Source organism: Clostridium sp. (genome assembly GCF_016650035.1).
GTDB lineage: Bacteria > Bacillota > Clostridia > Clostridiales > Clostridiaceae > Clostridium_AD.
Window position 1 is genome coordinate 1 of the sequence record NZ_JAENWM010000007.1, and the last position, 57,671, is coordinate 57,671.

The window sequence follows — 57,671 nt, forward strand, 5'->3', positions numbered from 1 at the left end:
GCTTTTTTAAAATAATGTGTAAAAAAGTCTTTTTGTTATGCCTATAATTAATTTGAGTATAATTCGTTATCCAGATACATATTATTATTTCCTAAATGTGGATATTGTTAATTATTGTTTTCCGACTATACTCTATTATATCTATTTACATTTTACCTCTTTTTGCTTAAACCAACAAGTATGCTAACTATTAAAGTTACCACTACTATTAATAAATAGCAACTAAACCTTTTTGTTCCACTTTCTACAATATCAATTTTAATTTTTTCTATTCTAATTAAATATCCATTTTTAGAATCTAATGCTGTTAAACCATCAAAGAACTTAATACTAGATAAATAAGTACCTTGTTCAAAATTTATTTTTTCTTTAAGTGCACCCAAACTATTCAAACTATATATACTATTATCGTTCTTTTCATAGAAATATATACAATCTAAGTCTCCTAATATTCCTTTTGTATCAACTGCTAAACTCACTAAACTATCTACTGCTGTATGTTGATAAATCGGTGCTGGTGGATTTGTTGTAGGGTGTTTATCTAAAATAAACGATATGGAACTGTTATTTAATCCTTTAAACTTAGGGGAACTAACTTCATCCCCACCCGTGTAATCTGGAAAACCATACCATGCATTTTTTTTAATCTGGTATATATAATCACTATCCCCTTTTACAGGCCTTAACCCTCTATCCTCAATACCTCCCACAGTAACCACTACTTTGCCCTCACTGTTAAAATCTATACCCTTCATATTCCTTATACCCCAAGCAAAATTTGCCTTTGCTCCGGTTTTTAAATTATAGATTATTATTGACGAATTCCCAGGCACATGTTCCGTAATAATTTGTCCTTTTGTATTCATAGTTTTATATGGAACAAATGCTCCAGTTTTTTCTTTAGTAAAATTAATTCCTTTAACTGTTATTCCCTTTGGCGAAATATCATGATTTATAGGATAATCATCTAGCCACTGGTTATCAGGGCCTACTACCCCAGAATTTGTTGCCGCACCTATAGTAACAAATATATATTCCCCATAAATCTTAATCAAACTCTTATTATAATCTCCATAATTAGGTATGTCCTTAATTAGTTGTTTATCTTCTTTAGATATTAAATTATAAGAGTAGACTCCCGTCCCTGATGCATAATATAATATTTTATTGTTATAGTCTAAACTATTTATACTCAGTTTCTTATCTTCAAATATAGAATATGATTTACCTGCACTATCAATGCACTGTATACTGTCTTTGAAAGCTATATAGTAGTTTCCCTCTTTGTCCACAGTAAAATCTACTGCTTCATTTAATCCCTTAAAAAGTATTTGTGACTTTATGCCTCCATCTTTTACTGTAATTTTATGTTCTGTAAAGTTTCCTTTCATTGAAAATAGTGCAAAAGCCATTGCGGCTAAAATAACTATAAATCCAATGGTCTTTTTCATACTTCCCCCCTAAATTATAAATACTCTAATCTATGTATATTTACATAGATTAGAGTATATGTATTAATAAAAGTGGTTAATTGCTTTTAGCAATTTTTATATGGTCCCTTTCAACTTCTGATAGTGCAGTAAATACTTTTTCAACATTAAGATTAACTATTTTCTTTAAGTTTTTTTCATAAAACTGCGAAGCATGAATTTCTCTATCTTCTGCCAGTTTCATCAAGCTTTTGTCAGTCTTATGTTTACTGTAATCTATATCGATAAGTTTAGGCAATTCTTTGAATCCACCTAGTTTCATGTGCACTATAGCATGCATCCGCTCAATCTTTGAAAGTGCTTCAAAAGTTTCTTTAACCTCTATACTACGTGCAAGCACAGCTGCTGATTTATAAAAATCCGAATTAAATATTTCAAGTTTCATAGCATGATCAATTATCAATAAAGTACTAGGATCTAAACACCCAACAGGACCCTCAAATATTTCTTTGCTTTCGACTTTTATATACTTAGTATTTACACCACAAAATGGACAATATTTAATACATTCACTTTCGTTATCTTCAAGTAAGCCTTTACTATTTATATTGAAATTATTTATATTTATATCCATCCCACAAATCAAACATTTCATATTTCTATTATACCCCCAGGTTTATTAGGTTAGGACAATCATTAATAAGAACATTTTAACACAAAAACTACCCCTAAGGAGAATTTTTTTATATAATTTATTTATTTTGAAAAAATACAAGTTTTATCCGCCTTGTAGAATATAATCCAATCACTTCACATACAAATAATTAATAACTGCTATAGGTCAGTGTCAAGAACAAGGAGGATCCATCCATGATAAAAGATAATTTCTATAGAGATTCAATAATACTCACAGTTTCAAATTTAGTTGGAGGTATACTTAGATTTATGTTTGCGATTCTACTTTCGAAAAAACTTGGAGCACAAGGTATGGGGCTTTATAGCCTTGTAATGCCTATCTATGATTTATTCATTTGTCTTATCTGTGGTGGAATGGTAACAGCTATTTCAAAAGAAGCCTCATCTTACTTTGGAATAAACGATTATGGCAATTTAAACAAAACCATACATACTGCCATTGTTTTTGATTTTATTTGGGCTATATTAATAGCTATTTCAGTATTCATTTTATCACCTTTTATCAGTACATACATAATAAAAGACCAAAGGACATTATATTCTCTTTTAGTTATTTGCCCTGCTTTAATCTTTGTTGCACTTTCTTCTATATACAAAGGCTATTTCTATGGTATTTCAAATGTTAAAGTACCTGCAATAATAGATATAGTTGAAAAAACTGTAAGAATGATTATATTAGTTGGAATAATAAATTTCTTTACACTCAGAAATGTGACTTCTACTGTACCCGCTACTTACATCGCCTTATCCATTGGGGAATTTATAAGCTTTATTCTGTTATATGCCTTCTATAAAAAAAGTAAAAATAAATTCAAGGAGTACACTAAAAGGGCTGAAGGAAGAGCTCAACTCCTATTTAATGTTCTTGTCGTTTCTCTGCCACTATCCCTTAATGGTTTTTTAACTACCGCAATTTCTGCACTATCCACCTTAATTGTCCCTAGGCGACTAGTTTATGCAGGTCTTGAATATACGGAAGTTCTAGCCTTAATCGGTAAATTCTCAGGCATGGCTATGAGCATCGTGTTTTTTCCATTTATTATTGTAATGTCTATGGCAACCATATTAACTCCCGACATTTCTAAAAGTATTAGTAAAAATGATTATCATGCACTAGAGGAAAGAGTTGCCGAAGTTATAAAAATTTCATTTTTGCTCGGCGCATCCACTCTAATAATATGTTTATCTACTGGAGATTCCCTTGGAAAACTATTTTTCGACAGATATGACTTAGGCATCTACATACGTCTTGCTGCATTAAGCGCTCCATTCATGTACATGGCTGGTTCAACTTTTGGAATACTAAATGGACTTGGTAAACAAAAAATAATTTTAATAAATTCTCTAATAACTTCTATTTTACAACTTGTGCTTCTATATATACTCTTAGGCATTTCGGGTATGAGTATTTTAGGATATGGAATAGCTCTCCTTGTAACCTCTATATTAAGCTTTATATTAAATATCATAGCAATCAAAAAAAGTTGCTATCTACAGTTTTCAATGACAGAAATTATAATCAATGTTTGTCTTAGTATATTCATATACTTCATACTTAAAATTTTAGATAATACTATACCTAATTCTATGTTTATCACTAAAAATATAGTAATCATTGTTACTGGGTTCTCCCTAATATTATTTTCTTTTATTCTTTCAAAAAATAGTAAACAAGTCTAATGCTCCCAAAAGCCTTGGACTTGTTTCTTTTACTAATCACATTTAATTTTTCATCTAATTCTTTTTAAAATAGATACAGGTATGAGTTTCGTAATCTTACGTGGTAAACCTTCCAAATCTTCTTTAGTTATTCCACCTATAAGCACTAATACGAAGAAATAAGTTAATATAGCTAAAATCATAGAACTTGCTATTGCCATAGCATTAGCAAAAAAACCTTCCTTTATAAAACTAAATACAAAATTAAAGTTAATATATATGAGTTTTACAACTATTGCCATAATACCTGATGCTATTATGGGTTTAATGGCATGATTAGGCAGATTAATTTTAACCCTTAGTGTTTTGTTCATAGCACTATTGTTAAATATCAAAAGTATCGCAAAACTTACACCACTAGCCATAACAGCTCCTAATACGTTAAATCTTGGAATGGCTACAAAAATATAATTAACAATTATTTTTCCCATTAACCCAAACACTGCATAAACGGTAACTAAATAAAGTTTCCCAAGACCTTGAAGAATTGAAGTTTGAATACTAACCACAGCCATAAGTATTATTACTCCTGACCCATATATAAGTAATCTTGTTACATCAGAATCAAAGTGTAGTAGTTCTACTATAGGTTTAGCTAAAACTGCTAGTCCAACTGAGGATGGTACTGCCACTAAAAAACATAGCCTAAAAGCATAATTAACCTTTCCCTTTACAGCTTTTTTATCCTTTAATGCCATTAAACTAGAAATAGAAGGCAAAATAGTTATTGCGAGTGCTGTAATAATGGCTATAGGTACATTTATTAATGTGGTATATTTAGTTAATACACCCCATAAAATTGTAACTTGACTTTTAGACATTCCAGAATCTATCATTCTAGATTTAACTAACCATAAATCAATAAATAACCCCGCTTGCTGTATTCCTAAACATATTGTCATTGGAACGGCATAACTTAAAAGCCTTTTTATTATTTTTTTAGTGGTGAGTCTTTTTATATTTAATTTGTTATATCCTTTAGGAACTCTAAAAACTTTATTCTTTTTATAGGAATTAATCATATATATTACGGCAACTAACGCTCCAATAGTTGTACCAATGGTTCCGCCTGCTGCACCTTGTGCCATTCCATATTTTATAAAATACGCTGCAAAAGCTAAGCTAAATATGGTATTTGCAATTTGTTCCAATACCTGCGATACAGCAGTAGGAGTCATATTTCCTCTTCCTTGGAAATACCCTCTATAAGCTGATAATATAGATGATATTAAAATAGTTGGAGCTAAGGCCATTATTGCTAGCTTTGCATTGGCACTTTTAGTTATTATTGATAGGGGTCCTGCAAAAAGAAGCAATAACAAGGACATAACCAGTCCCAATATAAAAAGTAAAAATCTAGCTATTTTAAACGTTCTTACTGCATCTTTGTAATTTTCTACAGCTATAAGTTCTGATATCATTTTAGAAATAGCAACTGGAATACCCGCATTTGTTAAAATATATACATACACAAATATAGGGTATGCAGATGCATATATACCATAGCCATCAGTTCCTAATATGTTATTTAAAAAAGGTACATAGAGTAAAGATAAAAGCTTAACCATAAAACTTGCTACAGATAATATGGCAAAGCCTTTTGAGGTAGACTGTTTATTTAAATTCACTTTTTCGCTCATTAAATCATCACCTTCGGTGCTTTAAAACCACCCTCTAAAATTTAAATACATCCTTTTTAATCTTTTTAAGTACTGGAGGTAAACTTTCCGCAATGGTTTTGTTTTCCATATAAGCTAGTTCCTCTGGGCAATTCTTAAATATTGTCTTATATGCATATAAAAATTGATAATCTAAACCATATTTGTTTTGGAAGAAACTATTCATCTTTTTCTCACCATATTTTGGATCACCAACAATAGGGTTTCCTAAATGGCTTAAATGAGCACGTAGCTGATGGCTTCTACCTGTTATAAGATTAATATCTACTAGTGAGAATGTACCACAACTTTCTATATTTTTAACTTCCATGGCTATTCTTTTTGTATTAGGCATCTTTGTGTCGAATACCTCTGAGATGTTTGCATCCTCGTCTTTGCGTATATACCCTTCATAAACACCGTCTTTTATTCTGTTTCTTACTAGTGCCATGTAATATTTCTCAACACTTCTTTCTCTTACCATTTCATTTAAAAGTTTAAGAGAGTTAAAGTTTTTACCAAACATAACTATACCTGAAGTATTTCTGTCTAGCCTATTACAAGGTGCTGGTGTAAAGGTTATTTCATTTTCAGGCCTATAGTCTCCCTTGTCAAACAAATAAGAAAGAACATAATCCACTAAAGTAGCTTCTCCACCCTTTTTGTCAGAATGAACTAAAACTCCCGGCCATTTTTCCACCATTAATATATTAGCATCCTCAAATGTTATTTTTAGATTATTATCAATTCTAATAAACTCTTCTTTTTTAAACTCACTGGTAATATATTTTGTTTCAACTATATCACCTTGTACTAAAGAATGTTTTTCCTTGATTTTATTACCATTAACCCTAATATCACCTTTTCTAAAAGCCTTATATATTTTACTTAGTGGTACATCACCTAGTACTTTTCTCATGAATTTATCTGTTCTTTGTCCTGCTTCATTTGCTCCGATCTCTATCCTCATATGTTTCCTCCTATGTTTCTATATATAATGACGTATTCCGCTTATAATCCAATCTATTTTATAATAAATTACCTTACACTTTTCAAAAAATCACATCAAGCTTCAATTATATACTAATTTCGTTACAAATCCAATAGGAATTCATAAGCTAACTTGCATTGCATAGCTACTCCTATGGATAAACAGCTCTCATCTATATCAAATAAAGTTCCATGAGCAGGATGAACTATACCTTTTTCTACATTTCCACTTCCTAAAAAATAAAATAACGACGGCCTTTCCAAAGAAAAATAAGAAAAACTTTCTCCTCCCATAGTAGGATGATCTAATTTATAAACATTATCCGCTCCTATGACTTCACTTGCCAAAGTTTCAAACATTCCTGCCAGCTTATCATTATTATAAAGACAAGGATAGCTTTCCACAATATTAATTTCACATTTTCCTCTCATAGATGTAACTATGCCTTCTACTACCTGAATTAATCTAGTCTTTATATACTCCCTATTCTCACTGCTGGTAGTTCTGATAATTCCAGATATTATAACTTCTTCCGGTATAATATTTTCAGCTGTGCCTCCATGAATGGATCCTATAGTCAGTACTGCAGGATCTGTAGGCGAAATTTCCCTGCTTATAATATTTTGAAGGGAAGTAATAACACTACTAGCAATTACAATAGGATCAATAGTCATATGTGGACTTGCACCATGTCCTCCCTTACCTATTATTTTTATTGTAAATGGATTCGATGCTGCATAGGCTACCCCTCTTTTTAAACCAACTGTTCCTGCTTCTAACCACTCTTCTACATGGAGCCCAAAAACAGCATCCACCTTAGGCTCTTCAAGCACTCCCTCTTTAATCATAACCCTTGAGCCACCAGTAGTTTCTTCAGCTGGTTCAAAAAAAAGTTTAATATTACCTGGGATTTTCTCTTTCATACTATTTAATATTTTGGCCGCACCTAGAAGTATAGTTGTATGAGCGTCATGTCCACAAGCATGCATTTTACCTTTAACTGTAGAGGAATAATCGCATATCTTCTTATCGTCTAATGGAAGTGCATCCATATCTGCTCTTAAAGCAACAGTCTTTTCGCCCTTACCACGAATAATAGCACAAATTCCCGTTCCTGCTACCTCATAATATTCAATGCCTTCCGCTGCTAAAAAGTCTTTTACCTTTTGGGAAGTTCTAAATAAATCAAAGCCTAGTTCTGGATTCTTATGAAGGTCCCGTCTTATATCTACTAATTGACTATGAATATTTTCTGCCATCTCTAAAAAATTCACGTTTACACACCTCTCCACTTATTAATATCCTAAAAAACTATTACTAGTTATCCCAATATATTCGGATTATATCTCCACTATTTAGTGGCTGATAATAACTAGCTTTACTATCATTTAGCGTCAGTATTAGATTTCCATTTGATTTAGACAAATCAAAGTCTACATAATCAAATATGTCCACAAAAATATATTTTTCCTTATTTTTAAGAGTTATGATTTTTTTATTAACCTCCACTACAAGCTCTTTTAATCCTACATCTGATTTATTATGTGCATCTTTAACCTGAACATATTCATTAGTATTTTCCTTTTTTAAAGTTACACTATATATTCTATCTCCTTCTTTAATAACGTAATCCTTCTGCAGTTCTTTATTATTCATCATAAAAGTTAGAGTACTTTCTTTATTTCCATAATATTTTATATATTCCTGAATTGTAACTGGGAATTCTATATTTATATCATCATTTTCTTTAATTAGTGAATTTATAAGAGCTCTTTTTCCATTTATGAATGTTACAGGCTCCATATTTCTTATTTTATCATCAAAATAAAAACTCACAGCTTGAATGTTCTTTACAAAATCAGTAATCTTAGGTTCAGCTTTTTTTCCATCGATGCTGAAAGAAACATCGATAATGTCCCCCTCTACAACTTCGGAATCAATATTTGCGATGGAGCTATTTATCTTTATTTCCGCCCCTTTAGCTAAGCTACCAAAGGACACTCGTTTTATACCATCAACTGTAAATCTAATATTCTTACCGTTCTTACCAATTAATATCTTAGGATTTATACCTTCTTGCACCATTACGTCCATAACAGTATGTTTATGTGCATTAAATAGGCTTATAATTTTATCATTTATTGTGACATCAACAAAATCATTTCCTAATCTCTTTACTGATATAAGTGCTATACCTAAAACTGTAACCCCAATGCTTCCAAGACTAGCATCACATATACATTCAACTACTGCGTCTCGTCCCTTAATAGCAACCCTTTGTAGTGGCAGATTTAATATTTTAGCAATGTTCTCTCTAATAAAAGGAGTATGTGCTCCCCCTCCTACTAGAAATACAGCATTAGGAGATTTCCCTCCATTTAATTCAATTATCTTATTCCCAACTTGTTCTGCAATCTTCATAACTATAGGGTTAATTATTTTCAATACTTCCTCAGGCTCTATTTCATTTTCAAGACCTAACACATCTATAAATACAATTTTTTCTTTTCCACTGCACTGCTTTTTAATACTCTCCGCGGCATTAAAATCAACTAAATATGATTGTGCTACTACTTCAGTTACTTCGTCCCCAGCCATTGGTACCATACCATATGCACTTATACTGTCTTTACTACTAATAGCAATATCCGCAGTGCCTGCACCAATATCAACTAATGCTAAATTTAGAAGTCGTAAATTCTGTGGTACTGCAGCTTCCATAGCTGCTATTGGTTCTAAAGTTAAGCTTACAACGGAAAGCTCCGCCTTACTCATAACAGCATAAAGGCTATCAACAACTGAGCGTGGAAGGAATGTAGCAATTATATCAACCGCAATATTTTCTCCTTTGTGAGCATTCAGATTTGAAATTACATAACCATTTAAATAGTAATTTTTAACACTGTAGCCTACACAATAAAGCTTACCTTGTGTAGATTTAACAACTTCATCCTCTGCCATTTTAACCGCGGTAATCTCCAAACTTCTAATAGCTTCTCTATTAATTTCCTTATCTCCATCTATTTCTATTTCAGCCTTTGTTGTAGTTGTTCTTAAAAACCTTCCCGCAGCAGCAATAGCTACTTTAGTTAAGGAAATATTTAAGTTACTCTCCAATTCATTTTTTACCTTTTTCACTCCACTAGCTACGGAGTCAATATCATGAATTTGACCATCAATCATAGCCCTATCCTCATGTTCTATATAACTTTCGGAAAGAACCTTAAATTTCTTCTCTGATATTACTCCAACTGTCCCTATAATGGACCTTGTTCCTATATCTAAAGCAAATATTAGTCCCTCTTTATTAACATTTGTGATATCCATTTTTATACCTCTTCCTCACAAAATACTAAGCTCATATTAATAAAATATGAGCTTAGTAAAATTATATAACATTATATTGCAATATTCAACAAAACTACTGCATTAACTTAATTACTCCAGAATTTTCTGATATATAAGGCAATTGTTTTACAATAGTGTAAATGTATTTTGGTTTTGATTTCTCATCTTTTAAAACCTGTTCTAAGGATAATTCATTATAATACAGTAACTTACACCAAAAATCCACAAAATCATCTCTTGTAATAAAAATTACATCATCTCGCTCTTTAACTGTAAATCCACAATTGAACTTTTCTAAAATTTTTATATCTGAGTAATCCTCCCTGGATAAAATCGATCGCACATCTTCCCACATTTTCTTAAAGGCAACCATTGAAACTCCTCCTTAACTAACAATTTCCTCTATAGTATATCTGATTTTCACCCATTGTCAAATATTGCTGTCTATTACATTATATGTTTCTTTTTTTACTTTATAACCTGAATTACTAAATAAAAAAAATTTATTTAAACTCTTGATATTATTTATGTTTTCCTTTTTTCTTCTTTTTAAGATTTCCTTTTCTACCAATAGATTCAGTAGGCTTATCCTTTGATGTTGCTTTGATACCTTTAGCCTTTTCTATAGCAATATTAATAGAGTTTTTCCCTTTTGGAAGTGCCACAATAAATCCCTCCTTATATTAGAAACTCTTATATTCTTAAATTTCTAGTCCACTTTTGATATTAGAGAATTATTATATAGTACCTTAGCATCAAATTTTCTTATAATTCCCCCATCAAACTGCAAGACTAAATCATTATTTGTAATAGAAATTACTTTTCCCTTGCCAAAACTTTTATGCAGCACCGTATCTCCTTCTTTAAAAGGAAAATTCGTACCATCTTCTCCTATAATATTGCACTCCACAATAAATCGTGAGGTTTCTTTTACTTTTCCTTTTATATTTTTAGAAATGCAAAGCCAAACATTGTCTATAGCTCTTGTAATCCCTACATAAAACAGCCTTCTTTCTTCCTCTATGTTTTTATCCATGCTATTTACATGTGGGATATTTTCCTCATTACAATTTATAAGGAATACGTTTTTAAACTCCATACCCTTTACCCCGTGGATCGTACTAAGTATCACCGCATCGTCCTCTGTGCTTTTCTTATGCTTTTTAATCTCCTCTTTAACCTGCTCTACATGGGCTAGAAAAGCTATTATAGAGTTATATCCTTCTATTGATTGTCTAAACTCGTCTATAACGTCCTCCATCTCACTTAAATCAATCTTAAATTTTGTGCAATATTCTTTAATATTATCATGATAACCTATACTTAAAACTATATTATCTACAGCACTTTTTAATGAGATTTTATTTAGACTATGAATATCTTTTTTTAATTTATCTAACATCTTCATTTGAAACACTGGTGTACCGTCGATATCCTTTACCATTTCAAAACAGTCATCCTTTACAGAATTTCTTCTTAATTTATCTAAATTTAATTTACTTATATATCTAAAGGGCTTATTAATTATTCGAAGAAAACTATCTCTATCAGTTTTATCAATGCTCAGTTTTAAATATGCTATTATATCTTTGCAAATGAAATGCTCAAAAAAATCATACTCCTTATCTAAAAGCAGAAAAGGGATTCTTTTTTTAATGAAAACATCTATTAGACTTCTACACTCTACATTTGTTCTGTATAATATGGCATTATCTCTATAATTTTTATCCTGTACACCATTTCGTTCTTCAATGATACAACTGATTTCCTCTGCCTGATAACTTTCATTTACATTGTTAAGTACCGTAATACCACCATCTTGCTGTTTAAAAGCACTTATGTATTTTTCATTCCTCATGCTATTATTCTTTATAATACTCATGGATATTTCCACTATATTTTTTGGACATCTGTAGTTAGTGGATAAGGGTAATTTCCCTCCACCGTCAAAACGTTCAGAAAACTTAACCATACATTCAGGATTAGAGCCTCTAAAGCCATAAATACATTGGTCTTCGTCACCTACTGCAAAAATTGAATTACCCTCGTTTATAAGTTTTAATATTTCCACTTGCATGGAATCACAGTCTTGAAATTCATCAACTAAAACATGTTTAAATAAGTTTTTATAACCTTTAAGCAGTGTATAATCTTTTATAAACAAGTCTCTACAACCTATTTGAAGATCATCAAAATCATATAAGTTTCTTTCTTTCCTATACTGTTCATAAATATTATAGGCTGCTGTAAAGATTCCTTTATCAATACTTGAAGAGAAGCTTTCCAGATCATCGCCACTAGTCTTAAACACGGAAATATTATTTATTACTTCCTTTACTTTTTCATCACTTACTTCATCTAAATAAGACATTAATACATTTTTTATTAGTTTATATACTTCTAGTGTATTAATTATAGTTATATCCCCATAATAATTTTTAAGAATTTTATAAAATAGGCCATGAAACGTTCCAAAAAACGGAACTCTTTCATTTCCATTAATAGCAACATATCTCTTTTTCATATTAATTGCCGCAGCTCTTGTAAACGTAATTACGATAATATTTTTAGGGTTTATTTTTTTATGATTTATTAAATAAACAATTCTATTAACGATAACTACTGTCTTACCTGATCCCGGACCTGCTGTAACTAATAAATTTCTGCTATCAGAAAAAACTGCTGCTTTTTGTTCCTCACTTAAATTTGTATTCATTTTATTTTTTACTACTTTATTATTTATAATTTGTTTTGTCTCCACTTTCTTTCACCTACTATAATTATGTCATATATTATGTTTATACCCAAAATGCTCTTGTATTAATCATTACCTTATAAATTGGAATTATGTTATAATTCCATTATATACTTTTATTAAATTTCAAAGGGGAAAAATTATGAAAAACTCAAAAGATTTTAATGTGAGAAATGAACGAAATCTAACAATGCTAGTAGATTTTTATGAATTAACTATGGCTAATGCTTATCTTGATAATAATGTTGGAGATAAAATTGCATACTTTGATATGTTTTTTAGACGAATACCTGACGGTGGTGGATATTGCATCATGGCCGGCGTACAACAGTTAATTGAATACCTTTCAGATTTAAGTTTTTCTGATGATGATCTATCCTACTTAAGGGGGAAAAATGTTTTTTCAGAAGACTTTATAGATTACCTAAAGAATTTTAAATTTTGTTGCGATGTATGGGCAATACCAGAAGGTTATCCTGTTTTTCCTGGTGAACCCCTAGTTATAGTTAAAGGACCTGTTATGCAAGCTCAATTTGTTGAGACAATGGTGCTACTCACAATAAATCATCAAACCTTAATAGCCACTAAAGCAAGTAGAATATGTAGAGCTGCCTTAGGTAGACCTGTTATGGAATTCGGTTCTAGACGTGCTCAAGGCTATGATGGCGCCATATACGGTGCTCGTGCTGCTGTCATTGGTGGTTGTTCTGGTACTGCATGCACCATAGCTGAAGAAATGTTTGACATTCCAGCTCTTGGTACTATGGCTCACAGCTGGGTACAACTTTTTGATACTGAATACGAAGCCTTTGAATCTTGGGCTAAAACTTACCCTGATAACTGCATGCTTCTTATAGATACTTATAACGTACTACGCTCTGGTGTGATAAATGCCATAAAAGTATTTGATGAGGTACTTAAACCAATGGGCAAAAGACCTAAAGGAATCCGAATAGATAGTGGCGATATTACTTACTTAACTAAAAAAGTAAGAATGATTCTAGATGAAGCTGGATACGAAGATGTAAAAATAACTATTTCTAACTCACTTGATGAACACATAATAAAGGGTGTTTTAGAAAACGGGGCACAAATCGATAACTTCGGTGTAGGCGAGAGACTTATTACTGCAAGATCAGAGCCTGTGTTTGGCGGGGTCTATAAGTTAGTTGCTGTTGAAAACGATTCAGTTATAATACCAAAAATAAAAATCAGTGAAAATGCAGAAAAAATAACTAACCCTGCGTTTAAAAAAATATATAGGATTTTTGATAAAAAAACACATAAAGCCGTTGCAGATTTAATTACATTACATGACGAGGTAATTGATGAAAGTAGACCCCTTGAAATATTTAATCAAATCTTTACCTGGAAAAAGACACGACTAAGAAATTACTATGTAAAAGATCTTATGGTTAAAATATTTGAAAATGGAAAACCTATTTATAACTCTCCTTCTGTCATGGAAATAAAAGCATTGTCCGCTAGGGAAGTTTCCAATTTGTGGCCAGAAGTTTTAAGATTACAAAACCCTCATCCATATTATGTAGATCTTTCTTGGAATTTATGGAATCTAAAGCAGAGTTTATTAAACCATTATTCAGAAGCCTTGGAAGAGTAGTGCCACCCACGTGGCAAGTGGCAAAAGTGACAAGCTCTAGCGTATAAATGTTATCCACAGCCACTTCCACAAGCTGTTTCCTATATAATAAAAACAATAAATAATAATAATAATAATAATAATAATAATAGGAGGAAAAATGGAGCAAACTTTAAAAATCAAACTCTCTAAGGATGCTCATCAAGAGCTTATGGAAATGATTAGTCGGAGCGAAGATTATGACAGCATTAGATTTGTGTATGCCAGTGGCTGTTGCAAAACAGCAAAAGTAGACATAATCTTAGATAATTATAAAACAGGAGACATTAAAAATACCATTGGTGATTTGCAAATACTATATGATGAAACTCTTGTGGATAATATTGTAGAACTCACAATAGCCTACAAGGATTCTGGATTTTGGATTAAAACAAAATTGCCGGAAAACAGCAAATCAAATTGCTCTAAAAGCGATGAAAAATCTTGTAGTGGTTGCTCTGGAAATTGTAGTTCTCACTAATCAAAAAAACTAACCAAAATATTTTTGGTTAGTTTTTTTATGCACCTTTAAATAAATTATACGTTTACTAATGGCCCAGGATTTTTTGCAAATAAATCCACAGTTTTCTCGTACGTGCCTTCAGTAAGTTCTGGAAACCAAATTGTAATTTCATGTTCTGCACTTTCAGGGCTATCAGATGCATGAACTAAATTCTGAGTTTTATCTAAAGCAAATTTTCCTCTTACACTTCCAATTTCTGCTTTTGTAGGATCTTTATCTCCATTTATTTTTCTCACTACATCCACAGCTTTTTCACCCATTAATATAATTGCACAAATCTTACCTTCGGTAATATAATTTATTAACTCTTCAAAAAAATTCTTTCCAGCATGTTCACTGTAATGTTTTTTAGCACTTTCTTTTGTAGCAGTCATCATTTTCAGAGCTACAATTTCAAGCGATTTCTCCTCATATTGATTAATAATTTCCCCAATAAGGCCACGGTTAACTCCATCAGGTTTAATTAAAACCAAGGTTCTTTCCATTTAATTCACTCCCTCTTTAAATTAATTATAATTTAAATTATATCCAATTATTGCATAATATACACCAGCGCTTATAAACCTATGCATAAGTTTGTTTATACAATAGCCTTAAAGGAGATTCTTTATCCTCACTAAATAAATCATAATCTGAATGGTTTTTAATAATTAGTGGCTTAAAGACTTTAAGTTCAAGAAATGGACAATTCCCCCCGTTATCTGCCCATCTGTATAGTGCACACTCCTTAAAACAATTAATTTCTTCTTCTGCTGTTGTTAAAAAAGGACACTGTAACATTTCATCACCTCATTCCCATAATTTACTACTCTTAATAGCATTATAAGATATTTTAGTGATAAGTTACAGTGTTTTTTGAAAATTCTAAATATTATTTTATAAGCACATGAAAATATGTCTAATTATTCACGCCATCCTCTAAATACTTCCACTCTACAATGTCACCAAACTTTAGTGTATAAGCTCCGCAGCTTACACCGGGCTTAACTCCATTTACGTAATAACACCAACCACTTAGTGGCCCAGAACCTCTTACCTTAAGGTCATACATCCTTGTAACATAAGTTGATTCCCCTCTTCCGGACGCTGCATAGTTATTGCCTAATTCATTACGTGTAATATCAGCTACTGTTTTATTCTCAATATTTACATATACAGATAAAATAATTTTACCAGAGATATCATCTTTAATTATTAAATTAGGTTTTTTTACAGGTTCTTTTTTAGGTTCAGGAGCTTTGGGAGGTATATCTTTTTTTACAACTACTACTTCTTTCTTTTCAACTACTACATTTTCAGTGCTAGTAGTCTTTGTATCTGTTGTTTTATTTTCCACTATCGCTTTTGTTTCCTGCTCCTTAACTTCTGGTTTAGCATCATCTTTCAGTGTTTCCACTTTAACCGTTTGTTCTTGTATATCTTTCTCTTTTACAACTACTTCTGCTGATTTTGAGTCTTTTTCTTCCTGCTGCAGCGCAGCGGTATTTTTATTTAGGTATTTGTCTTGTACAATTTTTGTAATACTTAAAAGCCCTACGCTTATTAATATAACTGTAGCTACAAGTAATATTTTCTTTTTCAACTAAATCACTCTCTTCTATTCTGACATTATAGACCATTTGTATTATATACTATTTTTCACTACTAATCTTTCTTGTGTACAACACTCCTATAACCATAAAGAGCATCCCTAAAACTATAAGAACATTAGTATCAATAGTGGACCCCGTTTGAGGTAATGTATTAGCCTCTGCTTCATTTGTAGTTTCAATTTTATCAGTTGTTGTACTATCCCCTAAAACAAAAACTGGCAGCTCTTTTGCATTAATATCGCTAGAGTAAAAATCATATTTCCCAGAAGTTTTATATTCTTTAATTGCTATTAGCGCTCTAAGTACCTGCTCTGTAGATGTATAGTTTGACTTAGTGTCTTCTACTAAATGCTTAAACCCTCCATCTTCAGCTTTAAAGGATAACAGTGCTGAAACTAAATCACCTTTGGCTTTAATAAATGTTTCTCCCTCTGGATCTATTCCTACAGACGTAAGTCCTAATATAACAAAAGCTGTGGTTTCACTAGCTAAACCATATTGACTAATGCTGTATCCACTTTCATTTTGTAATATAGACAGAGAATTAACAGCTGCATCAATAGCTGCTTTAACATCTGGTTTTGTACTAGAAAATTCTGATAGAGCATTTATAGCCGCTCCTGTCATGTCTGGATCTATTTTGTCTCCATAATAAGTCCATCCTACCATTTTATCTGCATCATAACTTAACTTTGATTTCATTATAATATCAGCTAATTTTTCTTTAGAAACTTTGTAATCTTCCTCTATGTTGGCATAGTTATAAGCAAAGATTCCAAACACCGCATCATTAATTAAAAATGTATTTATATCTCTATTAAACAGCTCTGAAACTAAATCGTAACCCTCCACATTATAAGGCGTATATCCGGCGGCCGTTAAGCCTATAATTAGTTTTTCAATGTCTGTATTGATTAAATCTTTTACACCATTTACCTTAATATCTTCAATACTCTCTTTTAAGAAGGTAGTGTCTACTTTTTCACCTAACGTATTTAAACTAACAGCAGACCAAGTATCAATTCCCTTAGCATTTACAGCTGCAACCGAACTATTTATTGCCTGAGAAATTTCTTTTGTAATTGTAGTATTGTCTACAACTTCAGCTGTAATATTTTCACTTTCCTCCACCACGGGTGCTACTTCTTTTCCTATAGTAAATTCTATTTTATCATAAACTACTTTTGGAGATGCCTCAGTCCTAAAATCGCTTAACTCAAGAGTATGAGTTCCTACTTCTAGTCCTGCTGCAAGTGTAATTTTATTATCCACAACTACTACATCCTTGTCATCAATTTTAGCCATTATTCCAGTAATAGGTTGAATTACTTCCTTTTTCGTTGTGTAATCTTCATAAGTGTTATTTAAACTAATAGTTAATTCAACATTTGCATCCTTAGTTGAATAATCTATTTTATTTGCCGTCATAGTTCCCATATCTCCATAATATAAAATAAGCTTATCCCCGTTTTCTAATGTTGCACCATCAATAGCTGAAGCAATATCTTCATAACTGTTATTTCTTCTTATTGCATAAAGCCACCCATCATATCCACCAAATTTTGCGCTATTTATTCCACCAATTTCCGAAATAAATTTTCCCCAGTCTTCATCATTAGAAGTCATAGATATATTATTTTTATCTAATACCTCTTTTAAAGCCTCAAACCCATTTGATTTACTAGATGTTCCTGTTGTAATTATTTTTTCAAACCCTTCTACCTGCACTGAAACCTCAAAATCATTTTCTACTGCTTTAACCATTGTACTAGCTCCTGTAAGAATTTGACCCATTACGAATATTAATACCAAAGCCATAGTGTAAATCTTCATTTTCATTGTTTTTCTCATTATTATTTCCCCCTAGAATTTTTCAATATTTTTAATGTAAGTTATTTCTAATTTGCTTTTAAATCTAGTTAAAACTTTGTAGAAACTTTCGTAAAAAATCAAAGCAAAAATAAAATTTCCCACCGCATGCATTATATCTGCACTAACACTTGTAAGATAAATTGTTAGAATACCCTTAATACTAATTGGGTCTAATATTATAAGCACCGACCATAAATTCATTATCCAATCAAACAAAAATCCGTATAAGAAACATATAATTGCAAATTTTTCTACGGAAAGTTTTTTACCTCTTTTACCTATTAAGCCTGAAAGTGCTCCAACTATACCCCAGGCAAGCATCTGCCAAGGGGTATAAGGGCCTTGACCAAGAAAAATATTTGAAATAAATGCTGCTGTGCTTCCAACCAAAAACCCTTCATACGGTCCAAATACTAGTCCAGATAAGGCTACTAAGAAAGTTGTTGGCTGAACATTTAGTATGGCCACAAAAGGTATTCTGCTAATTGCTGCAAATACGCTTAAGGTAGCTATAACGGCTATTTCTTTAGTACCCATAGAACTTTTTTCGAAATAAAAATAACTTAAAAATATTATTAAAAACACAGCTATAGTTACACTTAATGACATATTAATATAACTCTTATATTTTATACCCAGCACTATTAGAAGTATTGGAATTAAAAATGTAAAATACATTGTAATTTTTTTCACTATTTCACCTTCAAATTAAGCTTATTTGAACTTACTTCGGTTTCTTCAAAATCTTTTAAAGTAAAAATATCGCTATTCCTATTTCTAAAAACTTTATTAATGGTGGTGGTATAATAAATCCCTGTACCAAGAATTTCTTGGCAGGTTCCATCCCCTACTATTTCACCATTAAACATTAATAAAAACCTACTACAAAATTCTGCTGCAAAATCTACGTCGTGGGTTACAAGTATTATAGAAGTCCCATTTTTATTGAGTTCTTGTAGTATCTCACCTAGCATTGTTTTCACCTTTGAATCTAGTCCCCTAGTTGGCTCATCTAACAGTAAAACTTTAGGTTTGAGAACCAAAATTGAGGCTATGGCAACTCTCTGAATCTCACCACCACTAAGGTCTCTTGGATTCTTATTCTTTAACTTGTAAATATCTAAAGCTTTTAGAGTATCTTCTATAACCTGATAGTCTTTAATATTGTAATTATCTAAAGTAAATTTTAATTCATCATAAACCGTTTCCTTTGATATATAATCATTAGGATTTTGTGAAACATATCCTATAATCCTTGCTATATCTTTGATTTTCAGCTTTTTAATTTCTTTATACTGTCCACTAAAATTCACTTTAACACTACCACTATATTTTAGAAGGCCCATAAGTGATTTTAAAAAAGTTGTTTTTCCACCGCCGTTAGCCCCCATAACACCAATGAATTCACCTTGTTTTATGCTAGTGTTTAAATCTTTAATAACTATATTTTCATCATATTTACAGTTCAAATTTTCAATTCTTATAAGTTCTTCACTGTTAGATGAATTTTCATCTAGTAGTCTCGGTTTATATTCATATGTAAATTCTTCAATAGCCCTTCTTGCGTCCCTTAAACCATAAGGCATATTTGTAATATCTAAATCTTTTGATATTTTTAAATAATTAGGTAAAAATATCTGAAGTTCTTTATTTTTCTCATTATAAAGCTCCTGTTTACTTCCTGAAAAAGCTATTTCTCCTTTAGATAATATAAGGATTTTATCAGCAATATCAAAACATTTATGGATCCTCTGTTCAATAATTATAATGGTAATTCCTAGTTCATCGTTTATTTTCTTTATAAGTCCGATAACATCTTCTGCAGAAGCTGGATCTAATTGTGACGTAGGTTCATCTAAAATAATACAATTTGGTAAATAAACTATTGCAGAGGTTATAGCAACTCTTTGTTTTTGACCACCTGATAGTGTATTAATGTCTCTATTTGCTATATCTAATATGTTAGAAAACTGCATAGCTTCAAAAATCCTTCTCTTCATTTCCGAACTTTCAACACCAACATTTTCAAGTCCAAAAGCAATCTCCCTGTGAACTTTATTCATAATCAGTTGACTTTCTGGATCTTGAAAAACCATCGTTACCTCACTTGCCCTTTTGCTATGTTCCATTTCTGTTACTTCATTACCATCTATTGTTACACTGCCTTTTATCTTACCTCCATAAAAATTTGGTACAGCTCCTGAAATACATTTAGCCAACGTTGATTTTCCTGATCCTGATTCTCCTACAACGAATAAAATTTCTCCTCTATCAACTTTTAAATTTATATTTTGAAGCACCGGTTTTGACTCTTTAGGATAGTAGTAGGTTAGTTCCTTCATCTCTATATATGACATTTTATTTGCTCCCTGTAGTAGTATTATTTATGTTTTATTTTCTTAGCTAGAATAATTTCTATTATGATTACTAATATTAGTAGGACTATAACCCAGTAATTTATAAGTTGCGATGCACTAACCTTCATATATATATCAAAATCATCCAAGCCACTTGCCTTTATTATCAAATAAAAAATCAGTGCAGCACTGCTGCCTATAATTGTTAAATAATCAGTTGTTTGGAGCCTAGGCTTATCATATACAGTTCTTTTACCACTTAAAAACCCTCTCACATAGGCAGCTTCACCTATACCAAAAGCTCCCTCTAACGAATCTTCCAGCAAAACAGATAATACCGGTATATTGCTTTTGATCTTCTCTTTTAGCTTTTTGCTCTCGAAGTCAACACCCCTTATGCTGTATATTTCCTTTAAGTTTATAATTCTATTTTTCATATTCGGAAATATTTTAAGTGAAATCATAATGGTTAATGTTGATTTTGGCAATTTAGAAGAAAAATATGATGATGCCACATCTGTATCTATAATTATTGAAACTACCATAAACAAATAAATTACCACTAAAAGTTTAAATGCTAATATAGCACCATAAAGTAAAGCTTCTAATGTGAATCTTTCCCCAAATAAATAAAATAAAGTAGTACTTCCCTGTGCCACAAAAATCATATTAACCACTATGGCTAAGATTGAAAATGGAACAAAATATTTAAAGCCATTTTTAAGTTTCTCCACATTTCCGCTATATATCATAGTAATAGCGCAGAACATAAAAATTATTGTTAGCACCATTGGATTTCTGCATAAAAAGGTTATTACAAGTAAATTTATCCCTAAAAGGGCTGCTGTCAAAACATGAATTTTGTTACTTTCACTAACCATAATTCCTCCTGTTAATATTTCCTACAAATCAAAAAAACCGAACTTAAAAGTTCGGTGAAGGTCTATATAATATAAGCCTTTACCTTCCCTCCGAAGATATTGTATTGTTTATACTTATAAAAGATATCCTGGCTTTCACTTCGTCCTAAAGGTACCCTTCCCTAACGTTTTTAAACATCGTTAAGTGGTAATATACCCGTCGTCCATGATTACAGTAGCGGGGGCTGCTGTGGCATTAAACCACATTCCCTTTTATAATTACATGTTATATTTAATTATTTCTATAATACAATTATATTGTTATTATATTTAATTGTCTACTCTTTTATAACAAATCCAATAAAATTGTTTTGTTAAAACCCAAAGTCCTCCCCAACTACAACCACAGTAATATCAGTTGTCATTGGTTTTCTCTTAATTACTGAATAAACTCTACAAATTCTAGAATCTGATTTGCAATCACTACAAACTCCAGTTTTAGTACAAGGATTAGGCGTATTTAGCCTTTTATTATTCTTTGGTGCTGCAATTTGTTCTAGTCTTTGAAATGCCGCAGCTTCATTTTTACAGATTTTATTAACTCCTACTACAATAATTACTTTTTTAGGTCCAAAACTCATTGCTGCTATTCTATTTCCTACCCCGTCAATATTAACAAGTTCTCCCTCTAAAGTTACAGCATTAGAGCTACATAGAAAAACATCGCATACAAGCTCTCCCCTCATAGTTTCCATTTTCTCATCTGGCGATAAATTCGGGTCACCATGGTCTAGTACAATACCTCCCATAGATTTCACCTTTTCTTGTATACCAAGTTTCTTTATAGTCATAGATCCTCCAAAACCTACCTTGTCCCCTTTAACTATATTATTCATTATAAATTCTGAGGTTTGTTCACCATTTTGAATATATATAGCTTTAAATCCATTTTTCAAAAGTTCCTCTACTACTCTTGAACCTCTAGTCTCATTATGCCAATCATGAATTTCCTTCATTTTTTTTCCTCCTTTTTATTTTTTTTTGCATTATATACTTATTTAAGTATAACTTAAAAAACAGATATAAACATATGTTTTAATTTTTTGGGCATATTAATCATATAAAGTGTGCTTTTATAATCAACATTATACGAGGAGTGATTTTTTTGAATATAACCAGTATGTCTTCATCCTATCTATTTTTAGGTATTTCCATAATATCATTATTATTTTTCTTATATTACAAATTCCTTGTAGTTAACACAGGAGATACAAGTAAAAGACGAGATAAAATTATTGGATCCATGAAAGACCCTGATAATTGGAGAGACAGAAATAATAAAATGTCTTATGTTTCTCTCTTTTGGGCCATTATATCAATAGCTATTTTTATCTATCTGAAATTCTTCCGTACTGCAGGGCTAATTTCAATTATATATGTCTTCATATATTCAGCTGTAATTGTATTAAGTGTTTCAGTATTCCTTAAACAAAACAAAATGGTAGCCAGTAAATAGCAAATAATTTAATTCATAAAAGGAAGCCTTCGCGTAAGCTTAGGTTTCCTTTTATTGTTTATTTATTTTTATCATGTAAAACGTCAATAAAACTTTTAATGATTTGAGCTGTGAACCCCCATATTATATATCCATTATACTCATAAAAATATTCATCTAAATACCCTTTCCTAAACTTATAATCACTACCTCCATTTATTAAATGAAAAGGAAAATCCTCTTGGTTTATAGGTCCTATCTCCATTTTATAAAGCAGTGGTTCATTATCCAAAAAGAATGTGAGTGGAACTTTAAATATGTGATCCACTTCATCCTGGCTAGGGTTTATTTCTCCATATTTTAACTTACCTACAAAGGCATACATTATATTTCCATAAGGACTTATATAATAGTCCATGTCTCCTATAACCTGAATTTGCTCTCTTTTTAAGTTTAATTCTTCCATAGTTTCTCTTATAGAAGTTTCCCTCGGATTTTCATCTCGTTCCAATTTCCCTCCTGGAAGACAAACATCACCTGGCTGACTCCTTAATTTATGAGCACGCACTTCAAATACCACTGACAACTCCTCTGAATCCTCCACAAGTAGTATCATAACTGCACTTTCCTTGAATTTACCTATTACCTTGGCCTTTCTATTAGCAAATATTTGATCTAACTTATTTATCATGTTAATCATCTCCAAATTTATAATCAAGCTTGGTTATTTTCAGAAGCTCTGTTTTTTTCTATTATAAAACCTATAGCCATAAATATTATTCCATAAAGGACTAAATAAATTAAATTCAATAAGATGTCATTAATACTTCCATTATATAATATTAACTTAGTTATAGCATTGTGTATCCAATATGTTGGCATTAAATGTGCCACTTGGATTATCTTTTGTGGCATCAGTTCCATACTCCAGAGGCAACCTGAAATCAAACCCATAAACAATATAAACACCGGCATAACGCTTTGAAACGTAATATGGCTTTTGAAAATACGAGTTAAAAGTACAAATAAATTTGACATACAAAACATATAGACTATACAAATTGTAATAACTAAACCAAAACTTTTTAAACTCTTCATATCCATTGTTTTATATAAAAAACTAAATTGCAATAAAACCACAAAACTTCCACTTAACATAATACTTATTACATCGCTTAAAAGCAAATAAGAATATGGAACTCCAGATGCCTTAATTCTTTTATAAACTCCTGAGGATCTAGTTTTCATTATTGTTGCACTTCCCGATAACAAAAACAAGGTAGAAAAAATTATAACCATTCCCAAGGAAAACTGCTTAGATACAATATCCCCTTTAATCATTGCTGTATTTTCCATTTTAGTATTTGGGGAAATAGAGTTTACTTTTAGAGGCAAGTTAAAATTAGGATCATTAATATGACTTAAATTATACATTATGATTTCATCATAAACTTTTATATCAGCATTTTTACTTATTGCCTTTTCACCTGTGCTAGCAGCCTTAACCCCGCAGACATAATACAATATCTCACCGGCAATCACATCTGTAATTCCTGGTGCAAAAACATTATGCGGCAAATAATGAACAGTTATTAAATCATCAAATCTTTGTTTTTCTATATTTTCCTCTAGTCCAGAATTTAATATGTATACTCCTTGCACAAAATTATCATTAAGGTTTTTACTGATATCTGCTTTTTTAATAATTATACATTTCAGCGAATTACTATGACTCAGTCCCTCTAATATTCTCCTAGAAGTCACAGAATTATCTTCATCAATTACAGCTATAGGCACTTTATTTAAAAAAGATGGCTTAGTAAAAATAGTTGCAACAAACATTAATAAAATTAGAGGCACAATTATGCTAAGTGTAATAAGTATTTTCTTTTTAAATAGTATTTTCATTCTTATAGCTATTAGTATTCTTATACTATCCATTGCATTTTCCTCTTACCTCTTTTAAGCATAAACATGGAAGTCATTAACATGCATAAAGTTAACAAGAGCATACCCCCTATAATATTTTTAATATCATTAAGAGAATACAAATTTAATATGTACATCTGCCCTTTTATTATCCAATAGTTAGGGGTTAATTTAGAAATATTTCTTATCTTTTCAGGCATCATTTGTAATGGTATAAAGCTTCCACCAATAATTGAAGATATAAATACATATATATTAGTCATCAAAATATAACTCTCCTCACTTCTAAAAAAAGTAGCAAGCATTATGTAAAAACTTATTATAAGTCCTACACTGATAATTATAAACACAAATAAATTTTTCATTATAGCACCTATATCTAGTTTATAAAATATAAATATAGGTGCTATAAAAATCAATAAAAGCGTAATACAATAAGTGGAATCCGCTATCCACTTACTTAAAATGATCTCAAAGGAAGTAGTTGGGGTGATAAGCAGTCGTTTAATCACCATTGAATTCCGCTCCTTAATAAGTAAGTTTCCTAAAACTATACCCATATACATTAATAAAAGTACTGCTATTGCTATAATATAATATTCTACAGATGTGGTAGATGGAATATCGTTGTGAGGCTCATAAGTAAAAAATCTAGATCTACCCAGTGCAGTAAAAATCAAATTTCTTGATAAATAATCATTTACTTTAACTTTATTTTCCACAGGCTCATCATATTTATCCATATAATATTGAACAGAACTAACTCCTATCCCTACAGCTCCAATAATTCGTGAATATCCTTCCATAACATTTTTTAATATGGAACTTTTAAGAGGTTCATCTGAATTTAAAGTTATCTCCAAAGGTAGATTTTCCATAGCAATCAAGCTTCCAGAAAAATTTTTCGGTATTTCTATTATTCCAGTTAATAAATTGTTATTAAATTTCTCATTAGCTGATGCGCTTGTACAAACTTCAACATGTATAAAATCCGAAAAGTTTTTGTTATTACTAAAATTTTCTAATAGAAGTTTACTTGCCACGCTATTATCCTTATCCACTATGGCAACCACTATTGGAGAAATATCAGATTCTTTTTTCATCATGTCTTTAAATGAAAAAGAAAGTATAAAAAACACTATAAACGGAAGACATAAAGAGGCTAGAAGCCACTCCTTATGTCCTATAATAATTTTCAAATCTTTTAATATTAAAGTTTTTAGTCTTGTAATCATAATTTTTCACCCTAATTTTTCATATAGTTAACTTTAAACCTAGTTCATAAACTAATATTCTGCATAAATTTCAACTATCCTCTTTTGTATTCATCATTTCGCTATTGTCTAAGCATTTATTGTAATCACAAGAAATTATTGACATCCTACTGTGTCTATTATATAATAACAGTAGACAAGGAGGTTGTGTGCATGAATATTCTTATATCAGCCCTTTCGCAAACACCCATATATGAGCAAATACAGAATCAGATAAAAGAAATGGTACTCAGTGGAAATCTAAAATCTAAGGAACAATTGCCCTCAATAAGACTTATGGCAAAGGATTTGAAGGTTGGCATTATAACCGTAAAACGTGCTTATGAAGAATTAGAAAAAGAGGGAATTGTCATCACTTTGCAAGGACGAGGATGCTTTGTAGCAGAGATTGATAGGTTTAAAATAAAAGCAATATACCTTGATATGCTAAGGGAACGGCTCCTTGAAATCAAAGAATTTGCAGACACTTCAGACATATCCCCTAGTGAAATGCATAAAGTTATAAATGAAATATACGGAGGTAGTGAAAATGACAAATAAGGCTTTAGAAATCAATAATTTGAATGGACGTATAGGAGATTTTTCTTTAAATAATATAAATTTTTCAATAGAAAGTGGAACTATTATGGGGTTTATAGGAAAGAACGGTTCAGGCAAAACCACCCTTATAAAAACAATACTTAATATGCTTGATAAAAAATCTGGAGAAGTGTTATTCGATGGCCTCCCTATGTATGGAAACGAAGAAATAGTTAAAGCAAAAATAGGAGTTGTATTTGATAGCCTAATTTATCCACTTAATTTAAAGCCTAGAAAGATAAAAAAAATGATATCTCCCTTTTACAAAACCTTTGACGATGAAAAATTTGATGAGCTAATGAAACGTTTTGAACTTGATCCAAGAAAAAAGCTTTCAACATATTCAAAGGGTATGCAGATGAAATTTGGAGTTGTAATGGCCTTATGTCATAATCCAGAACTTATCATACTTGACGAACCTACAGCAGGGCTTGATCCTATAGCAAGAGCTGAGGTAATGGATTTACTTTTAGAACTTATGCAAAACGAAAAAAGGTCAATACTTTTTTCAACACACATTACAAGTGACCTTGAAAAAATTGCTGATTATATAACCATGATTGATGACGGTAAAATTGTTTTTACTAAGGGAAAAGACGAAATGCTTGATACCTATCTCCTGGTACAAATTGAAAAAGAAGCTATGACAGATGCAATTAAATCTGGAATTATAGGGTTAAAAGAAACAACTTTCGGATACCAGGGATTAAGTGAAAATATAAAACTAAAAAATTTAGCTGGAGTAAAAACTGCTAGGCCAACTATTGAGGATATTATGATTTACATGGGTTCGAAGTAATGAGTAGAAACTATAATACAAAATTTCTTACAAGGAGGTACCATAATGCTAAAGAGATTTAATAAGTTTCAACAACTTTTAGCATGTTCCGCAAAATTCACTGGTGGGAATAAACGCTCAAAACCGACTTTTTTTCTTACGTTTATTTACATGTATATTCTGATTATTTTCATGATTACATTTGGAGAGGGAGGATTCGTATTCTATCCCACAGTTTCTATTTTGTTTGCAGTTTATTCCATTATAAATGCAAAAAATAAATTATTTGAAGTTATACCAGTTTCAAAATTGTATTCACTTATAAATATCTATTTATATGTTTTTATAACTATTTATGTTGCAAATACATTATTGCTCATAGCGATAATGCTTTTTTCACAATTAAATTTAACTTTGGGCATGAATTTACCAACAAATAGTTGGAAAACTATCTTAGTTATATATTGTATAACTTCTATAATAGCAAGTATCTCATTGCCCATATTTTTTATAAAGCTTAATTACCTTAGAAAACTTCTTACTATATCAGTAATTGTACTTATTCCCATAGTGCTTTTATTATTTAAAAATACTTTGTCCGTTGTAACTGAACTTGATAAAGTACATTTTTGGAAAAGCATTACACTAATGCCCCATTATAATGAATTTATATTAATATTACTTTGTGTAGTAATACTAACAATATCAATGTTAATATCATACAGACTCTATAAAGGAAAGAGGTGCACAACATGTTAAAAAAACTTATTGCTTATCAGAAACTATTGACACATTCAAATCCCCCGTTTGTTTCTAGCCCCCCGACCATATTTCTATATTGTTTTGTTATTGCTACGATGCTCCTTATGAACGTCTTTATATTTTTCGGAAATACAATGAGTTCGACTACTTTTTTACCAATTGCTGCACCTATAGTAATCGTATGGATGACAAATAGAGTACTTTACGGTAATCAGCGCCTATTTGAAACCGTTCCTGTAAGCAGAAAATATGCTGCACTAAATATATTTTTCTTCCCAATAGTAACACTATTTATAGCATATATTATGATTTTGATTTTCAGTTCTGTGGTAATGGGTATTATTATTGCCCTTGTATATCTTATATCTTCCAAGGGTTTAAGCGAAACACCTCCAGAATCTGCAGTGCATCAAATAATAGACACCTCAAAAGGGGATCTATTAATGATTTTTATATTTTTAATAATTATTTTTGCAGCCATGGCAATTACTTTTATAAAAAACAAAAAACTAAGACTCTCAAGCTTTGTGGGGTTTGCTGTTATTGGTTATGGGCTGTTATTTCTACTGAAAATCAATATGCCAATATCTCCGAGCACTGGTAAAGTAGAATTTCTTGAAAGTTTTTATATTATGCCTGAGGTAAATACAATTCTGATTTGTGTAGCTATTGCTACATTTATAATAAGCATTATATCGGTTTTACTGGGATGTAAACTTTATGTAGATAGTTAAATGTTAACTTGTTCTTAATATCTTAAAATGATATACTATCTTTGTATTTATCGGCAATAAATATAAAATTTGATTATAATGGAGAGATGAAAATTGAAAAGAAGAAGTAACATTATATTATTCACACTAGCATTCACGATAATTTTTTCTACAACTGTTTTTGCTGCTGAAAAACCGCTAAACTTAATTGGTAAAGCTGCCGTTTCAGTGGATTTAGAGACTAACGAAATTATTTATACTAAAAATATTGATAATAAAATGTACCCGGCAAGTATTACAAAACTCATTACGGCCTTATTACTTGCAGAAAATATGAAAATAACAGACAACTTAACCTATACAGCATTAGCAAAGGCTCAACCCCCTTTCACCTATAATGCTAATCTACATCCAGTAGCAGTGGGTGATACTATGTCAGCAGACAATGTAATGGATGCACTTCTTCTTTTTTCAGGAAATGATATTGCTTATATGATTTCTGATAACGTTGGCAAAACTACACCTGAGTTTATTAAAATGATGAATAAAAAAGCGGTATCGCTAGGAATGACGGGTTCTCACTTTGTCACTCCAAATGGTTTGGATGATATGACCGATGAACATTATACAACTGCATATGACATAACTCTTTTAGGAAAAGCTGCTTACAACAACGAATGGGTAAAAAAATCAATGGCTAAAAAAACTAGTACAGTAAAATTCTCTAATGGACCTGAAGCTCCTATAGAAAACAGAAATAAACTTCTTGGAATAGACGGAAACGTTGGTGGTAAGACTGGTCTTACAGACAAAGCTGGAAGATGCTTAGTTTCTATATATGAACGTGACGGTCGCAAAATTATAGGAGTTGTTATGAAATCTGAGGATGATGATAAAGATACAAAAGTCTTTGAAGATATGACAAAACTAATTGACTATAGTTATGCTGCTAAGAAAGAAGTACTTAATAAAAAAGATACTGAACTTAAAACAATTTCTGTACCTTACAAGGTTATCCCATTCATAGGACCAGAAAAAACAATAGATATTCCGCTTACTGCAAAAGAAGATTTAACTTATTATAATAATGATGTTAAACCAGAAATTGCTTTTAATGTTTCCGGAATAAATCCATGGAAACTTGATAAAGAGACTTCTGTGGGAACACTAGATTTAATACAAAGAGATTCAAAAATTAGCTTTGAATTATATCCAACAATTTCAAAATCTACTCTCATTAAAGACAACATAATTATCTATGCTGGAGCTGCTATTGTACTGATTGCACTTATAGTCTTAATTATCTTCTTAATTTCCTTTATTAAAAGGAAAAATAATCGTGGTGGTAGTAGAATTAGATTTTAATTTTAAAAATTACTATATTAGTATTTAGCTAATATAGTAATTTTTTTATTGTTTTGACCAATATCCTGCGGAAATATTGACATTTATAACGTTATATATTAATATGAAAATATATAACCTAAATTAAAAATAAAATTTATTTATATACAAAGAAATATAGTTAGGAGATTTTTTATGAATAACGATTTTCAACAATATACAGAAATTTCAGATTTACTAAAAGCTCTTGCCCACCCAGTGCGAATATGTATTATACGAGGACTTATGGGCAAAGGAAGTTGCAACGTTAGTTATATGCAAGGTTGTCTAAATCTTCCTCAATCCACTGTTTCCCAACATCTACAAAAACTAAAATCATTAGGTGTTATTAAGAGTGAAAGAAATGGATTACAAGTTAATTATACAATTGCCAATGAAACTATCGTAAATGTAATAAATGCTATTTTTCCCGATGAAAATTAAACTTACCATCAAAGCTCACTAAAGTTACTCCTATAATTATAACGACGCACCCAATTACCTGCCAAGCAGTTACTACTTCATTTAGGATCACCGACGCTGCAAATAGACTCATAATTGGTTGTAAATTTATATATGTTGTGGTAATGGTTGCTCCAAGTTCTTTTAGACAATACACATATATTATGTACCCAATGCAAGAACAGAATATGGATAAAAACACTATATTTAATATAACTTTAGTAGAAGGAACTTGTAGACTACTTAAAAACAGTGAGGGGCTTAAAAATAGTGACCCCCACATGATTTGATAAGTAGTTATAGTTATACTTTTATATTTCCCTTTAAAACTAGTACAGACCATATTATAAATTATCCAAGAAAATACTGCTCCAAGGGCCAATAAATCTCCTATACTTCCCTTTGAAAAAAAGCTTACCCTATCTTTAGATACAATTATTATAATAATTCCAACTACACTTAAGGTAGCGCCAATAATTTTTCCATAGCTCATCTTCTCTTTATAAATTATTCTTTGAGAAAACAAAGTGAAAATAGGTATGGTAGATATTAAGATTGCCACATTAGACGCCGAGGTATATGCTACAGACGAGTTTTCAAAAATAAAATATATTGTTATTCCAAAGAGCCCACCCAATGCCAATTTAAACCTGTCCTCTTTTAAAACCTTCTCCTCTGGAAACTTTACTTTCAATACTATAAATAATATTATTGCGGCTACTATAAATCTATAAAATGCTGATAAGGCAGGGCTTACCTCATCCACTATAACCTTTATGCTTAAATAAGATAAGCTCCATATCACCATTAAGATAATTGCCAATAAGTGAGGCAATTTTTTATTTTTCATTATATCTCTCCCCTTTACTACTTCTAATACAAATTAAAATAAAACATAAATATGTTAGTCTATTTCATTTCATACACATATTATAGTATATCTTAGAATATCCAATAATTACACTATAATTTTATCTCATTTTTTTATTTGTCTATTTTTTTGTATAATAGTTTATAATATGTTTTTTTGCAATTTTAATGTTGTTAACATTTCATAATTGAAGTATAATAGTATATAACGGTCATTTTCGTTGTCAATTATGACGGTATCAGCTTGTATAAATATCATTTATTAATAAGTATAAATTTACGGAGGTGCCAATTTGAAAAAAGAATTTTCTCTAAGTAACGATAAGGTCATGATAAATTTCACTGCAAAATATTGTAATAGTCCTGAGAAACTACTAGAAAGTGACGGTTTTAGAAGGGTTTTCAACGCTTATCTTAAGAAAATAAAAAAGAAAAAATCAAATAGCTATAAATATTTAATCCAAAACGCACACCTAGAAAACGAAGAATTAGATGTCTTCATTATACATTTATTTAAACTCCTAACTATATTAAATATAAATGAAATCATAAATTTAAATACTAAATATAGTGCTCTTATAAATCTAAAGGATAACCTCATCGATTTCATAGAGGATTTTTATAGTTTTTGGAGAAGGCTTGAAAGATACACTGTAATTCAAAACAATAAGATTAATGAGGGTTTAGAAAAAACAAGTTTTATTGAAGCAAACAACGATTTCTCTATGCTTATTCTTAATTTATACAGAAAAATAGAAGAGAATGTTGCTGGCCACAAACCTACTGTTTACAGGCAGCTACCTGCTGGTGGTAATGCTGGACTAATTGTTAATAATATAAATTGGCCTATGCCTTCTGGATATGAACTATTAAAGCACATTCCCTTTATTGATACAATAATGCTAGATTTACCTTATATTAGCTATCCTAAGAAGAATACTCGTGATGGTATCTTCGAAGAATGTTTTGAAAATCCCCTTAAAGACTGTTCCATAAGTGCAGATCATTGGTTTTGTTATCCAGCTAAAGTGGGTACTCTGCTTGCATTTATCTACATTCACAGAGATTTTATGGCTCATGCAATAACCCTATGTAATCTATTCGAAATGGCAAGAGAAAAAGAATATGTAGGCATTAAACCGGATATAGTTTTTGTTTTTGGTGCTAAGGATTCTTATTCTAAAATTAAAACAATATTTTATGATGATGTAGAAAATGATATTATGCTAGGTTATATAAGTCATGGCGACGAAATTGATTACTTCGGCTATGTGAAAAAAATGACTTTAACTCTGCATAACCTAATAATGATTAAACGAGGCTACTTACCAATCCACGGTGCAATGGTAAACATTGTTATGAATAATGGTAACAGTGCAAATGTAGTTATTATGGGTGATAGTGGTGCAGGTAAATCAGAGTGCTTAGAAGCTTTTAGAAGCTTAAGTGAAGATTATATAAGTGACATGACCATAGTCTTTGATGACATGGGTTTCTTAAATATGAACGGTGGTAAGAAGCCACTGGCCTATGGAACAGAAATTGGTGCTTTCGTGAGACTTGATGATTTGGACGCAGGTTATGCCTTTAAAGAAATTGATAGAAGTATATTTATGAATCCTGATAAAATTAACGCAAGACTTGTTATGCCTGTAGCAAGCTATAAAGATATTATTAAAGGATACCCTATAGACTTATTCCTTTATGCAAATAATTATGAAGAGGTAAAGGACGGAACTTCAGAAATTGATTTCTTTACAAATCCAAAAGACGCCATTAATGTATGCAAAACAGGTGCAAGGATGGCAAAAGGCACTACTACTGAACTAGGCCTTGTAACCTCCTATTTCGCAAATCCTTTTGGACCTGTTCAAAAACAGGAACTAGTAGATGTACTGATAGTTAATTATTTTGAAGAATTCTTCAAAACCGGGGTAAAAGTTGGACAAATTAGGACCTCCCTTGGTATAAAAGGGCAAGAAAAACATGGTCCTAAAAAAGCAGCTAAAAAATTATTCGAATTAATTATAAAGTAAAAAAAGAATCATATATGAGTAGAATTAATTTCTGCTCAATATATGATTCTTTTAAATTTCGAGAATTATTCCTCCACCTTTGATGGACTTTTGTAAAACGAACTTACCCTATCGAAATTATTTTTAAGTCTTGCCCCATTGTTTAGTTGAAGTACTCTATCAGTATTTTTAATTATATAATTTTCAAGCTTATCCATGTACAAATCCCCTGCTATTTCACTTTGGGTAACCATTGTTAATCCTTTTTCCCAACTAGCTGTTAACTCTGGATTTAACAGCGTAGGGATAGAGTTTTTCACCACATCATAAATAATTTCTCCAAGGAGTGTAGGCATAACCACTTGTGTTTTGTTATTAGCTTTAATGTATGTTATTTTTTCAAGTTTTGTTAAAATCCCTGAACGGGTAGCACTTGTGCCAATGCCAGAGCCTTTTATGTGCTCTCTTAGTTCTTCATCCTCAATAAGCTTACCTGCATTTTCCATGGCTATAATTATTGAACCTGTAGTAAACCTTTTAGGAGGAGAAGTCTTACCTTCTTTTACCACTAAATCTTCCAGCTTCACGGTTTGACCTTTTTTTAAGGTACTTAAAAATTTCATGTTTTTAGTTTCGTGATCATTACTATCGCTAACAGGTTTCAAAACCTCTAAATAACCTATTTCTGTGCAAACCTTATCTGAGGTAAAAAATCTTTCCTGTTCAATTTTTGTTATAACAGAAACTTTGTTATACACAGCAGGTGGATAAAATATTGCCAAAAACCTTCTAGTCACCAAATTATAGATTTTCTTTTCTAAATCTTTTAATGAAAAATAATTTTGAAGCCCTTCACCTGTTGGGATAATAGCATAATGGTCTGTAACTTTACTGTCATCAACATACTTTGTTTTAGCTATATTACTGTACCACTTTTTCTCTAGAATATTCTCAGCTATTCCCTTTATATCAGATTCCCCTTTTAAATTAATTAATTTTCTTATATTATTATCTATTTCTTTAGCCACTGATGTAGATAATACTCTAGCGTCTGTCCTAGGATATGTAAGCATTTTTTTCTCATATAATGCTTGAACGTGACTAAGAGTTTGTTCTGGGTTTATTTTATATATTTTTGAGCACTCATTTTGTATTTCTGCTAAATTAAACAGAAGTGGAGCATTTTTATTTTCTTTTTTCTTTGTAATACTTTCTACTATAGCTTTGCCATCACTACTAAAATCTCTAAGTTCCCCTATTAATTTTTCTGCGGTTTCCTCAGTCTTAAATCCACCTTCATTGTAAAGTAGTGGCGAGTCAAAATATTTAGAGCCTTCTACTGCTTTCCATTCCCCATCATAATTACAGCCTTCCTCTACGTTAAAGCTAGCAATAATCTTATAAAAAGGGGTAACAATAAATTCTCTAACTTCTCTTTCCCTTTGAACCACCATTCCAAGCACACAGGACATTACTCTACCCACTGCAATAACTATATATTTTTTACCAAGATAATTACTTACAGTTTTTCCATAGACTAAACTTAAAAGCCTAGAAAAGTTAATTCCCATTAGATAATCTTCTTTTGCTCTTAAATAAGCAGCTTCCGATAAATTATCATACTCACTTAAATCCTTTGCTTCTTTAACTCCACGAATAATCTCTGATTCTGTTTGTGAATCTATCCACACTCTTCGTTTTTGTTTTACAGGATTACCAGCCAAATCATCCACTAAACGATAGATATATTCCCCCTCGCGCCCCGAATCTGTACAAACATAAATTCTATCAATATCTTCGCGAATCAATTGATTTTTAACTATATTAAATTGTTTTTTCACGCCGTCTATAACTTCGTATTTATATATTTTAGGCAAAAATGGCAAGGTAGTTAAAGACCATTTTTTAAGTTTTACATCATATTTTTCGGGATAACTCATGGTAACAAGATGTCCCACACACCATGTAACAACTGCTTTTTCAGATTCTATAAATCCATCTGATTTTCTCCCATTTATTTTTAAGGCTTTGGCAAATTCCGCTGCAACACTTGGTTTTTCTGTAATAAATAATGCTTTACTGATAAGTACCACTTCGCTTTCCGTTTAATTACAACAATAATACTTTAAGAATTAATTATACCATTATTTATACCTGTGTGTAAGTAAATCATATTGTCTAAAGAAAAATATATATTAGGCACATTAAAACTTTTAAGCTATAATATATCTATAGTGATTTTAGGGGGGAAAACAATGGAATATATTGATTTAAGAAGTGATACAGTAACCGAACCTACCCAGAATATGAGACAAGCAATGTTTACGGCGCAGGTGGGAGATGATGTTTACGGGGATGATCCAACTGCAATAGCTCTAGAAGAATATGCGGCTAAACTCGTGGGCAAAGAAGCTGCACTATTTGTGCCAAGTGGTACTTTTGGGAATCAACTAGCACTCTTTACACATTGCACTAGAGGTAATGAAGTCATTCTTGCTGATGACTGCCACATAGTAATGCATGAGGTTGGTGCTTCATCAATAATTGCAGGGGTTCAGCTTAGAACAATAACAAGTAATAAGGGCGAACTTGACCCTGGAAAAATCGAAGCTAAAATTAGAAAAGAATATGAAGATATACATTATCCAGGTACTGGCCTTATTTGCTTAGAAAACGCTCATTCCGTTGGAAGAGTAATACCTTTAAGTACAATGGAAAAAGTTTATACCATAGCAAAAAATCATGAAGTGCCAGTTCATGTTGATGGTGCAAGGCTCTTTAACGCTGCTGCATATCTAGATGTAGATGCAAAAGAAATCACTAAATATTGTGATTCTGTTATGTTTTGTATGTCTAAAGCTCTTTGTGCACCTATAGGTTCTATGCTTTGCGGTGATAAAGACTTTATTGATAAAGCAAGAAAGAAAAGAAAGCTTTTAGGTGGTGGTTTAAGGCAATGTGGTATTTTGGCTGCAGCAGGACTTGTAGCCTTAAAGGAAATGATTCCTCAGCTTAAAATTGATCACAAAAATGCTCTACACCTTGGAAAAACGTTATCAAAAATTCCAGGCATAGTAGTAAATATGGAAGATATCCATATTAATATGGTTTTCTTTGATATGAAAGAAACTGGATTTAGCAGCGAGAAATTAGTAGAGAAACTTTATAGTAAAGGTATTAAAATCAATGGAGAAGAAGATGGGTTAATGCGTTTTGTTACTCACAATTGGGTTTCTGAAAAAGATGTTGATTTTGTAGTAGACTCTATGAAAGATATCTTTAATATAAATTAATTTTTATTTTCCAAATTTATCATGGTATATTAATTTCAAAAAAACATACAATAACTTTAATGATGATTTAAAGTGGTTGAGCCAAGAGTGCTCCGAGGCTAAAGTTTAGTGTTAGAGTATTCGGCCAAAGGTATATACGATATCCGAAAGGGTTTTTTATGTGCCGGAGGGAAGATTATTATGGGTTCTTAACAGCTGTATATGTGCCCAACTGTATATATATGGTTTTCCCGGATGTGTAATAGTCGAGCTAAGATGGTATAGGTTGCCGCAGGTTTTATTAGGCACATTAAATAAATAACAAACCAAAGATGTGAGGGATATTTTGTATCATAAAAGCGATAGGTTCCGTTGTTATACTTCAAAGGTTTCTGTCAAGGCCGTATGATGCAAAAGACTAGCATACTGATTTGTTATTTACATGAATGTATTTATTATATAACTAGGGGTTATTCTTGGTCGAGAGATTATTTATGGCTCCCAAGGTATTCTATATTGTCAAGTAAAGATGTGTATGTGTGCTGTAATGCTCTTATGTTGTCGAAAGATAGAATATGGGTGTGTAGGTATGTATATAGGTTGTAGCGTAGATTGCTTTGAGTTGTCGAAAATCCTAGGTTGAAAAGGCAAGTTATTATTAATAACTTGCCTTTTTATTGTAACTTATTAAATTATGTTTAAAATTATTTTTTTATCATTTCACTATCTTCACTCATAGGTACACGAGCATCATAGTGACCTTTAATAGAATCAACTTTTTTTCCATCAACAAGAAATTGAACTTTTGTTATCCCTAAATTCGGGTCTAAAATCAAAGTGTTTATAATTGAATATAGTGCCATTCCCTCTCCTGTAGACCCACCTGATATCTTTTTGACTGAGTTGCCACTAATGTCAACACTAGCTATTCCTTCTTTAACCTGCACGTCTAATAATGTTAAATCGGAAGGCAGTGTTTCATATAATTTTTCTGCACCTTCACTTGGTGCGCTAGGTCCTTTTATAAGTTCTAGTACCATGGCTTTAGCTGTAAGTTCTTCTATGTTTCTTTTCTCTCCCACTAAGTACATAGCTTGATCGTCGCTAAAATATAGTACCACTTCTTTAGTTTTTATTTCCTCATCTTTTACTTCTGTGGTTTCTTCTACAACTTCATCTGAAGTTTCTTTAATAATTACTTTTGAATCATTGTCCTTTTTTACCTCAGCTCTTTCACAACCTGAAAGTGTAAAGATTAAAACACTACATAATATTGCCGAAAGAATTTTCTTCATAATTGTCACCATCCTTTGTAAAATATGCTTAAATTATATCATATATTATGTCATTATATGATTGTTTTTATTAAAGATTATATTTTCAAAACTTACATACCTTTTAGAATATTTATTTCCAGGCGCATCTCTATAAGTACCATCCTTATCCAAAACCATAACTGTTGCTTTTTTATTTATTTTATGAATAAATCCATTATATTTCTTACCTTCACTAAAAAAACTAACTCTTTGTCCTATTATTATACCATATTTTTCTGATACTATTTCCTTTTGACTAGGAAGCTGATGATTCACCTCTGTGTGACCAAATAATTTATAAACCATAATTTTAAATCTTTGTTTTTTGCAACTAGATTCTTTAAATATATGTAATTCTAGTAAATGGCATAATTCATGTTCAAATACTATTTGGAATGCCTCTAAAGAATCTTTAGTGCTTATACCAGATACTATTTTCTCTCTTTCCACTTTATAATACTCAAAAAAGAACTTTATACCCATTCTAATTTCATAATTTTCCTCATCTTCTTGTAACTCTTTTATTTTTCTACTATAGATGGTTTTTCCTGCTGCAGAGGTCATTCTAGTGGATAGTGAAAATTTTAAGCACCCTATGAATTTTGTATTAAAATAACCACCAAAAAATTCTTCGTCATACAAGGAGAATAAAACTTTTAGGTCCTCATTTGACATTTGCGTTAGCCTTCCGCTGCTCACATTTTCAGATTTAATAATGAATTCATTTCTTATAACATTTCTTTTCCGGACTATTTCCTCTTTGTCGTATTTTAAATTTTTTATATACCCTAATATCATAATAATTACTCCCTATTAAAAAGCCAACTCATTTTCAGATCTAATATAATAGTATAAAAACCCAACATGCATGGCATATAGGATTTTTATACTAACTTTAAACAGTTTTTAAAATAGTCGTATTAATTATAAAATTCAATGTATCTTTTGATTCATTTGAACTTTCCTTTAACTCATTAAGAAAGTCATTTTGAATTTGCATTAAATCAACATCCTTTAATGCAAATGTTTCTTCTATTTCATGAATTTCCTTCTCTATAACTACTTTGGATGAAGATAGTACTATATTTTTTTTGATTGATAATTTTAAAACTAATAATAATTGTGTATATACTTCTTTACTTAAATTTAAATCAGAGTTTCTGAGAGTTTTTGTTAAATATTCAAGCGATTTATTTAATTGATTAGTATACAGCTTAACGTCATGATTACCTATTATAAATGCTAACATTGCTTTAATAGTATATTTTATATTGCTTTCTATGCCACTTTCAACATTAACACCAAAGGCTCCACTAGCTAATTGATTAGAAGCTAAAACTCTTAGCATTTCACTCTTTTGAAAATTAGCATATATCTCATTATTATCTTTTAACTGTGATAAATCTCTATAATAAAATGAAGTTGATTCAGAATCATCATCTAACTTATCATAGGAAATCTCTAAGCTTTTCGTGGTTTTAACAGGCAATATTTCTCTTATTCTTATTCCTAGTATTGGGTCTTCCATCTCTTCATAAAGAATAAAAGAAGTTTCTTTGCAAATTATACCAACTTTTTTAGAAATTTCAATAATTTTGTTATTCATTGCTTCTTGCAATTCTCCTCGTTCATATTTAACTCTATGTTGAAGAGATTCTATTCTTTTTTTGTACCATACTTTTTCGATTAAATTAACATTTTCTTCTAGTTCTAAGTCGTTCAGCATAATTCTTCTTTGAATTCTATTCTTGCCAACTTTTCCTTTTAAGGTTACAACTCCTTCGACTTCTCCATTGATCTTAGCAAAAATCGAAAATGGCTCTTTATCATACATATAACTAATTGTTCTTGGGAACGTTGTTTCTACTTTCATTTTACCCCAATCTATTTCAATGTCCGTAATTTGAGGATTTTTAATCCTATTAAATTGTTTAAGCACTATGTCTTCAATTCGCTCCCCAGGATAAATAACTTCCGCTACGCCATAGGTAATCTGAGCTAATTTATTTATGAAATAACTATTTACCGAAGTATCTATTCCAAAAGGGAATATTCTACTTTCTTTGATATTTTCTTCTACGAAATCTAATATTTCTTTTTCATTTTCCACTAAATCATCTGTAAAGAGGAATATTATGTTTTCCTCACTTTCACTTTTTTCAAGTAATGCATATTTTATTGCATCAAAAATAACTGCGTCTTTTTCTGCTACAAGATCTTGAATCCACTTACTAGCATTACTTAGATTTTTTTCGTTAAAATCAACCTTTAATTCTTTAGAAAAGTGGTGAAGTTCGTCTCCAAAAGCTACAATATTAAAGGTATCCCCTATGGTTAAATTCCTTAAACATAGCTGAAGAGCATTTTTACCCTCTATTAATTTATTTCCACCCATTGACTGAGATAAATCTAGAAGGAATATATAGTTTGCTCCGGATACTTCTTGCTCTATTTCAATTTCAGGTATAAATCTTAAATATAAAATCCCCTTATCTGCCCTAGGATAATCATAAATCATTCCTGTAGTTTCTAATTTTTCTTGTTCTTCTAGTATTATTTCTAAATCACTATTCATTTTTTGATTTTTTCCGTCTAAAGTTACTTTGTATAGATTATTTTCTTCATATTCAACCTTTAACTTATGAGATGAGCTCTTAAATTCTAATTTTGTTAGTGATTCGACAAGTAGCCTTAAAGTAAATTTATAATTATAAGCTTTACCTGTTTTACTATCTTCACCAGAAATTAATTCATCATCTTTAGATAGATTTATAGGAGTAATTATTGTTGGAATAATTAATTTCATATTATTATCTTCGTAGCTAAGTTCTTCGATATAGGACACTTTTATTTTTACAACTTCATTAGGAATTATCTTGCCAATAACTATTCTAAATATATTATCATTAAATTCCTCTAAAATAATAGTTGTATTATCTTTACCCTTAAAGTTCTCATATATTCTACTGGCTTCTTCCTTATCTTGTATTAACCCTTTTATAGTCCTTCCACCAAGTACTGCTTCAAATCCTGATATAACTGCTCTCTCTGGAATTGGAAATGTATAAACTGCCTCTACATCATTTGTTCCTCTATTTTCATAAACATGGTCGATAGTATACTCTGCGAATTCCCCACATAAATTTCCTCTAATATTTACTTCTTTTAAAATTATGTTGTTTTTCAATTGTTTGCCATGATTACTTGAATGAATTGCCATTGTATCCCTCCTGATTTTATAAAACAAAAACTTTACAGAATGATTCAAATACTATATATATATTTTATCATTAATATCCAAATTAGTCTTTGAATTTTTTGCGACAATTTAATTTTATACCAGTATTTTTACATATTTTATATTTTTCCTACACTTTAGCAATTAGAAAATCATTCACATTGCTAAAATGCGGTTAAAAGTTTCATCATAACTTGAGTAACTCAAGCTTATATATTATAATTAAGTATAAATACTATAGATTGTAATCACAACTTCTGTCCTATGAAAGGGGAAATTCATAAATGAAAAATTGTATAGTAGCACAATCAGGCGGTCCAACTTCTGTAATAAATGCTAGCGCCATTGGCATTCTCGACACCAATAATAGTCTTCACTTTTACGATAACGTCTATGCTGGTATAAATGGAATACAAGGTATTTTAGACAAACATATTGTAAACCTATCTAGCATTCCCTATGATGAAACTCGTGGATTAAAGTATACTCCATCCTCAGGTCTTGGCTCTTGCAGATATAAATTAAAATCCCATGAAGAAAACAGTTCCGAGTACATAAAGCTTTTTGAGATATTAGAGGAATACCAAATTAAAACCTTTTTCTATATAGGTGGTAATGATTCACAAGATACTGTACATAAATTCAGCATCTACGCAAAGGAACATAATAAGGATGTAAAATTTATAGGCATACCTAAAACTATAGATAACGACCTACCTATTATGGATCATACCCCTGGCTTTGGAAGCGCAGCCAAACTAATTGCCACATCAGTTCTTGAAAACTTCCTAGATGCCAGTGTATATCCTGCAAAAGGAGTGTTCATACTTGAAACTATGGGCCGGGATACTGGGTGGCTTGCAGCTAGTGCTTGTATCGCAACTATTAACGGTAGTCCTGCTGCAGATTTCATCTATCTTCCCGAAGTAGCTTTTGATACTGACAAATTCCTTTCTGATGTAAGTAAAAAACTTACTGAGAAAAACCATGTTTTCGTAGTAGTATCTGAGGGAATCAGGACTAAAGAAGGTAAATTCTTAGGTGAAACTTTGGTAACAGTTAATGATAAATTTGGCCATGCTCAGTTAGGTGGAGTTTGTGGCTATCTTAAAGAATCACTTTTAAGCACTAATACCGCTGAAAAAGTTAGAGTTTTAGAACTTTCTACAATTCAACGCTGTGCTATGCACTGTGCATCTCAAACTGATATTGATGAAGCCTTTGAGGTTGGCAAAGCCGCTATTACTTATTCAATAAACGGAATAAGCGGCAATATGATAGGTATAAAAAGAATATCAAATTCGCCTTATATTGCAGAAACTTTTGTCCTTGAAGCTTCAAAGGTTGCTAATAATATTAAGTATTTCCCTATGGAATGGATAAACGAGGAAGGTAATAATGTTACAATGGAAGCCTATGATTACACTTTGCCATTAATAATGGGAGAACCTAAAATAACAATAGAAAATGGTCTTCCAAAATACACATTTTTAGATGAGGCTTTTAATTTATAAATTTAAATCATAATTAAGCCAGCTTTGATATGCACAATCTTGACATAAAATGCACAGTATTGTACTATTGTATTGTATATTTGAGCAGTATATGAAAAAATTTCATGTTTTTATATAGCAAAAATTAAACAATAGGAGTGAAAAAAATGAGTACTAAAAAAATAAGAACTAGATTTGCACCAAGCCCCACTGGAAGAATGCATGTTGGTAATTTGAGAACTGCGCTATATGCTTACTTAATAGCTAAGCATGAAGATGGAGATTTTCTATTAAGAATAGAGGACACAGACCAAGAAAGATTTGTAGAAGGTGCTGTAGATATAATATATAACACCCTAAAGCTTACAGGTCTTAAACATGATGAAGGCCCAGACCTTGGTGGAGATTATGGTCCATATGTACAAAGCGCACGACGTGACATATATACTAAGTATGCAAAACAGTTAATTGATAGTGGTGAAGCTTATTACTGTTTCTGCACAAAAGAGAGACTAGATAAGTTAAAATCTGAAGTAGAAGGAAACAGTGGTAATTTTAGATATGATAAACATTGCTTAAACCTTACCAAAGAAGAAATAGCAGATAATTTATCTAAAGGTATGCCTTATATTATAAGACAAAACAATCCTACTGAAGGGTTTACCTCTTTTAAAGATGCAATTTATGGTTCAATTTCAGTAAATAACTCAGAACTAGATGATATGATTTTGATAAAATCTGATGGACTTCCTACTTATAACTTTGCAAACGTAATTGATGACCATTTAATGGACATTACACATGTTGTTCGTGGAAATGAATATTTATCTTCTTCTCCAAAATATAATAGGTTATATAAGGCTTTTGGATGGGAAGTTCCAATTTATGTCCACTGCCCACTAATAACAAATGAAGAACATCAAAAATTAAGTAAGAGAAGTGGCCATTCATCCTTTGAGGATTTATTAGAATCAGGATATTTAATGGAAACAATAATTAATTTTATAGCCTTACTTGGTTGGAATCCCGGAACTAACGAAGAGATTTTTAATCTAGAGGAACTAGTTAAAGCCTTTGATTACAAAAACATGAGTAAATCTCCAGCGGTTTTTGATGCTGTAAAGCTAAAATGGATGAATGGAGAATATATTAAGAAATTGCCATTAGACGTATTCCATAAGATGGCTCTGCCTTTTTATGGTGATTTAATAACTAACAAGAATATAGATCTAATGAAAATAAGTCCTCTTGTTCAAACAAGAATAGAGTTCTTGCATGAAATTCCTAGTCATATTGACTTCATTGAAAATTTACCACAATATGATATTGATTTGTATGTACACAAAAAAATGAAAACTACACCAGAAAATTCATTAGAAAATCTAGAAAGTCTGTTACCAGTATTAGAGAATCTAACTGATTGGTCACTTGATTCATTGCACACTACAATAATGGAATTCATTAAAACTCTAGGAGTTAAAAACGGCCAAATGTTATGGCCAATAAGAACTGCTTTATCTGGCAAAGCTTCATCTCCAGGCGGTGCTTTTGAGCTTGCTGAAATTTTAGGTAAAGAGGAAAGCATTAAGAGAGTTAAAATTGGAATTGAAAAGCTTAAAAAATAAATAGTGCTAAAACTAAAAAAGATAGAGTTTCCGACTTTTATAGCCGTAATCTCTATCTTTTTTTAGTTACTAAACCCTATGTCATCTAATAATACTTCACCTTCAGTGGTTTTATTAAATATAAAATTAATATATTCAATATTACTAAGACTAACTTCAGGGTTTTTGACCATGAAATTTTCCAGTGGTATTCTATAACTTTGAAGCCCCATCTCCATTTCATTATCATATATTTTCTCTAAAAATGACCATTTGGTAAATTTCACTTTAAATGCAGGATTTAAAACTCCAACCTCACTTAAAGCTACCTCTGAAACTAATCCATTTTCATCTTTAACTTCAATAGTTAAATCAATATTATCTATATTTTCACTAAATCCTGTATCAGCCAATGAAAAGTTTAATATGCTACTCTTACTTAGCTCCCTCTTAGAGAAATCTTTTGGTAATTCAACCTTGTAAGTTGCAAAGCTATTTTTACTTCTTGTTTCAATGCCATAAGTATTTTTCCACCTAAGAAATACTCCACTATTGTTTTTTTCTTCCTCATTTCTTAAAGGAGTATCTTTCTCCCTCCAGAATGTAAAGCGCTCACCTTTAAGCTTTACTCCGGAAGTTGTACCTGTAGTTATATCAACGTCCTCCTCAAAATTTGCTATTACGCTATAACTAGAATCCTCAAATTTACTAATATATTTTGTCTGAGGTAATATTTTTTGCCCATAATTATAATTTTGAAATAATTTAATATAATCCCTTTTGTTATAAAGAGTATTTTGTAAAAAAGAAGATATATATATCTTCGCAATTTCTCTCTGCTCCTCTCCCGCAAGCATTGAATTTACATTTAGAAACAGTCCACTAGGTCCACCTATATCGATATTCCCCCACGTAGTATTAAACTGCCCATGGTTAGCCCCTTCAATATAGAGGGATGTTTTAAAATACTCTTTATCATCAGTAAACGCAATACGATCATACTGTAAATCACCATAAAAACTTGATACATCTCCATCCTGTGAACCTTGAAGCACCAAATAATTAACATTCTCAAGTGGTGTTAACTTACCACCTGGTTTGTACTGTCCATCTGTAGGCGCAATAGCTACAACAGATTTAATATTAAACTTAAAATCAAACCCTATATCAGCATCATTTGGATAAAAGTCAAGATTATTAAACGTTGCTGCCGTAGCCACTGCTTCTCCACCTCTTGAATGGCCTATTAATGCTATGTTTTCCATATCTACTTTTTCATAAAAAATATTATCTATGCTTTGGTTCCACTTTTCAAAAACCTCTAAATGTTTAAGAAGCATCCACGCTCTTGCATCATTTTCATTTCCCATACTTCCACTCCAAGAGCCATTCAAAAAATTCTCATCTACGGATACTGCTATAAATCCTTGACTAGCAAATAATTCTCCTAAATACGCATATCCGCTATCCGAATAATCTTCCATAGCATGATTTCCATGAACTATCATAACTAAGGGGTACACACCTTCCTCTTTTGGATACCACACTGTACCATTTAAAGGATATTCCCTCTCAGTAAAACCCCAAAATAATTCTCTCATCTTACCTTTAAATCCAGATATTTTCCCTACCATTTGAGTAGCATTCACAGTACCAGATATTAACTTAGCGTCTTTTCCAAATTGAGGTCTTTTATCGTTACCACTTCCATAAGTTAATGAGCCTACAGTATATTTGCGGTCATCTAGTGGATTTCTAAAATCACTATCTACAACTGCTTGTACACCATTTACTATTGAAACTTCATTTACTTTCTTAAAACCAAGATTCACATTAGTAAATGCCCAAATACCTAAGTATACATTTACAACTATACTAATGAGTAAAAAAAACAACACTTTATTTTTCTTAATACCCTTTTGCCCCATTTTTTTTATGTTAATAGCCAGAGATGTTTCTACCATAACTATTAAAACAGTGCAAATGATTGCTTGCCATAGCTCTATAAATAAAAAACCTTTAAAAACAATAGTTAATATTAAAACTCCCGAAAGTAAAATAATAGTTGTTTTTTTAGGTAAATGTCGTAGCACTTTAAAAATCAATTTAATCAAAGCCATACTTAGCAGTAATGCAAATACCCCTATTATTGTTAAAATAGCAGAATCCACTACTATCCCTAGCCCTGTGTTTACATATCTTCCTATTATGGCGAATACTATTATTGTAGTTATAATTAACGCTAATTTTATACCAGTCGAGTACTTATCCAATCTTTCCATACTCTCTATTATTTTTTTATTATTTCGATTAAACTTCACTTTTATAAACCGTACTATTTTTTTAATCATAGATTTCCTCCTTCGACTATATGATACTTATGAAAAACACAAACCCCCTCTATTTTACATCTATAGAAAGGGTTTGTGTTTATTATTTTGTTTAGTATTTTATTTAAAATTGCTTTACTTCCTGATACATAAGAATAATAACTTCTAATTACTATATTTAAAATAAATTAATGAACTTAAAAACCTCTGATATTTAGTAATCTCAGAGCTGACTTCGCGTCCTCTAAAGAAAACCATTGAAATAACTTCCCATAAAAACACCCATCCGCCTATATTAAATCCTTGTTGTATAGTTCCAAGGAATATATTATCACCAACAGTTGTACCTAAAAAAACAGACACTGCAAGGAGACCAAGTGATGTTATTATATATTTAAATATCTTGTGATAATTATCTTTTAAAACTTTAATTTCTTGATGCAAATAAAAAGAATAATAAGTTTTTATACCTGCAATTAAAGATTCTTCTCTATTTACGTCTTTTCCCTCTTTTGGTAAGTAGAAGCATATATCCACTCCATGTTTATCCGGGATTTCTTCAAAACAATTTTCAAGAAAAATTGCTAAATCCGGATCCATATCTCTTTTTTTGAAAGGAGCGTGGTCCCAATCATTAAATATATCATTATACTTGTCTAAAGCTACCTGTATAACATAATTTCCGGTAGTAGGACTTTTCTCATAAATCTTTTGAAGATAATCACTTTTCTTTGCTTTCATGGTTTTTTCCTTCCATTTGCTATTCATGTTCTGCAATACATTTTGCATTATATCAACCCTTCACAACCAATACAGTTATGTCTCATTATACACCGATTTCTTAAAATAGCCAAATAGAGCCATTCTAGATAGTCGGAGGATTATCGAAACCATTCACGTTATACTCTAGTTTACGTTAAAGTCCACATGTTTAGACTGCTATTCGATAATTAGAGCCTTAATCGTTATGTTATCTAACATAATTATGATACTACTTGCTTTTATTATGCACAAATAACATTATGTTTATTACTATTATTTATAGATATAAATTAAAATACCAATTTAAAATTTTCTCCCCATAAATAATTATTAAAAAAGTTGCCATTATAATGGATGGACCAAAAGGCATTTCCGCTCTACCTTTTTTCTTTTTAAAAATAAGTAAATAACCACCAATAACCCCACCAATTATGAAAGAAAAAAACAGCATCATAAAGGTTAATTTGAAACCTAAAAACAATCCACAAAGTCCGCAAATTTCAGCATCACCCCAGCCCATACCCTCTGTTCCAAGAATAAGCTTGGACATTAAAATAATAAAAGTTATAGTACCCGCTCCAAGCATCCCACCATAAACGTAGGTAAGTACTTGTTCACCTAGGTAAAAGTTAACCCCTAGAAAAACAATACCCACTCCTATAGCCATCCAAGTAGTTGTGCTGTATACATCCATTGTGTCATAATCTATCATAGCTATAATTACTAAAAAAGGTATTAGTATTAAAAACTTTAGAAGATTTATATCTAATCCATACTTAAAATAAGTTAATAAAAATAGCGTAGCTGTTGAAAGTTCTACTAGGGCATATCTACTAGATATTTTCTCCTTGCAGTTTCTGCATTCTCCTCCTAAGAAGATCCAGCTAATTACTGGTATAAGATCATAGGGCTTTATACCATTACCACAGGAAGTGCAATGCGAGGGTGGAAATGATATACTTTCCCCTCTTGGAATCCTGTATATACATACATTTAAAAAACTTCCGATTAATAGTCCTAGAATAAATATTGTTATTGGAAAAATGCTTTCCATTAGTGGAGCCCCCTTTTGTTTGGCTTTGTAGTTTTTGACTCTATTGTTAATTTTAACATATATGTAGAAATAAGAACATTAAAAAATTTATTGTCCAAAGTCATATGTGCTTTGGACAATCAGATTTAAACCTAAATAGAATTATCAATCTTCTATTAGTAAACCTTATTATTATTTGTTATAGGGTTCTACTTTTGTTGCTAGTTCCGGGTATAATTGAAATTCATTCGTATCGTCAAGATCAGCACCTGCAATAGTTTGAGTTTTATCTGAAGCAACTGTTACCGTTACTAAATCATCAGCCACAGCTATTGTAAAGTCTCCCGATATTAACTGAGGTGTTGGGTACTGTGAAAGGTACTTTACTATGTCAGCTGCAACAGGAGCTTGGGGTGCTTCAAAAATCACATTATCGTTCATGGCCAACACCGTTGCATCTGCAATGACCCTCGCACTTGCAATATCTGCTTTTACTTTTGCATCCTTTTGTATATTAGAATACTTAGGCACCGCAATTGCTGCCAGTATGCCAATAATTGCAATTACAATTATAAGCTCAATTAAGGTAAACCCTTTTTTCTTTTTTAAAGTCTTTTTCATTTTCTAATTCCTCCTAATATCTTTTTTATTTTAACTCCTTATGAGAGCTAATATCTTTTTATAGTTAGAAATTGTGCTTTCACGTATGATAGCTGTTTTATAGAGTTTTTTATTATTTCCATAATTAAAAAGCCTACTATAGGAAAAATGGTAACCTAGCTTCATGGTTATATAAAGAATATTAGCCATACTTTTAATAAAATATACCTCCCTTAATCCTAAATTTCTTATCATTTATGAAAACCTTCTCAGTTAAATGAGCTGAAATAAAGCATTATGCCATATTAATGGATTTAAAAAATAATTATAAAATATATTTTTCAGTACTTTAGATTTGAACAAAAATAAAGAGTGAATTTCAATCCTAAAAATAGGATAAAATTCACTCTAATCTAAAATATTATATTAGTTTTTCTATACCACATCAAAGCCATATATTCTATCAACTATCTTACTATTAAAGTGACATTTCATAAGTCTATACGACATATATAAATCTCCTGAAGCACCTAATAAATTAAATAGGAATATTACACCACCAAGCGAAGTCGGCAATAATAATGATGCAATAGACATCACTGTTACTGGTGCTAGAAGAATAATTAAAAATTTAGTACGCTCTATAGGCAGCTGTGAAATTTCCATAGTATAAGCATAAATTCCTTTGAACCCATACTTAACCTTACCACCAAAAACTTTAAATGCAAATCCATGTATAGACTCGTGTATAATTGATATTGGAACCATTAAAAGTAGTGCATATATAAAAAAATTAATTACTAAGTATTCACTTGGATAAAAGATAAAAGGCCTTAGAAAAAAATTGTCAATTATACTATCTGCGTTACTTCCTAGAATTTTTACTATTATAAGTGCTATAAAAATACATATTACATGGGTTTTCCACGAAATTTTAAAAGACATGTCCATCACCTCATTTAGAAGTATTGACATGTTTTTCGGTTATTAAACTATTTTTATGACCGTAGCCATAACATTTGGTTTAGTTGTATGAAATTACTGATCCAGTAGTCCCGTCCATCAAAATATTACCACCAATATTCAATAACATTACCGTAGAGTCCAAATTGAAGGTCTGATTCTTTAAAGTCTCTTCTACTTTAAAATATACTGTATTATCTTTAATTTCAAATTCCAATGTAGTCGTAATATTTGTTGACGTTCCTCCTATTATATTTGTTATGGTACCATTATAATATTTCTTAAGTTTTCCACCATCTACATAAATATATTTTTTAGTTGGATCATTAGTGGCTGGCATGGTTGTTAGTAATGTTGCATCACTACTGTACCTAAGTTCTTTTGTTATATAATTAGCCGCAAGCCTGGTATTGGATTGTATATCTGATTTTGCAACACCATTATTAAAAGATTTATATCCAAAGTTACCCATGGAATAAGCCATTGTTAATGGCTATCCCAAGTATTGCTATAGTCACAACTAATTCAACAAGTGTAAATCCTGACTTAAAAATTAATTTCTTCTTAGTATTAATGCACATTAAGATACATCTCCCTTTAAGTACAATAAAATACTTTTTATTAATGAGTAGTAAAGGTAGTTAATTCTTTAGATGTACTACCATAATTATAAGGTACATCAATTTGTCGTCCAGGTATTAGGATTTCATTAGTTGGATCTCCTGAGAAGGTCAACTTAATAACTGTAGCTGTGTTTACTACACTACCAGTTAAAATCGTAGAATCATTAATATTAGTTTCTATTTGATTTTGTGCGGTAAAATGAGAATCACTTTTTTTACCTGAGTTTGAAATACCAACTATACTACTTGTAAACATTTTAAGAAAAGATGTACTTATTATAGCCAGTATAGCAATAGATAGAACAACTTCTATTAATGTAAAACCTTCTTGATTTTTAATTACACTTTTACCTTTAGTCATATTTTCACCCTCTTTTATTATATACTAGCTCCAAGTATCCGTATAAAATATAATTTCGTGTGTAGATGAACCAGGAAAATTAATATCTCCGATAGGTATTTTATCTAATGTTTTGAATTCATCATGACTTTTTATTTCTGAACCATTTTTATAATAGTACCATTGTGAATCATATTGTATTCTCCCCCATTTTTCAGTTGTATCAATTTTATCAGTTCTAATTACACCAACTGAGGGTAAAACCTTTAAAACTAATTTTCCATCATTTTTACCATTCCTATTCATAACTAATTTTACATCGAAAATTAACATACCTGCATTTAATGTTAATGGGCTTTTAAAGTTCCAAATATCAGTGGTGAACACTATAGTATCCGCTTCGTAAGTTGGAGTTTTCTTTTCAATCTTTAACCTTTTGTTAGGCTTATCAAAATCTACTGTTACTATTTTCCCCTTCCCACTAAGCACATTTGCATCATCGCTTGCTTGTCCACTACTTGGGTCATACCATAATAAATCGGCTCCAGAAACTGTATCACCTGGCGGATCCGTAACTGTGGTAGTTCCTTTTACCCTTGTTACTATTACTGTTTGTTGAACATTTCCAACCGTGCCCACAGAAATTATGGTTGTAACAGAGCCTACCTTTTTTATTTCGACTACAAATTTTCCGTTCATATTTACTGGCTGAGCATTAACAAATTGGTTTGAATTATTTAAAAATACAGGTTCACATGTTCCAATCGGTTTAATAACAATGTCTGGATTTTCAAATGCGCTTAAAGTGGCTTCTGCGCCTGAACGTGCAAGATAATGGGCTTGTAATCTTTTATCTTCATTAGATGCTTGCCTTGTTTCTGAAAGGCTAATATTTAACATGGCCATACCAAGTATTGTCATAACAACCATAACCATAATAACAACAATTAGGGCAGATCCCTTATTATTTTTTGGTATCATAAGTATATCTCCTTTAAAAACAAATTTACAATAAAGCACATCAAAATTCAAAATATTTCTATCCATTTATCACTATATTTTTTGTAATTTTTACTCATTTTCGGTTTTGTAACATAAAGATTTGCTAGCTCTATACCTTCATTGTTAACTTATACTTAAGTAGATGCCCCAAGAAAAGGATTTCCAATACCGCTAGGCGCTTTATAATCCCAGTCAAATTCATAATTATCATTAAGCTTAGGAACACCATAAAAATCTAATATAATAGTTCCTGATAAATCACTACCCTCTGCTTCAAGTAGGTATATGCTATTTATAATTACTTTTTTATCATAATCTTCTACTTTCTCTATAAAATTCATAAGTTCATCATAACTACCGCTAAACTTAAATGTAACTTGCATTTTATATGCACCAATAACATTTGAATTAGTAATGTTTGTATTTTCACTAGTACCATCTTTTACAGTCGTACCATTAAAGTCGCTTACTAACTTGTCTATTTCATTTGTTGCATTTTTACTATCGTCTTCAACTTTTGCAGTTTTACTTGTATCTACTGCGGTGTTTTCCCTACTTACTTCTGAAAATTCTAACGTTTCTGCTTGAAGATTACTTTCTTTAATCATTTTGTCTAAAACTACTATAATTTCTTCCTGCTCTATTGAAGGAAATAGCATATCTGTTACCTTAGATATTTTAGTATTTAAAGTGCTATACTGCTCTTTTCTTTTATCTTGTGATGCAATCTTTGCTTTACCCTGCTCCCATTTTTGCGAATACTCATCTCTACTGGCTTTTAATTCAGTTATCTTTTGATCTTGTTTTGTATAAATAAAATTATAATAACTGTAACCTAATAACATTAACAATAAAGCTCCTATTAGTATTTGTTCCCTTTTAGTTACCTTCATTATTATCACCGTCCTTTAAAGTACAATATATACTAAAAGTAAGGTTTTTGTTTTCTGTAGATGACGAATCTATGATAGAAACATGAACTTCTTTTATACTATCTAAGTTTCTTAAAGCTCGCTCAAATACTGCTACTGATTCTCTATCTTTTCCTTCGGCTTTAAGTTGCATTCCACTAGCATCCAAAGTAATATCTTTAAAATACACACCGCCAGGAACGCAAGAATTTATTTCATCCATTAGTTGACTACCTATAATGTCTTTACTATTTATGTCATCACTAATATTTACCACAATATCATGATACTGATTCATTAATGCCAACTTCTTTTCTTCATCTTCTATTTCTTTTAACTTAACAATATTCTCTTTTGAATTTAAATTTTGCTGTATATCCACTATTTCTGAATTCAACTTACTTATTTTAAAATAATTAAAGGCATAAGTAAAACTAATGAATAAGATTAACCCCATAGATAATACAACAGCATATAAATATTCTTTTTTAAAATCTTTTCTACTTCCCGAATATTGAGAAAAAAAGTTAAAATCCTTCATAAGTTTCACCTACCTCAGTCTTATTATCGCTCCTATAGCGTTTAAATATTTGCTTAATTCCTCATCTATTCTAGCTGGATCTACTTTAGATGATTCTACTTTAAATATGTCTTTTTTAGATAGATCTACTTTAGATTCATTTATTTTAGAACAGTTTACATTACTTAAGCTCTGTATTTTGATAACAGGTAAGTTCAATGCATCTTTTATAAATGTTTCTATACCTTTAAGATTTGAACTTCCTCCATAAATATATATCTTGTCAACTTTATTGCCTTGTTCTTTATTTTTATAATAATTAAGCAATCTTTCTATTTCGTGAATCCAATTTTTCACTTGTACTTTTACAATATTATTTACCGTTGAACTCTGAATATTACTTAGAGAATCTGCTTCTAAATTACAACACTCTATCTTTTGCTTTTCTGCTTCTTCTTCTGAAATAGATAACTGCTTAGCAATATCAATATCTATATGAGCGCCACCATAAGTGATAATTCTAGTAAACTGCACATTTCCACCTGTAACAATATTTACATTCATAAAATCATATCCTAAATCTATAACTGCAACAGTGTCTTCCATACTGTAATTTTCATCATTAATTTTTATATCGTAAGTAAATAACTTATTAATACTATTGGAACTAATATCTAATGCTACTGCATTGCCTTTTAATCCCTTTATTAAATTATAATATCCATCTGCCATGGTTTTAGGATACACTACTACTGTAACCTTAGCTTTTTTCACACCGACCTCTTCAAACTCTTTTAATACTTTATATTGCATTATATAATCATCAAACCTAATTGGTAAATATTTTTCCATTTGAAACTTAATTATAGCGTCCATATCTTCCTTTTTAGCAACTGGGGTATCAATATCTCTAGTTATAATTAATGTGCTTTTTGTGGTGATAATGATATTTTTACATTTTATATTTTCCTTTTGTATCACATCTAAAATATCAGTTTTGAATTTAGTTATATCTAAAATATTTCCATCATTATAATATCCTACTGGAGTAGGAATATTGATGGCTTTTTCTATGATAACATTTTTTTTGCTTTGACTTCCTAAAACTAGTTTTGTATTTTTTGAACCTATGTCTATGGATATAACTTTTGAGTTGAACATGAGTAGTCACCTCTTTTTTAGTTTATTTAATTGAAATGTTTAATATGAACTTCCAGCTATTGTTGCGTACCCTAAGGTGATAACAATAACTGGAAGTTGATGTTTGTAACCTTGAGTTATTGGCCTACGTAGATTGTTCTACCATCAGGCTCCATTGCTGACTCTTTGTTTAATATAATATTTCCATTCGCAGTTTGTTCATGACTCCTGGGGCCTTGAGAAGAAACTGAACTTGCTTCAATTTCCATATACTGGGTAGCTGACCCGACCCCATTCCATTAAATGGGTTAGCGGAGCAAATCCGTTTAATGGTTGCTACATTACCTTTCCATTAAATGGATTTGATTCATGACCCCTTGGGGCTTTGTGAGACCCGAAGGGTTGAACTTGCTACTGGTGGACGGACCATCGTGCTGCTTTTCTAATAGTTCTAATCAATTGTAGCTGGTACAGAAACATTTACATTACCAGATACATCTACGCTAACTGTTACAGCTACATCAGCATTAGATGCATCTTTATAATATGCTGTTTCATCAAGATAATTATCGGTAACAAGTTCGTCTTCATCAATACTACCAAAAGCAACTCCATCATAATAAGCAACTGAAGCGGCATTTTTCACAACCTGTTGTGTAGCAACATTTGCTTTATTCTTAGCACTACTTTGAACTTTTGCAAACCTTGGAATAGCTATCGCCGCCAATATCCCCAAAATTGCAATAACAACAATAAGCTCAATCAGCGTAAACCCTTTTTTCTTCTTTTTCTTTATTAAATCCATTTCCATTAATAATGCCTCCTTATAAATTAATTATATAATAACGACTCAACTACGAAATATTACCATTTTGTAGTTGCATCATATATTAAACTGTATTAACCATATCAAACATCGGCATCATCATAGCAATAACTATAAATCCAATAATAACTCCCATAACTATTATCATCAGTGGTTCTAGCATTGTAGTCATTCTTTTCAGCGAAGCTTCTAATTCTTCATCATAAAAATTTGCTGTCTTATCCAATATATCGTCAAGTGAACCAGACTCTTCACCTATTTTTATCATGGAGTGTAGCATTACTGGAAATAGAGATTCATCTCCTATCGCTTCACCTAAAGATATTCCTTTTAGTACTTTTTCTTTAATTACTTCTAAGCTATTTTCTGCTACTTTATTTCCAACTACCCTTTGTACCACTTCTAGGGCTTGTACCAAAGATACCCCACTAGCAAGTACTGTAGATAATGTTCTAGTAAATCTTGATACTATTACTTTTTCGGTAGTATCTTTAATTATCGGTAGTTTCAATTTTAATCCATCTAATGATAATCTACCTATTGGACTTTTAGTATAATTTTTCACACCATAAACTGCTACGCTTATAACTGCAATTAAAATGTACCATTTAGTTTGTATAAATTCACTTAATCCCATAACTATTCTAGTTGGTAATGGTAGAGGCACTCCTGAGCCTTCAAACATTCCTATGAATGTGGGCATTATAAATGTTAAAAGAAAAATCACTACTACCACTGATAAACCTGCCAGGACCATTGGATAAACCATAGCACTCTTAAGTTGGTTATTTATCTTATTCTCTTTTTCAAAATGTGATGCCATTCTGCTCATTATTATATCTAAATTACCACTGACTTCACCAGTATTAATCATATTTATCAGTAAATCAGGAAACACATCGTTATGCTTACCGAGTGCTTCCGAAAGAGATATCCCCTTCTGCACATCATCATATGCTTCATTTAAGCTTTTCTTCAATTTTTTATTTACCGTTTGTTTTCTTAAAACGTCTAATGCATTAGAAATATTAGCACCCGCATTTATCATGGTGTGAAACTGCCTACAAAATATGTATAAGTCCTTTGTTTTAACTTTTTCAAAGGATTCAAATATATCTTTCTGCTCACGTTCTAATGTTTCTTTAATCTCTATAGGATAGTAATTATTATCCTCTATCATGGCTAACACTTCATTTTTATTATTAGCCTTAAATGTCCCTTCTGATTTTTGGCCTTGATGGTTCATAACTTTATACTTAAATGTAGGCATTTACTCACCCCCTTATTCTTTCAAATATGCTATCTTAACCAGTTCTTGAATGGTTGTCATTCCTTTTAGCACTAAATCAATACAGGATATTTTCAGCGTTTTCATTCCATTTTCTATGCATATATCTCTTATTTCATCTACACTAGCATTACGCATAATGTACTCTCTGTGTTTACGAGTTACTTCCATTATTTCATATACACCTATTCTTCCTTTGTATCCACTGTAGCTACAGTGTCCACAGCCTTTGCCTTTGTGAAGCATTAATTCCTCCGCTCCGTGAATTCCTAGAATCTCTTTTTCGAAATCAGTTGCCATGTAAATTTCACTGCACATTGGACATATTTTTTTTACAAGTCTTTGAGATATAATTCCTGCTATGGCACTAGCTACTAGGTAGGGTTGTATATCCATATCTATAAGCCTTACAATAGCTGAAGGTGCATCGTTTGTGTGAATTGTGCTTAGCACTATATGCCCTGTTATAGATGCTCTGGTAGCTATTTCTGCTGTTTCATTATCCCTTATCTCACCTATCATAACAACATCAGGGTCTTGTCTTAAAATTGATCTTAATCCCGATGCAAAAGTTAGTCCTGCTTTTACATTTACATTTACTTGGTTTATTCCATCTACTACGTACTCTACAGGGTCTTCTACTGTTATAATGTTCTTACTATTATCATTAAGTTCACTTAATAAGGTATATAGTGTAGTGGATTTTCCAC

At 31.0% G+C, this 57,671-nt stretch carries 54 protein-coding genes and 1 riboswitch (1 of these 55 running past the window's edge); of the genes, 14 read left to right on the forward strand and 40 right to left on the reverse strand.

Translation table 11 applies throughout. The features are described 5' to 3' along the window. Positions 1 to 152: 152 nt before the first annotated feature. The gene (locus tag JJD95_RS02765; protein ID WP_291640122.1) at positions 153 to 1,451 is read right to left on the reverse strand and encodes a hypothetical protein; all 1,299 of its coding nucleotides are present in this window, start codon (positions 1,449 to 1,451) and stop codon (positions 153 to 155) included. Between the two features lie 76 nt (positions 1,452 to 1,527). Continuing rightward, a complete protein-coding gene (locus JJD95_RS02770) occupies positions 1,528 to 2,085 on the reverse strand; it encodes a ferritin family protein (protein ID WP_291640124.1) in 558 nt (185 codons plus the stop codon). Between the two features lie 215 nt (positions 2,086 to 2,300). On the opposite strand from JJD95_RS02770, the gene spoVB reads away from it, so the two are divergent. Further along, entirely contained in the window at positions 2,301 to 3,806 is a 1,506-nt protein-coding gene (gene spoVB, locus JJD95_RS02775) for a stage V sporulation protein B (protein ID WP_291640126.1), read from the forward strand. Between the two features lie 50 nt (positions 3,807 to 3,856). On the opposite strand, the gene JJD95_RS02780 is transcribed toward spoVB, so the two are convergent. From JJD95_RS02780 to JJD95_RS02810, 7 genes are all read right to left on the reverse strand, one after another. Beyond that, positions 3,857 to 5,485 (reverse strand): polysaccharide biosynthesis protein, encoded by a 1,629-nt coding sequence (locus JJD95_RS02780; RefSeq protein ID WP_291640127.1) that lies wholly within the window; start codon positions 5,483 to 5,485, stop codon positions 3,857 to 3,859. A 34-nt stretch (positions 5,486 to 5,519) separates the two neighbouring features. Next, positions 5,520 to 6,473, reverse strand: a complete 954-nt coding sequence (locus JJD95_RS02785; protein WP_291640129.1) for an RluA family pseudouridine synthase — start codon at positions 6,471 to 6,473, stop codon at positions 5,520 to 5,522. 122 nt (positions 6,474 to 6,595) lie between these two features. Continuing rightward, a complete protein-coding gene (locus JJD95_RS02790) occupies positions 6,596 to 7,753 on the reverse strand; it encodes a M20 family metallopeptidase (protein ID WP_291640252.1) in 1,158 nt (385 codons plus the stop codon). A gap of 58 nt (positions 7,754 to 7,811) precedes the next feature. Further along, entirely contained in the window at positions 7,812 to 9,821 is a 2,010-nt protein-coding gene (locus JJD95_RS02795; protein WP_291640131.1) for a cell division protein FtsA, read from the reverse strand. Positions 9,822 to 9,915: 94 nt separating this feature from the next. Beyond that, complete coding sequence (locus tag JJD95_RS02800; RefSeq protein WP_291640133.1) at positions 9,916 to 10,215, reverse strand: hypothetical protein; 300 nt, start codon at positions 10,213 to 10,215, stop codon at positions 9,916 to 9,918. Between the two features lie 148 nt (positions 10,216 to 10,363). Beyond that, entirely contained in the window at positions 10,364 to 10,507 is a 144-nt protein-coding gene (locus JJD95_RS02805) for a hypothetical protein (protein ID WP_291640136.1), read from the reverse strand. 44 nt (positions 10,508 to 10,551) lie between these two features. Next, positions 10,552 to 12,603, reverse strand: a complete 2,052-nt coding sequence (locus JJD95_RS02810) for an ATP-dependent helicase (RefSeq protein ID WP_291640138.1) — start codon at positions 12,601 to 12,603, stop codon at positions 10,552 to 10,554. Positions 12,604 to 12,739: 136 nt separating this feature from the next. On the opposite strand from JJD95_RS02810, the gene JJD95_RS02815 reads away from it, so the two are divergent. Next, positions 12,740 to 14,218 carry a nicotinate phosphoribosyltransferase gene (locus JJD95_RS02815; protein WP_291640140.1) on the forward strand — a complete coding sequence of 493 codons (1,479 nt, stop codon included), beginning with the start codon at positions 12,740 to 12,742 and terminating at the stop codon, positions 14,216 to 14,218. Positions 14,219 to 14,357: 139 nt separating this feature from the next. Next, positions 14,358 to 14,717, forward strand: a complete 360-nt coding sequence (locus JJD95_RS02820; protein ID WP_291640141.1) for a hypothetical protein — start codon at positions 14,358 to 14,360, stop codon at positions 14,715 to 14,717. 56 nt (positions 14,718 to 14,773) lie between these two features. Here the strand turns inward: JJD95_RS02820 and ndk are convergent, their stop codons facing one another. The 8 genes from ndk to JJD95_RS02860 form a co-directional block, all read right to left on the reverse strand. Then, positions 14,774 to 15,244, reverse strand: coding sequence for a nucleoside-diphosphate kinase (ndk, locus tag JJD95_RS02825; protein ID WP_291640143.1), 471 nt, complete (start codon positions 15,242 to 15,244; stop codon positions 14,774 to 14,776). Positions 15,245 to 15,323: 79 nt separating this feature from the next. Next, positions 15,324 to 15,539, reverse strand: coding sequence for a hypothetical protein (locus JJD95_RS02830; protein ID WP_291640145.1), 216 nt, complete (start codon positions 15,537 to 15,539; stop codon positions 15,324 to 15,326). 118 nt (positions 15,540 to 15,657) lie between these two features. After that, on the reverse strand, positions 15,658 to 16,341 hold the full coding sequence (locus JJD95_RS02835; protein WP_291640147.1) for a DUF4430 domain-containing protein: 684 nt from the start codon (positions 16,339 to 16,341) through the stop codon (positions 15,658 to 15,660). 49 nt (positions 16,342 to 16,390) lie between these two features. Further along, a complete protein-coding gene (locus JJD95_RS02840; RefSeq protein WP_291640149.1) occupies positions 16,391 to 18,202 on the reverse strand; it encodes an LPXTG cell wall anchor domain-containing protein in 1,812 nt (603 codons plus the stop codon). Positions 18,203 to 18,214: 12 nt separating this feature from the next. After that, positions 18,215 to 18,916: an ECF transporter S component gene (locus JJD95_RS02845; RefSeq protein ID WP_291640151.1), complete on the reverse strand. Its 702-nt coding sequence runs from the start codon at positions 18,914 to 18,916 to the stop codon at positions 18,215 to 18,217. Next, a complete protein-coding gene (locus tag JJD95_RS02850) occupies positions 18,916 to 20,580 on the reverse strand; it encodes an ABC transporter ATP-binding protein (protein ID WP_291640153.1) in 1,665 nt (554 codons plus the stop codon). The genes JJD95_RS02845 and JJD95_RS02850 overlap by 1 nt, the downstream gene beginning before the upstream one ends. 23 nt (positions 20,581 to 20,603) lie before the next feature. Further along, on the reverse strand, positions 20,604 to 21,461 hold the full coding sequence (locus tag JJD95_RS02855; protein WP_291640155.1) for an energy-coupling factor transporter transmembrane protein EcfT: 858 nt from the start codon (positions 21,459 to 21,461) through the stop codon (positions 20,604 to 20,606). 100 nt (positions 21,462 to 21,561) lie between these two features. Further along, positions 21,562 to 21,762, reverse strand: a riboswitch (cobalamin riboswitch). Between the two features lie 52 nt (positions 21,763 to 21,814). Next, positions 21,815 to 22,456, reverse strand: coding sequence for a lactate utilization protein (locus tag JJD95_RS02860; protein ID WP_291640157.1), 642 nt, complete (start codon positions 22,454 to 22,456; stop codon positions 21,815 to 21,817). Between the two features lie 149 nt (positions 22,457 to 22,605). On the opposite strand from JJD95_RS02860, the gene JJD95_RS02865 reads away from it, so the two are divergent. Beyond that, entirely contained in the window at positions 22,606 to 22,956 is a 351-nt protein-coding gene (locus JJD95_RS02865; protein WP_291640159.1) for a hypothetical protein, read from the forward strand. Positions 22,957 to 23,014: 58 nt separating this feature from the next. On the opposite strand, the gene JJD95_RS02870 is transcribed toward JJD95_RS02865, so the two are convergent. The 3 genes from JJD95_RS02870 to JJD95_RS02880 are packed head-to-tail and all read right to left on the reverse strand — an operon-like array spanning position 23,015 to position 26,099. Further along, the gene (locus tag JJD95_RS02870) at positions 23,015 to 23,626 is read right to left on the reverse strand and encodes a CoA pyrophosphatase (protein WP_291640161.1); all 612 of its coding nucleotides are present in this window, start codon (positions 23,624 to 23,626) and stop codon (positions 23,015 to 23,017) included. 23 nt (positions 23,627 to 23,649) lie between these two features. Next, a complete protein-coding gene (locus JJD95_RS02875) occupies positions 23,650 to 24,876 on the reverse strand; it encodes an ABC transporter permease (RefSeq protein WP_291640163.1) in 1,227 nt (408 codons plus the stop codon). Continuing rightward, the gene (locus JJD95_RS02880; RefSeq protein WP_291640165.1) at positions 24,864 to 26,099 is read right to left on the reverse strand and encodes an ABC transporter permease; all 1,236 of its coding nucleotides are present in this window, start codon (positions 26,097 to 26,099) and stop codon (positions 24,864 to 24,866) included. The genes JJD95_RS02875 and JJD95_RS02880 overlap by 13 nt, the downstream gene beginning before the upstream one ends. 192 nt (positions 26,100 to 26,291) lie before the next feature. Between JJD95_RS02880 and JJD95_RS02885 the strand changes: the two genes are divergently transcribed. The 6 genes from JJD95_RS02885 (at position 26,292) to JJD95_RS02910 (ending at position 30,797) form a co-directional block, all read left to right on the forward strand. After that, positions 26,292 to 26,678, forward strand: coding sequence for a GntR family transcriptional regulator (locus tag JJD95_RS02885; protein ID WP_291640167.1), 387 nt, complete (start codon positions 26,292 to 26,294; stop codon positions 26,676 to 26,678). Then, positions 26,668 to 27,516, forward strand: a complete 849-nt coding sequence (locus tag JJD95_RS02890; RefSeq protein ID WP_291640169.1) for an ABC transporter ATP-binding protein — start codon at positions 26,668 to 26,670, stop codon at positions 27,514 to 27,516. The genes JJD95_RS02885 and JJD95_RS02890 overlap by 11 nt, the downstream gene beginning before the upstream one ends. A gap of 45 nt (positions 27,517 to 27,561) precedes the next feature. After that, the gene (locus JJD95_RS02895; RefSeq protein ID WP_291640171.1) at positions 27,562 to 28,254 is read left to right on the forward strand and encodes a hypothetical protein; all 693 of its coding nucleotides are present in this window, start codon (positions 27,562 to 27,564) and stop codon (positions 28,252 to 28,254) included. A gap of 137 nt (positions 28,255 to 28,391) precedes the next feature. Next, a complete protein-coding gene (locus tag JJD95_RS02900) occupies positions 28,392 to 28,991 on the forward strand; it encodes a hypothetical protein (protein ID WP_291640173.1) in 600 nt (199 codons plus the stop codon). A gap of 93 nt (positions 28,992 to 29,084) precedes the next feature. Continuing rightward, positions 29,085 to 30,335, forward strand: coding sequence for a D-alanyl-D-alanine carboxypeptidase family protein (locus tag JJD95_RS02905; RefSeq protein ID WP_291640174.1), 1,251 nt, complete (start codon positions 29,085 to 29,087; stop codon positions 30,333 to 30,335). 174 nt (positions 30,336 to 30,509) lie between these two features. After that, entirely contained in the window at positions 30,510 to 30,797 is a 288-nt protein-coding gene (locus tag JJD95_RS02910) for a helix-turn-helix transcriptional regulator (RefSeq protein WP_291640176.1), read from the forward strand. Here JJD95_RS02910 and JJD95_RS02915 read toward each other — a convergent pair. After that, positions 30,775 to 31,665, reverse strand: coding sequence for a DMT family transporter (locus JJD95_RS02915; RefSeq protein ID WP_291640178.1), 891 nt, complete (start codon positions 31,663 to 31,665; stop codon positions 30,775 to 30,777). The genes JJD95_RS02910 and JJD95_RS02915 overlap by 23 nt on opposite strands. Before the next feature lie 313 nt (positions 31,666 to 31,978). Between JJD95_RS02915 and JJD95_RS02920 the strand changes: the two genes are divergently transcribed. Then, complete coding sequence (locus tag JJD95_RS02920; RefSeq protein ID WP_291640180.1) at positions 31,979 to 33,721, forward strand: phosphoenolpyruvate carboxykinase; 1,743 nt, start codon at positions 31,979 to 31,981, stop codon at positions 33,719 to 33,721. 65 nt (positions 33,722 to 33,786) lie between these two features. Here JJD95_RS02920 and JJD95_RS02925 read toward each other — a convergent pair whose 3' ends face one another. Further along, on the reverse strand, positions 33,787 to 35,784 hold the full coding sequence (locus JJD95_RS02925) for a DNA topoisomerase (RefSeq protein ID WP_291640254.1): 1,998 nt from the start codon (positions 35,782 to 35,784) through the stop codon (positions 33,787 to 33,789). A 171-nt stretch (positions 35,785 to 35,955) separates the two neighbouring features. On the opposite strand from JJD95_RS02925, the gene ltaE reads away from it, so the two are divergent. After that, positions 35,956 to 36,993 carry a low-specificity L-threonine aldolase gene (gene ltaE, locus JJD95_RS02930; protein WP_291640182.1) on the forward strand — a complete coding sequence of 346 codons (1,038 nt, stop codon included), beginning with the start codon at positions 35,956 to 35,958 and terminating at the stop codon, positions 36,991 to 36,993. A 683-nt stretch (positions 36,994 to 37,676) separates the two neighbouring features. On the opposite strand, the gene JJD95_RS02935 is transcribed toward ltaE, so the two are convergent. The 3 genes from JJD95_RS02935 to JJD95_RS02945 all read right to left on the reverse strand — a co-directional run bounded on the left by JJD95_RS02935 (position 37,677) and on the right by JJD95_RS02945 (position 41,508). Next, positions 37,677 to 38,267, reverse strand: a complete 591-nt coding sequence (locus JJD95_RS02935; RefSeq protein ID WP_291640184.1) for a GerMN domain-containing protein — start codon at positions 38,265 to 38,267, stop codon at positions 37,677 to 37,679. A gap of 45 nt (positions 38,268 to 38,312) precedes the next feature. Then, on the reverse strand, positions 38,313 to 39,086 hold the full coding sequence (locus tag JJD95_RS02940) for a hypothetical protein (RefSeq protein WP_291640186.1): 774 nt from the start codon (positions 39,084 to 39,086) through the stop codon (positions 38,313 to 38,315). 97 nt (positions 39,087 to 39,183) lie between these two features. Then, positions 39,184 to 41,508 (reverse strand): VIT and VWA domain-containing protein, encoded by a 2,325-nt coding sequence (locus tag JJD95_RS02945; RefSeq protein WP_291640188.1) that lies wholly within the window; start codon positions 41,506 to 41,508, stop codon positions 39,184 to 39,186. A 302-nt stretch (positions 41,509 to 41,810) separates the two neighbouring features. Between JJD95_RS02945 and JJD95_RS02950 the strand changes: the two genes are divergently transcribed. Then, on the forward strand, positions 41,811 to 43,040 hold the full coding sequence (locus tag JJD95_RS02950) for a 6-phosphofructokinase (protein ID WP_291640189.1): 1,230 nt from the start codon (positions 41,811 to 41,813) through the stop codon (positions 43,038 to 43,040). A 146-nt stretch (positions 43,041 to 43,186) separates the two neighbouring features. Then, entirely contained in the window at positions 43,187 to 44,644 is a 1,458-nt protein-coding gene (gltX, locus tag JJD95_RS02955) for a glutamate--tRNA ligase (RefSeq protein ID WP_291640192.1), read from the forward strand. A gap of 62 nt (positions 44,645 to 44,706) precedes the next feature. Here the strand turns inward: gltX and JJD95_RS02960 are convergent, their stop codons facing one another. The 15 genes from JJD95_RS02960 to JJD95_RS03030 all read right to left on the reverse strand — a co-directional run. Further along, a complete protein-coding gene (locus JJD95_RS02960) occupies positions 44,707 to 46,974 on the reverse strand; it encodes a hypothetical protein (RefSeq protein ID WP_291640194.1) in 2,268 nt (755 codons plus the stop codon). 144 nt (positions 46,975 to 47,118) lie between these two features. After that, entirely contained in the window at positions 47,119 to 47,694 is a 576-nt protein-coding gene (locus tag JJD95_RS02965) for a hypothetical protein (RefSeq protein WP_291640196.1), read from the reverse strand. A 298-nt stretch (positions 47,695 to 47,992) separates the two neighbouring features. After that, a complete protein-coding gene (locus JJD95_RS02970) occupies positions 47,993 to 48,769 on the reverse strand; it encodes an A24 family peptidase (protein WP_291640198.1) in 777 nt (258 codons plus the stop codon). A gap of 171 nt (positions 48,770 to 48,940) precedes the next feature. Continuing rightward, complete coding sequence (locus tag JJD95_RS02975) at positions 48,941 to 49,369, reverse strand: prepilin-type N-terminal cleavage/methylation domain-containing protein (protein ID WP_291640200.1); 429 nt, start codon at positions 49,367 to 49,369, stop codon at positions 48,941 to 48,943. 414 nt (positions 49,370 to 49,783) lie between these two features. After that, positions 49,784 to 50,293 carry a DUF3267 domain-containing protein gene (locus JJD95_RS02980; protein ID WP_291640202.1) on the reverse strand — a complete coding sequence of 170 codons (510 nt, stop codon included), beginning with the start codon at positions 50,291 to 50,293 and terminating at the stop codon, positions 49,784 to 49,786. 79 nt (positions 50,294 to 50,372) lie between these two features. Then, a complete protein-coding gene (locus JJD95_RS02985) occupies positions 50,373 to 50,795 on the reverse strand; it encodes a hypothetical protein (protein WP_291640204.1) in 423 nt (140 codons plus the stop codon). Beyond that, positions 50,776 to 50,892 (reverse strand): type II secretion system protein, encoded by a 117-nt coding sequence (locus JJD95_RS02990; RefSeq protein ID WP_291640206.1) that lies wholly within the window; start codon positions 50,890 to 50,892, stop codon positions 50,776 to 50,778. Before JJD95_RS02990 ends, JJD95_RS02985 begins: the two co-directional genes overlap by 20 nt. 40 nt (positions 50,893 to 50,932) lie before the next feature. Next, complete coding sequence (locus tag JJD95_RS02995; protein ID WP_291640208.1) at positions 50,933 to 51,295, reverse strand: type II secretion system protein; 363 nt, start codon at positions 51,293 to 51,295, stop codon at positions 50,933 to 50,935. A 24-nt stretch (positions 51,296 to 51,319) separates the two neighbouring features. Continuing rightward, positions 51,320 to 52,255 (reverse strand): PilX N-terminal domain-containing pilus assembly protein, encoded by a 936-nt coding sequence (locus tag JJD95_RS03000; protein ID WP_291640210.1) that lies wholly within the window; start codon positions 52,253 to 52,255, stop codon positions 51,320 to 51,322. 155 nt (positions 52,256 to 52,410) lie between these two features. After that, on the reverse strand, positions 52,411 to 53,169 hold the full coding sequence (locus tag JJD95_RS03005; RefSeq protein ID WP_291640212.1) for a hypothetical protein: 759 nt from the start codon (positions 53,167 to 53,169) through the stop codon (positions 52,411 to 52,413). Continuing rightward, entirely contained in the window at positions 53,156 to 53,728 is a 573-nt protein-coding gene (locus JJD95_RS03010) for a PilN domain-containing protein (RefSeq protein WP_291640214.1), read from the reverse strand. Before JJD95_RS03010 ends, JJD95_RS03005 begins: the two co-directional genes overlap by 14 nt. A 9-nt stretch (positions 53,729 to 53,737) precedes the next feature. Continuing rightward, complete coding sequence (gene pilM / locus JJD95_RS03015) at positions 53,738 to 54,868, reverse strand: pilus assembly protein PilM (RefSeq protein ID WP_291640216.1); 1,131 nt, start codon at positions 54,866 to 54,868, stop codon at positions 53,738 to 53,740. A 430-nt stretch (positions 54,869 to 55,298) separates the two neighbouring features. Continuing rightward, positions 55,299 to 55,658 (reverse strand): type II secretion system protein, encoded by a 360-nt coding sequence (locus tag JJD95_RS03020; protein WP_291640218.1) that lies wholly within the window; start codon positions 55,656 to 55,658, stop codon positions 55,299 to 55,301. Between the two features lie 79 nt (positions 55,659 to 55,737). Further along, the gene (locus JJD95_RS03025; RefSeq protein ID WP_291640220.1) at positions 55,738 to 56,943 is read right to left on the reverse strand and encodes a type II secretion system F family protein; all 1,206 of its coding nucleotides are present in this window, start codon (positions 56,941 to 56,943) and stop codon (positions 55,738 to 55,740) included. A gap of 12 nt (positions 56,944 to 56,955) precedes the next feature. After that, positions 56,956 to 57,671: the final stretch of a GspE/PulE family protein gene (locus JJD95_RS03030; RefSeq protein WP_291640256.1), read on the reverse strand. It continues 964 nt past the right edge of the window; only the last 716 of its 1,680 coding nucleotides appear in the window; its start codon lies beyond the right edge, outside the window; it ends in the stop codon at positions 56,956 to 56,958.

Excerpts from the sequence above, each read along its gene's own strand:
- JJD95_RS02765 (WP_291640122.1), bottom strand. The coding sequence starts at position 1,451 with ATGAAAAAGACCATTGGATTTATAGTTATTTTAGCCGCAATGGCTTTT.
- JJD95_RS02770 (WP_291640124.1), bottom strand. The coding sequence starts at position 2,085 with ATGAAATGTTTGATTTGTGGGATGGATATAAATATAAATAATTTCAAT.
- spoVB (WP_291640126.1), top strand. The coding sequence starts at position 2,301 with ATGATAAAAGATAATTTCTATAGAGATTCAATAATACTCACAGTTTCA.
- JJD95_RS02780 (WP_291640127.1), bottom strand. The coding sequence starts at position 5,485 with ATGAGCGAAAAAGTGAATTTAAATAAACAGTCTACCTCAAAAGGCTTT.
- JJD95_RS02785 (WP_291640129.1), bottom strand. The coding sequence starts at position 6,473 with ATGAGGATAGAGATCGGAGCAAATGAAGCAGGACAAAGAACAGATAAA.
- JJD95_RS02790 (WP_291640252.1), bottom strand. The coding sequence starts at position 7,753 with ATGGCAGAAAATATTCATAGTCAATTAGTAGATATAAGACGGGACCTT.
- JJD95_RS02795 (WP_291640131.1), bottom strand. The coding sequence starts at position 9,821 with ATGGATATCACAAATGTTAATAAAGAGGGACTAATATTTGCTTTAGAT.
- JJD95_RS02800 (WP_291640133.1), bottom strand. The coding sequence starts at position 10,215 with ATGGTTGCCTTTAAGAAAATGTGGGAAGATGTGCGATCGATTTTATCC.
- JJD95_RS02815 (WP_291640140.1), top strand. The coding sequence starts at position 12,740 with ATGAAAAACTCAAAAGATTTTAATGTGAGAAATGAACGAAATCTAACA.
- JJD95_RS02820 (WP_291640141.1), top strand. The coding sequence starts at position 14,358 with ATGGAGCAAACTTTAAAAATCAAACTCTCTAAGGATGCTCATCAAGAG.
- ndk (WP_291640143.1), bottom strand. The coding sequence starts at position 15,244 with ATGGAAAGAACCTTGGTTTTAATTAAACCTGATGGAGTTAACCGTGGC.
- JJD95_RS02830 (WP_291640145.1), bottom strand. The coding sequence starts at position 15,539 with ATGTTACAGTGTCCTTTTTTAACAACAGCAGAAGAAGAAATTAATTGT.
- JJD95_RS02840 (WP_291640149.1), bottom strand. The coding sequence starts at position 18,202 with ATGAGAAAAACAATGAAAATGAAGATTTACACTATGGCTTTGGTATTA.
- JJD95_RS02850 (WP_291640153.1), bottom strand. The coding sequence starts at position 20,580 with ATGTCATATATAGAGATGAAGGAACTAACCTACTACTATCCTAAAGAG.
- JJD95_RS02855 (WP_291640155.1), bottom strand. The coding sequence starts at position 21,461 with ATGGTTAGTGAAAGTAACAAAATTCATGTTTTGACAGCAGCCCTTTTA.
- JJD95_RS02860 (WP_291640157.1), bottom strand. The coding sequence starts at position 22,456 with ATGAAGGAAATTCATGATTGGCATAATGAGACTAGAGGTTCAAGAGTA.
- JJD95_RS02870 (WP_291640161.1), bottom strand. The coding sequence starts at position 23,626 with ATGATAAATAAGTTAGATCAAATATTTGCTAATAGAAAGGCCAAGGTA.
- JJD95_RS02875 (WP_291640163.1), bottom strand. The coding sequence starts at position 24,876 with ATGGATAGTATAAGAATACTAATAGCTATAAGAATGAAAATACTATTT.
- JJD95_RS02880 (WP_291640165.1), bottom strand. The coding sequence starts at position 26,099 with ATGATTACAAGACTAAAAACTTTAATATTAAAAGATTTGAAAATTATT.
- JJD95_RS02885 (WP_291640167.1), top strand. The coding sequence starts at position 26,292 with ATGAATATTCTTATATCAGCCCTTTCGCAAACACCCATATATGAGCAA.
- JJD95_RS02890 (WP_291640169.1), top strand. The coding sequence starts at position 26,668 with ATGACAAATAAGGCTTTAGAAATCAATAATTTGAATGGACGTATAGGA.
- JJD95_RS02895 (WP_291640171.1), top strand. The coding sequence starts at position 27,562 with ATGCTAAAGAGATTTAATAAGTTTCAACAACTTTTAGCATGTTCCGCA.
- JJD95_RS02900 (WP_291640173.1), top strand. The coding sequence starts at position 28,392 with ATGAGTTCGACTACTTTTTTACCAATTGCTGCACCTATAGTAATCGTA.
- JJD95_RS02910 (WP_291640176.1), top strand. The coding sequence starts at position 30,510 with ATGAATAACGATTTTCAACAATATACAGAAATTTCAGATTTACTAAAA.
- JJD95_RS02915 (WP_291640178.1), bottom strand. The coding sequence starts at position 31,665 with ATGAAAAATAAAAAATTGCCTCACTTATTGGCAATTATCTTAATGGTG.
- ltaE (WP_291640182.1), top strand. The coding sequence starts at position 35,956 with ATGGAATATATTGATTTAAGAAGTGATACAGTAACCGAACCTACCCAG.
- JJD95_RS02935 (WP_291640184.1), bottom strand. The coding sequence starts at position 38,267 with ATGAAGAAAATTCTTTCGGCAATATTATGTAGTGTTTTAATCTTTACA.
- JJD95_RS02940 (WP_291640186.1), bottom strand. The coding sequence starts at position 39,086 with ATGATATTAGGGTATATAAAAAATTTAAAATACGACAAAGAGGAAATA.
- JJD95_RS02945 (WP_291640188.1), bottom strand. The coding sequence starts at position 41,508 with ATGGCAATTCATTCAAGTAATCATGGCAAACAATTGAAAAACAACATA.
- JJD95_RS02950 (WP_291640189.1), top strand. The coding sequence starts at position 41,811 with ATGAAAAATTGTATAGTAGCACAATCAGGCGGTCCAACTTCTGTAATA.
- gltX (WP_291640192.1), top strand. The coding sequence starts at position 43,187 with ATGAGTACTAAAAAAATAAGAACTAGATTTGCACCAAGCCCCACTGGA.
- JJD95_RS02960 (WP_291640194.1), bottom strand. The coding sequence starts at position 46,974 with ATGATTAAAAAAATAGTACGGTTTATAAAAGTGAAGTTTAATCGAAAT.
- JJD95_RS02965 (WP_291640196.1), bottom strand. The coding sequence starts at position 47,694 with ATGAAAGCAAAGAAAAGTGATTATCTTCAAAAGATTTATGAGAAAAGT.
- JJD95_RS02970 (WP_291640198.1), bottom strand. The coding sequence starts at position 48,769 with ATGGAAAGCATTTTTCCAATAACAATATTTATTCTAGGACTATTAATC.
- JJD95_RS02975 (WP_291640200.1), bottom strand. The coding sequence starts at position 49,369 with ATGAAAAAGACTTTAAAAAAGAAAAAAGGGTTTACCTTAATTGAGCTT.
- JJD95_RS02980 (WP_291640202.1), bottom strand. The coding sequence starts at position 50,293 with ATGTCTTTTAAAATTTCGTGGAAAACCCATGTAATATGTATTTTTATA.
- JJD95_RS02985 (WP_291640204.1), bottom strand. The coding sequence starts at position 50,795 with ATGGCTTATTCCATGGGTAACTTTGGATATAAATCTTTTAATAATGGT.
- JJD95_RS02990 (WP_291640206.1), bottom strand. The coding sequence starts at position 50,892 with ATGTGCATTAATACTAAGAAGAAATTAATTTTTAAGTCAGGATTTACA.
- JJD95_RS02995 (WP_291640208.1), bottom strand. The coding sequence starts at position 51,295 with ATGACTAAAGGTAAAAGTGTAATTAAAAATCAAGAAGGTTTTACATTA.
- JJD95_RS03000 (WP_291640210.1), bottom strand. The coding sequence starts at position 52,255 with ATGATACCAAAAAATAATAAGGGATCTGCCCTAATTGTTGTTATTATG.
- JJD95_RS03005 (WP_291640212.1), bottom strand. The coding sequence starts at position 53,169 with ATGAAGGTAACTAAAAGGGAACAAATACTAATAGGAGCTTTATTGTTA.
- JJD95_RS03010 (WP_291640214.1), bottom strand. The coding sequence starts at position 53,728 with ATGAAGGATTTTAACTTTTTTTCTCAATATTCGGGAAGTAGAAAAGAT.
- pilM (WP_291640216.1), bottom strand. The coding sequence starts at position 54,868 with ATGTTCAACTCAAAAGTTATATCCATAGACATAGGTTCAAAAAATACA.
- JJD95_RS03020 (WP_291640218.1), bottom strand. The coding sequence starts at position 55,658 with ATGGAAATGGATTTAATAAAGAAAAAGAAGAAAAAAGGGTTTACGCTG.
- JJD95_RS03025 (WP_291640220.1), bottom strand. The coding sequence starts at position 56,943 with ATGCCTACATTTAAGTATAAAGTTATGAACCATCAAGGCCAAAAATCA.